The organism is Lysinibacillus sp. IITD104 (assembly GCF_036698265.2).
Taxonomy (GTDB): Bacteria; Bacillota; Bacilli; order Bacillales_A; family Planococcaceae; genus Lysinibacillus; species Lysinibacillus boronitolerans.
Genome location: NZ_JBAHYH020000001.1, coordinates 3,262,177 through 3,319,847 on the forward strand (window position 1 = coordinate 3,262,177; position 57,671 = coordinate 3,319,847).

Genomic DNA, 57,671 nt, shown 5'->3' on the forward strand with positions numbered 1-57,671 from the left:
TCGCAAGGTTTTTATTTTATTTAATCTTCAAAAATAATATGCCATTCCTCACGTTTCGCTAAAAACTCTTTCGCTAATGCTTGGGCCCCTTCTAAACTATGGCTAGCAGCCCAGCCACATTGCACTTCATTACAGGCAGGCACTGCGGTTGCCTTTGTCACATCTGTAAATGTGTTCTCTAAAATAGTTAATAAATCCTCATAATCATTATGATTGATCAATGATACATAGAAGCCTGTTTGACAACCCATTGGACTGAAATCAACAATATGATCAGAGTAATTACGGATAATGTCAGCAGATAAATGCTCTAAAGAATGTAATGCAGGCATTTCCATATGCTCCTTATTTGGCTGTTTAAAGCGAATATCGTATTTATATACTTCATCGCCATTTTTGCCCGTTTTCACACCTGCTAAACGAACATAAGGTGCCTTCACTTTTGTATGATCTAGATCAAAACTTTCTACATTTGTTTTTTCTTTTTGCAAAATACACAACTCCCTTCCGTATAGTAACTCCATTATACATAGTTTCCCGATAGAGTTGTATGATTTTTAAGAATTATTTAAATACTATTAAAAATAAAAAAACAACTAGTTAAGCTAGAACTAGTTGCTCTGAACATTCCAAATTACTTCTGGAATTTATTCATTTGCGCCATCATTTGACGTACTTGCTTTTCAGACGGCGTACGACCCATTTGCGCCATCATCATACGAATCATTTGCTCATTAATAGGTGGGTTTTCTTTCAAATATTTCATCATAGCTTGACGAGCGAAATAGAAACCAAGTGCTGCGCCCGCTGCTAATGCGATAATTACGATAATAATCCAGCCCCATGTAGGCATACAACCAACCTCCTCCACTACAATATACCGAGAAAAAACTCTCCACGCTCCATTATACACCAAATAATAGCGTGTTACTATATATTGTAGTGAATTTTCCTAGTGCATTGTATACTTCATCGGCTTTAACCACCCACACTCATTATCCTGTTTATTAAAAGCAATAAAACGTTCACTCATTTTAGCAAGCATTTGAAATAAATCTAAATCTAGCATTCGCGAACCTTCACAGTAAACACAAATTTTACGATCTACTAAATAAATAGCCATTTTACCTTTTATCGGATGTTCTAAAAACAAAGCATTACGAGCTCTTTCTAGGTGTGCATATTTGGAATCAAGTTGATGCTCTAACATGGCTGCAATCTCCTCAAAACGAACGGATTCACATATATATGCAAGCTCTTTTAAGGATTTCTCATTGGCATCTTCACAACCTTGCATCATCTCTAACAACTTACGCTCTCTGCCAAAAATAAACGTTAAATGCTCTTCTTTTATCTTATATATAGAATAGGTTCTCACCAGAAATCCTCCTTCGCTCAGTTTCTTTTTCATAAGTATAGCTCATTCAACCTTGTTTATTTGTCAAACGAGGGAGGGATCTCTCTTCTATTTTTGTCGAAAAAATTCTAGTTTCGGGTCTATAAATGACTTTATGACAAATGGTATTTCCAACCAAAAATAATTAACATTTTTCCAAAAACAAGAAAAAGTCTTATTAAACACGGACAAAAACCTTCTATTTTGGCTGCTTAGATGAATCTCAGCCTCAAGACCTAGTTCAAAATCAATTTCGAGTCCGTTTTAGACAATCTTGTAAATAGGTAACATAAAGGTACAAACGAAAGGAGCTAAAACAAATGAAAAAATTTCTTTTATTAACTGGAGGCGTCATTGCTACATGTGTTGCACTAGCGTTAATTGGACCACTGGCAGGGTTATTATTCTCTGGACTATTTGTAGCACTGGGCATGCACTTCTACATTGCTAGTAAGTCAACATTCGGTAAAATCTTTTGGTTTACAGTTGGTCTAATCGGTGTCCTATCAGCAATATCTAACATTCCAGCAATGGTTGGTCTTGCAGCAATCGCCATTATCTATGTTATCTATAAAAAATGGAATGGCGAAGATGTAAAAATCCCAACAATCGAAGGGAAAAAAGAAGAAGATCCGTTTACAAACTTTGAAAAAGAATGGTCAAACTTAACAAAATAAAAGGAGCGAATTTAAATGAACTTATTTCAACGTTTTAGATATACAGTAGAGGCAGACTTACACCAATTATTTGATAAGAAGGAACAAAAAAATCCGATTGCGATGTTAAATCAATACATTCGTGAAGCAGAAAAGCAAACGGAACAAACAGGCAAATTATTAGAGCGACAAGGGCAATTAAAAGAAAAGCTAGAGCAAGAATATAAAGAGAACGCAGATTTACTAGCGAAACGTGAATCTCAATTGGCATTAGCAAAATCTAGCGGAGAGCAGGACTTAATTGATTTCGCTACGGATGAAGTAACAGCATATTCAGCTCGTAACCTTACATTACAAGCTAGCATTGAAGCAAGTACTCGTGAATACTTCGAGCTTGAGCGTAAATTTGAAACAATGAAGCATAAAATTAAAGATATGAAAGTGCGTCAATTACAGCTGATGGGGAAAGAAAATGTAACTCGTGCCCATCATCAAATGGATGGAATGATTGCCAAAAATAATAAAACAAACTTTGAAGATTTAGAAGCATATATCGATAAATTAGCTTATCAAATCGATAAAGACCATGAGCTTACAACTTTTGAGGCAAGACTGGCAGAATTAGAAAAAAAAGCAGTAGAAGAAAGCTCACCACTGCTAATTGAAAATAAATAACATGGTATAATGAAAGCAATGCGCCAGCATTAAAGGGCGCATTCTTTCACGTTTAAGAATAGAGGGTCCCATTCCCTCTCTTATACTATTAGTAGAAGGAAGGGTGACCCTCTTGCAAAATTTCACAACAAATAAGCTCACATTTTGGGTACTTTGCTTCTTTTTACTCGTCTTTGTGGAGCTAACTATTTTTAATAATGGTGGTGCCTTCTGTTTATTGATTGGGGCTGTACTTCTTTATTTAAGTTTTTCCAAAAAAGTTCGATTTTTTAAATGGACAGGAATTTTCTTTATTGCCATTGCTTTGTTCACGATGTGGAGCTTACGTTTATTTATCGTCATCATGCTCTTATATATGCTCTATCAATACTTGCAAAGAGAAAACGAGCCAAAAGTAGTTGGGGCAGAGCTTTTTGAAAAGCTTCCTGCAATTAAAAATGACCTAATTGGCACAATGCCAGCTCCTACAGAAGCATATAAATGGCAAGATGTACAAATTCAGCGCCTTGCAGGAGATATTACCATCGATACAACGCAAACAATTTTACCTGCAGGCACTAGTCTTATTACAATTCGACAAGGTATCGGTAAAGTTCAAATTTATATTCCTTATGAAATTCCATTCCGTTTACAGTATACGACGTTATTTGGTGAGCTCTCCTGCTTACACGTAGGGCCGCAACGTATATTAAATGAAAGTATTACTTTCTCCGACGGCAACCCTGAGGATGCTAAACGTGTACTGATTATTCATGTCGCAACCTGGCTTGGAGATTTGGAGGTGCTACGAAAATGATTGCCTTTATCTCAAGATTATTTACATTATTTTTTATTTTAATGAGTGCTGTTTTCGGTCTTCTTGTTGCACTATGGGGCAATCCTGATGAAAAAACATGGGAGCCCCTATGGCAGCAGAATTACGATAATATCCCTCTAGGTGGCATCATCATAGTTAGCCTGTTTATACTTAGCTTCCTGTTTGCCAGCTGGATCAGTATGACTGCAAGGGCGCGAGAAGCGCAGGCAACACGAATAGTGAAACAATTAATCGAGCCTGATTTTGTTTTTCCTAAAAAACAAGCGCTTCCGAAATCGTTAAAAAAGGCAATTGTCCAAACAAGTGAATTAATTGATACGCAACGTAAAAGTTTACAGCGTTTGTCCAATGAACGTGCTGAGGCCAATGATAAAATTATACAGGAGCGTATTATTGCTGAACGTCAACGACTAGCTAGAGAACTACATGATTCTGTGTCACAGCAACTATTTGCTGCCTCTATGTTACTCTCCGCATTAACTGAAAATGACGAACATGCTACTAGCTTAAAACAGGTGGAGAAAATCGTTCAACAGGCACAGCTAGAAATGCGTGCATTACTGCTACACTTACGACCTGTAGCTTTACACAATAAAACATTGGCACAAGGCTTAGAGGAATTGATTATTGAGCTTCAGCAAAAAGTTTATTTCCATATAGAATATGAATTAGAAGAAATGGCCTTAACTAAAGCAGAGGAAGATCATTTATTTCGTATTGCACAGGAGGCACTCTCCAATACGCTGCGTCATGCCAAAGCAAGTGAGGTGGAATTACTTCTTGTGGCACGAGACGACTTAGCTATTTTAAGAATTCAAGATAATGGTTTAGGCTTTGATGTGGAGGAAGATAAATCCACATCATACGGTTTACAAAATATAGCTGAACGAGCAGTTGAAATTGGCTGCACCTATAAAATTGTATCAGTGCCTGGTGAAGGAACAATTGTAGAGGTTAAAATTCCTTTACAAAAGGAGGAGGTCAATGTCGATGATACAAGTGCTCATAGTGGATGATCATGAAATGGTACGGATTGGTGTGTCAGCCTATCTTTCAGCACAGCCGGATATTACGGTTGTAGGTGAGGCTGAGAACGGTAAAGAGGCAGTGGAACGTGCCCTAGCGCTAAGGCCTGATATTATTTTAATGGATAATGTGATGCCTGTTATGACAGGAGCAGAGGCAACAGTGGAAATATTAGCAGCATGGCCTGAGGCAAAAATCATGATGGTGACTAGCTTTTTAGATGATGATAAAGTATATCCTGCCTTAGAGGCTGGCGCGGTAAGCTATATTTTAAAAACATCTAATGCCAAACAAATTGCAGATGCTATTCGAAAAACGATGGGTGGCGAAACGGTATTAGAGCCAGAAGTCACTTCCAAAATGATGCACCGCATGCGCCACGGCAATAGTACGCCACTATACGAACAATTGACTGAACGTGAAATGGAAGTATTATTGCTAATGGCCCAGGGTAAAGCCAATCAGGAAATCGCTGATGAGCTATATATTGCCTTGAAAACAGTAAAAACACATGTTAGTAATATTTTAGCAAAGCTAGAAGTTCAAGATCGTACTCAAGCCGTCGTCTACGCCTTCCAAAATGGGCTAGCGAAATAACCATCTACCCATTACGCTTTGAGGACATGGCGATCTTTCAACAGAAATCTTACCAACTAATCATCCATTTATTTTAGTATGAGCCAAAATAAATGGATGATCCTGCGTAGAAAACGTCCTTGCAACAGACACCCATTGATTTATCTTATCCTATACTCCCCCCAAGATGAAAAGGGATTAAAGCAGTAGGTCTTTGCGCTTCAATACTTCTAAACTTACTATATAGAGAACAAGACGAATCCCAAGTGGTCAGACTAGCAACTAAATCGTACTCTCCTCACCACCAATAAATTTGATCGCAATACTCGTAAAATTTTTTAGGCTTCTTACCATATACTAGTTTAACCATGCCTATATATATTCGATGAGATTTAGCAAAATTGATACTATGAAATGAGAAGTCAAAATAATCTTGATAGTACGTTTTGTTAGATAGAAGTTTTTATCGTTTGGTACGTTAGTATTTATAAAAGGGGAGCTTTCATGGATAGTCGTTTTACGTATCAGCACTTTATTAAAAATAATGCTTTTGCATTATTGGACCCTGTTTTTATTGTATTGCTGCTGTTCTACATTGTACTGCTTATCATCGTTTTGCTGAAAAAAGTGCCTGTTTGGGTATGTACTCTTTTTGGTACTTTAACTAGTATTGTAGCCGCACAGCTTCTTTGGTTTTCTGGCATTATTGCTGATGAGCTAGGGATTGGTGGTAGTGCAAAAAGCTTTAATCTTTTTATTAGTATCGTGATAGTGCAGTGTCTTAGTTTATGGGTAACTAGCAAGAAAAACAATAAAAAAATACCGCAACATAGCAGCGTGATGTAAAGTCACGCTGTGTTGCGGTATTTTTATGTAGCTTATAGTGCTTTTACTTTTGCTACAACGTTTTCGACTGTAAAGCCATATTTCTCGATGACTAATTCACCTGGTGCGGATGCGCCGAATTTATTGATTAACTATACAGCTTCTTTATGGACTGCACCATGCTTTTCAACAGGAGATACTATGTAAGCTCCCCCTTCGCTACACCCTTATATACGATTTCAATAGAAGAGTGATTGCTAATTAGCCGTTACTAAAACCTCATTTTCTTCATGTTTTGCTTCAACAAACTGTCTATGATTTGGGGCAACAACTAAACTATATGAATGCATTATCGCTTGCTGTTGCATAACCCCCTTTAAAATAAAGCCATCCGTGACACCTGTTGCAGTAAATAAACAATCATCTGTTTGAACAAGTTCATCCAATGTCCAAATTTGATGAGGGTCTTTGATACCCATTTTGACACAGCGAGCATATTCCTCCTCTGTCTCTGGCATCAATTGACCTAAAAAGTCACCACCAAATCCTTTTTGTGCCGCTGCAGCAATAACCCCTTCTGGTGCACCACCAATACCAATAAACAAATCAACGTCACATTGCTCTAATGATGTTGCTAAAACGCCTGTAATATCGACTTCTGCAAAAAGCTTGACCTTAGCTCCTTCCTCTAATACATCCTCAATCCATTGCTGATGACGTGGACGATCTTGAATCATCACCGTTAATGCACGTACAGGCTTATGCAATGCCTTTGCTACACGATGCATATTTTCTTTTAAAGAATCCGTTAAACAAATCGCCCCTTTCGCTTGAGGTCCGCAAGCCATTTTTTTCATATACATATCAGGTGCATGAAGTAATGTTCCTTGTGGTGCTACAGCCATCACTGCCATTGCATCATTCATACCTTTTGCTACTAATGTAGTGCCTTCAATTGGATCTACTGCAATATCAACATGCAAAGCTTCTCCTGTTCCAAGCTTTTCTCCAATATAAAGCATCGGTGCTTCATCCATTTCACCTTCACCAATGACAACTGTAATATCCAATGGTAATTGGTTCAGTTCATTTCGCATCGCATTTGTTCCTGCACCATCAGCCGCTATCTTATTGCCACGTCCAATCCACGGATAGGCGTTCAGCGCTGCCATCTGTGTTACTTTCATAAAATCATTTGCAAAATGCTTAATTTGTACAGTCATTTTCATCATTCCTTTCAAAAAAGGCAATAAAAAACACTCACCCTAAAAAAGGCATGTCCGAAAACATCATTTAAAGCAGATGAGTGCTATTTTTAGTTATACACGCATCGTATTTTGTGCGATGTATAAAAATTGCTCCATAATTAATGCTGCTGATGTAGCACCAGGATCTTGCACGCCAATGGAACGTTCACCTAAGCGGCTTGAACGACCTCGTTTTGACAATAAATCTTTCGTTGATTCAGCACCTTCTTTAGCAGCAGCAACAGCTTTTTCAAAGGCTACAGGAAAATCTCCATCCTTATTAAATTCAGTAATTAATGTTTCACGCGCTGGAATAAGTGCATCCATCATCGTTTTATCGCCTAACTCTGCTTGCCCACGCTCCTGTACTCCATCTACAAAGGCAACCCAAAAATCTTTCCATGCTTCATCATTTAACATATCTTTACCTTTTATGGCTTTCGCCCCACGCATAAAGCCTGTTGCATATAATGGACCAACGGATGAACCAACCGCACTTAAAAATGTACGACCAGCAGTTGAACTTACTTTGACACAGTCCTCTTCCTCAGCTAAAGGCCCTTCTAGTTGTTCTTTAACAGCTTGCCAGCCAATAGACATTGTGACACCATGATCACCATCACCTAATTTACGGTCAAGCTCACATAAATAATCTTTTTGTTCTTCAATCATATCCACTATTTTCAATAAAAACTGTTTAAATTGTGTTACCGTGACTTCCATCTCGCTTCCTCCCTATCGCTGTACATACATTGGACAATCTGCTGCAAAATCAATGACTTCCATCAGCTCGTCATCTAATTGTGCAATGGATATAGATGCACCACCCATTTCTAAAGATGTGCTATAATTTCCCACAAATGAACGATGAATGTGAATATTTTTTGCTGTTAAAATTTGTTCAACACGACGGAATAAAATATATAGTTCCATATTCGTCGTTGAGCCTAAACCATTTACTAATACAGCTACTTTGTTACCGCTTTCAATTGGCATATCTTCTAAAATAGCATCTACCAATCTATCTACAACCTCGTCAGCCGTTTGAAGTTTACCTTTTTCAATACCTGGTTCTCCATGATGTCCTAAACCAATTTCCATCTCATCCGCTTCTAATTCAAAGCTTGGCTGACCTGTTTGTGGTAGTGAGCACGGTGAAAGACCAACACCCATTGTACGTGTCACATCGTTCATTTTATTCGCAACACGCACAACCTCTTCTAAACTATAGCCCTTTTCAGAGGCAGCCCCAGCAGCTTTCGTCACGAAAAACTCACCTGCAATACCTCGACGTTTGTGCTGTTCTTCCTTTGGTGCGGATGCAACATCATCTGTTACAATGACACATTCTACAGTAATATCTTCCTCTAAATCGGCAAGCTCTGCTGCCATTCCGAAATTCATTAAATCACCTGCATAATTTCCATAAATATAGACAACACCTTGTCCATTATTAATTTTTTTCGTTACCTCAACAATTGGATCTGGGGAAGGAGAAGCAAAAATATTCCCTACAGCTACACCATCTGCCATCCCATATCCTACATAACCCATAAAAGCAGGCTCATGACCTGAGCCACCACCAATTAAAACACCCACTTTTTGGCTTTCTTCACGAACAGCAACTAAAGCACGTTTATTTTCTGCTAATTGCTGTACATAATTTGGAAAGGCTTTTACATAGCCTTCAATCATTTCATCCACAACATTTGCAGGATCATTCATTAATTTTTTCATTATCTATGTACACCCCCATCAATATAACTTTGTTCTTGGTTCATAATTTGTTGTACTTTACGCGCGGAATTACCACCTGGAAAAGCCGAATTCAAATAGATTTCTACTACTTTTTTTGCTGCTTCTATGCCAATTACTTTTTCACCTAAAGTAATAATTTGTGCGTCGTTACTTTTACAAGCTCGTTCCGCTGAATAAACATCATGTGTTGTTGCTGCACGAATCCCTGGTACTTTACATGCCGCAATCGCCATACCTAGCCCTGTACCACACACTAAAATGCCTCGATCTAATTGATTGTTCATAATAGCTGTGCCTACTGTGAACGCAACACCTGGGTAATCAATTTCTGTACAATTGTCTTTTGAACCATAATCAATCACTTCATGACCTAATTCTTCGGTAATATATTGTTGCAAAACTTGTTTCAAATGATGTGCATTATGGTCTGAACCTAAACCAATTTTCATTATACAATTTCCTCCTACTTGTCATCTATATATATTTGGTATTTTCTGATAAATATAATATTATTCTCACACAATGATTTTCGTTTGTCAATTTTTATTTTCGTTTATTTTCGTTTTCGATTATATAAAAAGGATATTCTTTTCGAATATCCTTTTTATCAATGTCCTGTTACTACCTCTTTCGGTATATCGGTTTGTTTAGAGCCTTTTGGCAGACGAACAAATATCATCAACCCAGCACTTATAATATGCATAGTAACATATGCCCAAATAACACCAACAGCACCAAAACCACCGATTAAAGCACCTGCAACTGCTGGACCGAGAAATGTGCTTAAACCAGCACCCAAGTTAAGAATAGACATTGCTGCTCCACGGTTTTCTGGTGCTAATGATGGCACTAATGCAGAAAGTGGGACATACGCCGCTAAACAGGAGCCGAAGCACATAGCCACAATAATTGTCATCAGATAGTTAGCACCAAGGAAATACGGCACATAATAAAGACCTGCCATAAACACTGCACAACCTAAACCACCGATCCACATAACAGTACGCTGCCAGCCAATTTTATCGGCCACTGCACCCCAAATTAAATTGAAAATAACATTGCTTGCCCATAGAGCCCCATAAATTTGTAGCCATTGTGACATCGTAAATCCAGCATCAATCATATAGGCAGGCAAAAAGACTACTAATCCATATGCACCAGATGTATTAATAGCACGAACAATGCCACCAAGACCTACACGTGGCTTTTCAAATGCAATCGTGATGCCTTTTGTCATTTGCTTCATTGCTTCTTTAATTGTTAAATTTGTTTTTTGTACTTCAGGTTTGCAAAGGATAATACCAAAAACTGCACCGATTGCTGTAAAAATCAATGCACTCCAAAGCGTCATCATCTCGCCTAAAAATGGTAGTGCAAAACTTGAATAATAGGCCCCTAGCATATTTAGACCACCTGCAAATGATACCCAGAACCAACCAACTGCTGTTCCTAATCGCTCAATTGGAGCATAGTACGTAATCCATACTAAAAATGAATACGCAAATAATGGATAGCCTAGCCCACGTAATGCATATGTAGGAAGCATAATAGATAAATTCATCGTTGTAATACCTATTAATAAGAAAATCAACGTTCCTAAAACAAATAAACTCAATCCTATAATCATCATTTTTCTAGGACCATAAATTTCTGCTAACACACCTGAAAGCCAAGAGGCTATAGCTACAGCAATACCATAAAAACTAAGTAATGTAGCGACCTCCTGTACAGTCATTCCATTTTGGGTTAAATAGGTTGAAAGCCAACCTTGTTCTAAACCATCCCCAATCATAAATATCAGGACGCCTAAATAACCCATAAACATTTTTTTATCCATTCCTAGCTTACCAACTGATGTCGCCTGTAAATTTGATTGCATAATATCCCCCCTTGTCTAGCGTTTATCGGCCTATAAATTTGGGTTTAGTACTACTTTTAATGATTCCCGTCCATTTTTCACTAGCTCAAACCCTTTTTCAAACTCTTCAAGAGGTAGCATATGTGTAACAACGCCCTCTGTTGGTAAATCTCCATTCATAATTCCTTTGATAACAGGCTCATAGCAGTACGGCCCTAAATGTGAACCTAATACATCCAACTCTTTACGGTCTGAAATAATAGACCAATCCACTGTTACTGGGTCTTTAAACACACTAAATTCAACGAAACGCCCTAATTTACGAATTAATTTTAAACCCTGCTCGACAGATTTTTGTGCACCTGTTGCTTCAATATATACATCACAACCATAGCCATCGGTTAATTCATCAATAATGCCATAAACATCATCTTTCGCAGGATTTAGTACTATATCTGCACCAAATTGTTTTGCTAATGCTAAACGATCCTCAAATAAATCAAGAACAATTAATTTTCCTGGACCTGATTTTTTTATCGCACCAATCATGCCAAGCCCTAATGTTCCAGCACCTGCTAATACAACAACATCTTCTAATTCAATTTGTGCACGTTGAACAGCATGATATGAACAGGCATATGGCTCAATAAGAATGGCTTTTTCAATTGGTAACTCATTTGGAACATGGTAATTAATGCCCTCCTTTGTAAATTTCATATACTCAGCCATACCACCATTAACATTGTTTTGGAAACCATATAGATCATGCTTTTGACACATCCAATATTGACCACGCTTACAAAAGCGACATTTCTCACAAGGAACTATTTGTTCTGAAATTACACGATCACCGAGTTCAAAATCACCATCTACATTTTCACCAATTGCTACAATATGACCGATAAACTCATGACCAGGAATCATTGGTGCTTTAATGTATGCGGGCTGATCTTCATCGCCCCAAAAGCTTGGCGCACCGTCAAATGCTTTTACATCACCTGCACAAATGCCACATGCTTCTACCTTTATTAAAATTTCACCTTCCCCAATCTTTGGAACAGCTACTTCCTCTAAACGATAATCACCAGGTTCATAGGCAACAACTGCTTTCATTTTTGTTGGGATATTGTCAATAGATTTTGTCACTTTGTCTACTACTTGATTTGAACACATGTATTTCATCCTCCCATTATAAAAAAGCGTTTTCATTTTTCAGATTGTTTTTGTTTTTCTGTTTTTATCGTACCACCCAAACTTTCGAATTTCAATTTTTATTTTTATTTAATTTCGTTATCTATTTTTTACTTTCATTTCATTTATTTTTACGCTACTATGTAAAAGCAATATTTTTTCTGACTTTCTTAATTATCATATTGCTTGTAATTGTAATTTTCTAAATCCTATTGTTTTTACACTATCTAGGTATGATATGATAGTGAAAATAACGAAAAACAATAACAATATGCTCATCACTAAAAGATATGGTTGATATTTTTTCAAATAGTAATTAAAAGATAAGATCCTGGTCACAAAGGCGTTGCTACTATCGCATAGATATAATGTCATAGAACAACCTGATGTGCTTAGCGTGTGTTGCAAGCAAACACTTTCTTTTAGAGCCTTTACTTGTTCAGTGGCGTGGAGGGTACGACTTCAGCGGAAAGCGTCTCCCGCAACGGAAATGGACAAGGTTTTCGTATCATCTGTAAAATAAAGGCTAATCAACACACCTGAGTTCAAAGGAAACTTTACTCTATGTAAAAGAAGCAGCACTTACAAAGTATGCTAGCAGGGTGGCAGTCAACCCCACTTTATGGTGAAAAGCAAAAAATAATATTATAGAAAATTTATAGGTGATGTGATGAAAAAAATGTTTGCACAGGAACGTCAAAAAATAATTTTGGATAAATTAGTTCAACAGAATAGTATTACGATTAAGGAATTGGCTACTTCTTTAAATGTGTCGGAAGCTACTTTACGCACTGATTTAACAAAGCTTGAACAACAAAATCTGTTACGCCGAACGCATGGTGGTGCTATTTTAGTCGATACAGATGAACATGAAACAAGCTTTTCTACGCGTCAGCTCAAAAATAAAACTGAAAAAAATGCGATTGCACGTGCAGCTTTGCAAACGATTTCAGATAATCAATCTATCATGCTTGATGCCAGTTCAACTGCTTTGGAACTAGCCCACTGTTTAAAGGACTTTAATCATCGTCTAACAGTTGTGACAAGTGGCTTAAAAGTGGCAATGGAATTAAGTGATTCTCCTAATATTACTGTTATTTTAATCGGTGGAATCGTGAAGCAAGGTTCAAATTCATTAGAGGGAACACTTGGCGCAGAGATTTTAGATAAGATTCATGTAGATCGCTTATTTACATCTGCCAATGGTTTTAGTAAAGATGCAGGATTTACGGATTTTAGTGTTTATGAAGTTGAACTGAAAAAGCGCATGGTTCAAGCAGCTAAAAAAGTGACAGCCTTGCTCGATCATACAAAAATAAACCGTAGTTCTATTGCAGCCTTTGCCTCCATTGCAGATATTGATACATTCATTACAGATGAACCAGTTTCTGAAGACTATTTCGACCTTTTCCAAACGTATAATGTTGAACTGATTGTGGCAAAAAAATAACAAAAGGTGGGATTCACTTGAAGTTCAAAGGTTTTGATACAAATTTCGGCATTGAAAATAAAGTGGCAGTAATTACAGGCGGTGCAAACGGGATTGGCTATGCTATCGCTCAGCTATTTATTGAAAAAGGGGCATCTGTTGCACTTTTTGATTTAAAAGAAGATGTAGCAGCTATTGCAAAGGAGTTGCACCAGGAGCGAGCAATTGGTGTTCTATGTAATGTAACAGATAATGCAAGTATGGATGATGCCATCAAACAAGCCCATACTCATTATGGAAAAATTGATATTTTGGTAAACTGTGCAGGCATTGCTCTACTCGATGATGCTGAAAATATTTCTGATGACTATTGGCAAAAAACCATGGATATTAATGTAACAGGTACATTTAAAATGGCACAGAAGGTTGGCAATATTTTCATCGAACAAGGCACTGGAGGCAAAATTATTAACTTAGCCTCTCAAGCAGCCATTATTGCACTGGATAATCATGTTGCCTATTGTGCAAGTAAAGCGGCTGTGCTTGGTATTACACGTTCTCTTGCATTGGAGTGGGCACAATTTGATATTAACGTCAATGCAATTTCACCAACCGTTATTTTAACAGAGCTTGGAAAAAAAGCTTGGGCTGGTGAAGTGGGCGAACAAGCTATGAAAGAAATTCCACTTGGACGCTTCGGCTATCCAGAGGAAGTTGCAGCCATTGCTCTTTTCCTTGCATGTGATGCTTCCAATTTAATCACAGGTGAAAATATTGTGATTGATGGTGGAAATACCATTAAATAAAATTGCATAAAAAATACCTCTATCGTTAATTTAAATGAGGCAGTGGGAAGCTCGAATATATCGAGCTTCCCACTGCCTTTTTACTTTATAATGAAGATGTTTTTGCTTGTCTTCTTAATATTATTTGTTTAATGCTTTCACTTTTGCTACTACGTTTTCAACAGTAAAGCCGTATTTTTCCATTACTAATTCACCTGGAGCAGATGCACCGAACTTATCAATTGCTAGAACATCGCCTTCAAAGCCAGTATATTTATGCCAGCCGAAAGATGCCCCCATTTCAATTGCAAGACGTTTTGTAACAGCTTTTGGTAGAACAGATTCTTTGTAAGCGGCGTCTTGTTTTTCGAAGCGATCCATAGATGGCATAGAAACAACTGCTACATCTATACCGTCTGCTTTTAATGCTTTTTGTGCTTCGACAGCAAGCGAAACCTCAGAGCCTGTTGCAATTAAAATAGCATCTGCCACTTCTTTTGTAGCTGGAGACACTGTGTAAGCACCCTTTGCTACGCCCTCACGTACTGTTTCAATAGAAGCGTCAAGAACAGGTAAGTTTTGACGAGATAATACAAGAACAGTTGGTGTTTTTTCTGCTGCTACTGCAAGCTCCCACGCAACTGCTGATTCATTTGCATCCGCAGGGCGAATAACAGATAGGTTTGGCATTGCACGTAATGATGCAAGGTGTTCGATTGGTTCATGTGTTGGACCATCTTCCCCTACTGCAATCGAATCATGTGTGAATACATATGTTACAGGAAGACCCATTAATGCAGATAGACGAATTGCAGGACGAACGTAATCAGAGAATACGAAGAATGTACCACCGAATACATTTAAACCACCGTGAAGAGCCATTCCGTTCATAGCAGCACCCATTGCAAATTCACGAACACCGAACCAGATGTTACGTCCAGCATAGTCGTCTGCTGAGAAATCTCCTGCACCCTTCATCGTTGTTTTATTGGAGCCAGCAAGGTCAGCTGAACCACCAAAGAATGAAGGTGTTTTCTTCGCAATAGCATTAATTGCATCGCCTGAAGAAGAACGAGTTGCTACAGATTTACCAGCTTCATATACAGGTAACTCAGAAGCAAAGTCTTCTGGTAATTCACCATTCATCGCTTTCTCGAATTGAGCTGCTAACGCTGGGAATTCTTCTTTGTATGCAGCAAATTTTGCATTCCAAGCTTCCTCTGGTTGTGCGCCTTGCACTTCAGCAGCCGCATTAAATGTATCGTAAACTTCTGCAGGAATTTGGAATGGTTCATGTGCCCACTCATAGGCAGCCTTCGTTAAGACAACTTCATCTGTACCAAGTGGTGCACCGTGAGAATCTGCTTTACCAGATTTATTTGGAGAACCAAAACCAATCACTGTTTTCACTTCAATTAATGTTGGCTTGCCAGTAGATTTTTTGGCTTCTTCAATGGCTGCATTAATAGCATCTACATCCGTACCATCTGCCACTTTTAAATAATTCCAACCATAAGATTCAAAGCGTTTTTGAACGTTTTCTGAAAATGACTTTTCTAAGTCACCATCTAAAGAAATATCATTAGAATCGTAAAGCACGATTAATTTTTCAAGTTTTAAGTGACCAGCTAATGAAATCGCCTCTGCTGCTACGCCTTCCATTAAGTCACCATCGCCACATAACGCAAATGTGTAGTGGTCAACGATATCATGACCTGGTTTATTGTAAGTAGCAGCTAAATGACGCTCAGCCATTGCCATACCAACAGTCATAGCGATTCCTTGTCCAAGAGGACCAGTTGTTGCCTCTACCCCTACTGTATGACCATATTCAGGATGTCCTGGTGTTAATGAATCCCATTGGCGGAAGTTTTGAATTTCTTCCATTGGTAAACCATAGCCTCCAAGGTGAAGTAAGCTGTATAAAAGCATTGAACCATGACCTGCTGATAGTACAAAACGATCACGGTTAAACCATTTTGGATTTGCTGGATTATGGCGTAATTGTTTTGTCCATAGCGTATAAGCCATTGGCGCTGCTCCCATTGGTAAACCTGGGTGACCAGAATTTGCTTTTTCAATAGCATCGATTGACAAAGTTCGGATAGCATTAATTGCTAAAAGATCCGCGTGTTGAGTCATTATATTGTGACATCCTTTCTCGTCCTATATATTGTTCTTTTACAGTTTAGTCAACATTGCTTTAGAAAACAATGCTTTTGTTATACTATTTGCGTTTTCATACATACTTTATTGAATTGTGTCACATTAATTTAGAAATTTATTTTTTTGCGCTTGTTTTACCTTCTCAGGAGTTACATCATTGCCTTCTGCATCGACCACTTTAACGTTTTCAATCGTATCTCGCATCGTTGCTCTAAACGTATCTAAATACTCCTTGCGAAGCGCTGTTCGCTCCTTTGCTTCTTCCTCTGTTAATTGTCCGCTTTTTGCTTTAGCAGATAATTCATTAATTCGGTTAATTTTTTCCTTTGATAACATCGTTACACACCTTTCAGTACCTAGCTTAATGACCTCAGTATGCAAAGTATAGCACGGTTTCCCTTAAAATGCAGTTATACCAACCCTTAAAAACACTTCTTAGCCATTATTTACATGACTTCCAGATGTTAGAGGTGTATAACTAATAATAAAAGGAAAAATTTGATAGCTAATAGGAGGAACTATCATGAAGATCACAACACCTAGACTACTTATTCGAACATTTGAAGCCCAAGATTGGCAGGCTGTTTATAGCTATATGTCCGACAAAACAGTCATGCACTATATGCCAGATGGTGTGTTAAATGAAGATCAGGTTCAAAATTTCATAACAGAGAATAGCAACGAGCATGCAAAACATTTCGCCATTGTTTTACGTGAACAACAGCGAGTCATTGGTCATCTTGTTTTCCACAAATACTTTGGCGACCATACGTATGAAATTGGATGGGTTATGAATCCTGCCTATCATAAACATGGCTATGCTTCTGAAGCTGCTCAGGCCCTATTAGACTATGGCTTTAATAAAATGAAACTTCATCGAATTATTGCCACATGCCAGCCAGAAAATATCGCTTCTTACCGAGTCATGGAAAAAATCGGAATGCGCCAAGAAGGATTTTTCAAAAAATGCATTCCTCATGGAGAGACTTGGTGGGATGAATACTATTACGCTATTTTAGAGGAAGAATGGAAAAATCTAAAGGTAAGAGGTGTATGAAATGAAGAAAACTGCGGTGTTATTATACCCACAATTTAGTGAATATGAATTGAGTGTTGCTTTGTCCATATTAATGCAAGGAGGGAAACCCATCGTCACACTAGGATCGAATACCGAACCTATCAGAGGAGAATCTGGTTTAAATTGCATAGCTGATTTACCCGTGAATGAAGTAGAGCTTGACGATATTGATAGTCTACTATTACCAGGCTGTATGGATATTTCAACATTACAACTTGAAGAGAGCTTACTAGATTTCATTCGTCATCTATCTGCAAAAGGAGGATTGCTTGCAAGTATTTCTAGCTCCCCTTACCTATTGGCAAAAGCAGGTGTCTTACAAAACAAAAAATATACAGTAGGGCTACCTTTAGATGGCATGAAGCAGCTAGGGTGCTTTGAGCTTCATAACTATTCAGATGAACTAGTGGTACAAGATGGCAATATCATTACAGCAAAAGGAAGAGGCTTTATTCCTTTCGGTATTTGTTTTGGTCATGCGTTAAAGCTAAAATTTGATGAAAATTGGTATTAAGTGATGATTTAAAACCCAAATGTCCAATTAATCGGGCATTTCATGTTGTTGAAAAAGATGATGTCATTAGTAGAATGAGAACTTTTAACAAGGCTGTAGGGTGATTTCCGTTCCGTCAGTGTGCTACAAGAAAGCAAGCAGCCTGCAACGGAAATCCATTTCTCCCCTTCAATTGACTGTTTTGTTTTTCACACCAAAAAATGTCCAATTAGTTGGACATTTTTTAATTCTTATCTTATGATATATATCTAATACTTTAGACAAAATGGAGGGATAATTCTGAAGAACATTATCAAAAATTTGAGAAAAAAATTAGGTATAACACAAGCTGCACTTGCAAAAGAATGTGGGGTTGTGAGGCAGACCATTAATAGTATTGAAAATGATAAATATGATCCGACCCTTGAATTAGCTTTTAAGATTACTAAGGTTCTCAATAGCCGTGTTGATGAGGTGTTTATCTATGACTAAATTTCACCCAGATTATATGATTACAATGAAGGATTTCGTGAAAGAACACTCGGCAATTTTAAGAAAACGGACTCAAGAAGTGGCGATACCTGTGACCAATGAGGACCGAAATACCCTCCTAGCCATGCTACAATATCTGAAAAATAGCCAAAATCCAACTCTAGCAAAAAAATATAAGCTTCGCCCTGGAAGTGGACTCTCTGCTAATCAAATTGGTGTAGATAAACGAATGTTTGCTGTACTCTTTGATGACCAAGAAATGATGCTGATTAACCCTAAAATAATGAGTCATTCCATCAATATGATTTATCTACCGGAGGGAGAAGGCTGTCTATCTGTAAATCGACCTGTTCCTGGTTTTGTGCCGAGATATGAGAGGATTAAAGTCAAAGCTTACGACATTGATGGACATGAAATCATTGTACAGTTACAGGGCTATGGGGCCATCGTTGTACAACATGAAATCGACCATTTAAATGGCATCATGTTTTATGACCGAATAAATAAAGAGCACCCTTTCCAACTGCCTAAAAATGTTATTATCGAGAGCTTTTCTTCCCCTCAGTAGTTTTTTACAAAAAAAATTAGCAGGAATATTATTTTCCTGCTAATCTTTCTTGGTGCTCTTGGAAACGACGATGGACAGTCGCCTTACTTACCTCAAAGCCTAACCCTCTAAGCGTTATAGAAATTTCTTCAAAGGTAAATCCACGTTTGCGTAGCTTTACAATTTCATCTACAGGTAGATCTTTACGCTCCTGCCCCTGCGGATTACCTCGGTTCGATAAATTATTTTCAGGACGATAGCCGTTTTCTACAGCACGTCGCATACCTCGTCGTATTTTAGCATTATGAATTCTACGCTGATATTCCTCTACAATCGCTAAAATTTCTAGCAGCATCGTGTCCATTTCATTTAATTGAACTGGGCCAGCATCACGCATAGAAAAAACATCCGTTGCTGATTTTTGTAATAAATGCAATACAGCCATTCTTGCATTGCCTCGTCCTAAACGAGTTTCATCTTGTACAAAAAGGGCATTAATGTTTTTATCTTTTATGAAATCAAGCATTTCTAGTAAGCCTGCACGTTCTACATCATAACCACTATGCTGATCTTTAAACACGCCCTTCACCGCATAGCCTTGCTCCTTAGCATAGCGCAGCAACTCTTCCTGTTGACGCTCTAATGAGGAGCTTTGTGTTTCTTTTTCAGTACTTACGCGACAATAGACAACAGCCGACAGTTGATTATTTATCATTGTTCATTTCTCGCAATTTCGATAGTATTGATGGGACTGGCTTGATCACTCACTACAGGAATTACTAGAGATTTTCCCGCTACAATTTTAATATCTGCTAGTTCATTTTCCGTTTTTACAAGCTTTATCCAATCATCAGTACTCATTTTACCACGATATTGCTCCGCTAACGACCACAAGCTATCCCCATGTTCGATTTGGATTTCTGCGTAACTAACTTTTCCTGGATCAGTAATGTAAAGGTATGCTGCAAATAGTAGGCAAGCTCCTAATAAAATTGAGATATGTGTGTTTTTCTTAAACCATGTCATAATCATTACCCCTTTTTAAGAATGTTTGTTCGGAATGTATGTTCTCATAATAAAGCGAACAAACGTTTTTGTCAAACACTTTTCGAACCTATGTTTGCATACATGTTCGCATTCTGTTATACTATCAAATAAGAAGATTGATTTTAGAAAAAAGAGGTGAGCACTCATGAAAAAAGTTTCGAAAAGACAAGAGGACATTTTAGCTTTCATTAAAGAAGAGGTACGAGCTAAGGGATATCCGCCATCAGTACGTGAAATTGGTGAAGCAGTTGGACTTGCTTCCAGTTCAACTGTTCATGGACATTTAGCTCGATTAGAACAAAAAGGCTTTATTCGTCGAGATCCAACAAAGCCACGCGCAATTGAAATTTTAGAGCCTGAAGAATCCATCCAAAAGCAACAGGTGATCCATGTCCCACTTGTCGGGAAGGTTACAGCTGGTTCTCCAATTACAGCAATTGAAAACATTGAAGAATACTTCCCATTACCCGATACGTACGGCACAAGTGAAGATCAATTGTTCATGCTAGAAATTATGGGAGAATCAATGATTGAAGCCGGAATTTTAGATGGAGATTTAGTCATTGTAAAACAAAAGGCAACAGCTAATAACGGGGATATTGTTGTAGCTATGACAGCTGAGGATGAAGCAACTGTAAAACGCTTCTTTAAAGAGAAAAATCATTTCCGTTTACAGCCTGAAAATTCTTCTATGGAACCTATTATTGTCGATCAAGTTTCTATTTTAGGACAAGTTGTAGGTCTTTACAGACGGGTACATTAACTATTAAAACAGGTTTTGAGGATTATGTTCCTTCTAAGAGCATGTATCCTCTTTTTTACGCAAAAAAAGAATCCACAGACGATTGGATTCTTTGTACAATGCCCTCTAAGCTTCCTTCTTAAATTTTATGCTAGCTTCAACAAAGGCTGAAAATAGCTTTTGAGCACTCTCATCTCCTGCTATGGCTAGTTCCTCAGGATGCCACTGAACAGCCAAGCAAAATGGCATTTCCTCATGAACTACAGCTTCGATAATACCGTCATTTGATTTTGCCGCTACTTTTAATTTTTCTGCTAATACATTCACCGCTTGATGATGAAATGAATTCACTGCTATCTTCTCTTGTTCAACGATAGTCGCTAATAAATTATCAGCAATAATCTGTACAGTGTGGGTAGCTACAGCTCTACCTGATTGCTGCATATGCTGGAGTAATTTAGTGCTAAAATGATCACTATCAATATCCTGATATAAGGTACCACCTAATGCAACATTTAGTATTTGAATCCCTCGACAAATCCCGAAAATAGGCATCTTTCGTTGGAATGCGGCTTCAATTATTGCTAACTCCACTGTATCTCGCGCGGGATGAATTTTTCCAAGCTTTAATGAAGGCTCAGCCCCGAACAGAAATGGGTGCACGTCATGACCCCCGGATAATAATAAACCATCTGTAAGGGCTAAAATCTGGGCTGCCTCTTCTTCTACTCCAATTGGAATAATCAGTGGAATTCCACCAGCATCAATAATACTTTTGCTGTAAGCAGCATTTAATCGAGAGGATAAATCATCCTCCACAAAGGCTGTAATACCAATAATCGGTTTCACTTGCTTCCCTCCACATTCTTGAAGATTGAACAATTACCAAAAGCCTAAATACCAATTGATTAATAGATCGCCATAGAAATAAACAATGACTGCGGCCAATGCAATAGATGGCCCAAATGGAATGGGTGTTTTTCTCCCTTGTTTGTTCTTCGATAACACGGTAATCCCGACAATCATACCAATCACTGCAGCTAAAAAAAGCGTTAATAGTGTATCAATCGTACCCAGAACGAGACCAATTAAAAAGAATAATTTAATATCGCCTCCACCCATGCCACCATTAGATAGCACAGCAATGATATATAATATGCCAAAACCGACGACAGCACCCACAAGAGAGTCCCACCAAGGTGTTAATGGTGACAGAACTCGTCCAATAGCTAGCAAAGGTAAAAAGAATATTAATACCTTATCAGGAATTAGCATATAGGCCAAGTCTGACACAACGATAATAACTAATAAGGAGATAAAAAAGAACGCTACTATCAATTCTATGCCCCAGCCTAGCTGCCAATAAGCAAAGGCAAATAATACACCTGTCATTAATTCTATGAATGGGTAAACCCAAGAAATTTTATTGCCACAACTCCGACATTTTCCTCCTAAAAATACATAGGACAAAACGGGTACTAAATCAAGCACCGTTAGTCGTCTCTGGCATGTCGGACAATGTGAAGGAGGATGTACAATCGATTCCTTCTGTGGTACACGTAAGCCAACTACATTATAAAAAGAGCCAAAGACAAGTCCAAATAAAAAAATAAAGATCGTATAAGCCATTTCCAATTTCATGTCCTCCTAAACCAATAGGCGCCCATACTAATGATGTATGGGGCGCCTATCAAAAAAGTTTATTGTTGTTCTTCGTAATAGAACGTCGTCACTTGCACTGTTGCCTTTAACGTAAGATCAGCATCTTTCTCTAGCTGTTCCTGCTCTCCAGGCAATTTAAATTCAATCTTATCGGTTTTCATGACACGCTCTAATTGTTCAATCTCCTGTAAAAAGCTTTCAAGAGAATTAAAATCAAGCGCACCCACCTCTAATATAAAAGTAATGAGCTTTAAATTTGCTGGTAAAGAGTCCTTCGAAAGAGAAGCAATCGGTGTAGTTGTCTCCTTGTTCTCCTGATTACCATTGACCTCTGCTTCAGCCTGCTCCAACATATTGAGGTCATTCGATATATCTGAAGGTGTTAAAGTGCCGTCCTCACCTTGAACAGTTAAAGACAGTATACGAGTTCCTGTCACCTCTTCAATCTCAGCTAAATCAAGAATAATCTTTTCAACGGCTCTTGTTGCAGGTAGCTTTTGTCTTAAGGCTAATATATTGATTGTAGGCTGTCCCTGCTCCTTGTCTAATTGAGCTAGTTGTTCTTTGACACTAGCTAATTCTTGCTGCACCTGCAACACATTACTCTCTTTTTCATTCACTTCATTCAATTTTGGTGAAAGCAAATAATAATACAGCGCAAATAAAATAGCAGCTATTAGCGCAAGTAACAAGATCATAGATGAATTTTTACTACTCGTTAATTTATTCATGAGCGTCGTCCTCCAGCTAAATACATAAAATCGATTGTCGCTGTAATGGACACTGAATAGCGCGGTACTTCTTTAAATTTTTGTTGGGGTGTTAACTCCCTTTGTTCACCTAGCTCTATATCAAAGTTTGAGACAGTGTTAATTTGAGCGTCTGTAAAATAGCTACTCATTAAAAGCCGCTCCACATATTTCGATATATCTGTCATCGTTTCAAAATCCACTTCAATATTCACCGTATTCTCTCCGAAAACGTAGCTACGTAAATAGGAATGGGTTGGTAATAAAGTTTTCGTTTCATCAATCAACGGTGTTACAGGATAAGAAACACCTTGAATAAATGTCACAGACTCTTCCAATGAACCCTGATCGACACTTTGTCGTGCATCTAGCTCTTGCTGCAATTGATCAAGCTGTGTAGTTAATGCCTGTTCCTCTGCAGTCAATCGTGACAATTCACTTTTGGATGTAAAAAATAAAAAAAGTAAATAAGCTACAATAAGTCCCACAATGACAATCACCAAGCTGTAAAAAAGCTTGGGGGAGGTTGTTCTTTTTTCAAGTTGTGGTAAGAGGTTTATATCTGGAACCATTAATGAACCTCCTTCAAAGCTAAGCCAAGCAACGTTGAAAATTCTCGTTTAAAGCGAGGAAATGATTTCTCAATCTTTTTCCCATCGACAACTCTTAGCGGTGGTTCTAAATTAGAAGCAAGTAAGTTTCCAATTGATTTCAATAGTGGGTTATCGCCAAGCATGATAATTTCATCCACTGCTTTTTCACCTTTATGTAAAGAAAACTTAAAGAAATTCATCATCCGATCAATCTCTAGAACCTGATCCATTACGACCATTTGATAATTCTCTGCTTCGCCATTATAGATAAATTGATAGTTAAACTCATTCTCTTTCTTTCCCTGCCATTGCGTCATATCTACTTCAATGGATTGATAGCGCAAAAACTCCACTTGGCCATTGGAAAAAATACTGATAGAGAGCTCATTAATCGACCATTCCGCAATCAAATACGTTTTATTAGGCACTAATAATGACATATGCTCTAATAAGCGTATATTGCAAAGCGCACGAATATCGGCAGCTTCCGGTTCTAATGAAACATCTAGCAGCATCCCTACCATTTTCGTTATCTCTTCAGAAGGCGCAGCAAATAAGATAGCCTTGCCATCCTCGGCATCAGCATCATAAACATCAATTAAAGGGTCTTGAAATGGTAAATGAATGGAATGTCCCAATTCCATTTCAGCATATCCTCGTAATTCCTGAGGCTTGACATCTTTAGGGTGCTCAAAGTTTTTTAATAGAACCGTCGTATCAGGGACAAACATACGGACAGCCTGTTTTTTCCCTGTCCATTTCATTACTTGCTCTTTAATCACCTCAAAAAGAGCTACCTCATCGACGATTGTTCCATTTTCAACGATTCCAGCTGCTAAAGGGTATTCATAGCCCTGCCACTGATTAGGCTCTGGTCCTTTCGCCACAATCGCACGCAGCACATAATCCTTCAGTTCAATCGAAACATGCGACTTTCTTTTTCTCTTAAACATGTGAAAAGACCTCCTTATCCTATTCAGTATAAATGATTTTTTCAATTAGTCATCCATTTCCCAGCCAGAAACGCAAATTTTCTTGCGCTTCTGAGTGGGTTGGGAGGACTGATTATTGCGTTGTAGTAACGCCCGCCTTTGTCAAGTTAGTATTTAAATTAGTTTCAGTTATAGCATTTCCATTAAGATTTGTTTTATATTCAGATAATTTTATATTTCCTAATCTTGAGTAGGTGATTGTCCATACTTTACTTGTTTCATTATATTCTACTTGATCACCAGACTTTAGCTCTATGCCATCCACAAAAGGTTTTAACTCAGTATTACTACATGTATTATCCACACAAGCACCATCTATATAAGCGATTTTTGCACCTGCTAGAATATTAGAAGCTTCCGCTAAAATTGCACGGTCCTTCGACTTATTAATAATATTACCAATTGCAGGTACAGCGATTGCTGCGATAATTGCTAGAATAACAATTACAGCTAATAGTTCAACTAATGTTAAACCTTTCTCATTTTTCAATAGTTTTTTATTTTTCCATTTTTTTAACATAATGAAATCCTCCTTAGTAGTTTTATATGAAGTGTGTGTACACGCGCTTCTGAACATTATGGCGAAGCTGCACAATCTCGCCCAATACATTTGCCACTCGTTCCTGTGCTGCCCTTTCGGATATCGTCCGCTATATGCTGTAAGGTGGCATTATCAAAATTAATATATTTGCCATTGCTGTAATAAATCGCATGTGCATTGAAATAGTAGGTGCCCTCGATAAATTGGACATTGGCATTCTGACCTTCTTTATCTGCCTCTAATATTTTGCCTGCACTGTCTAAATAACCATCAGATACTAATTTTCCCACTTCAACGATCTGCCATTGATCGGCGGTTGGATGCTCCATAAAATAGAACTGCCCCAGCATGAATGACATTGATGGCATCTGCCTTTAATGCCTTATAACGTGAATTATCAATGACATTACTTATAGCAGGAATTGCGATGGCAGCAACAATAGCTAGAATAGCAATGACTGCCAATAACTCGACTAATGTCAAGCCCTTTTCGTTCTTTCCCCTAATTTCCATGTCCAGTCTCTCCTTTAATACTTAAACATGAAGAAATCTACTTACCGCTTCCTTTTGTTAGCAAATCTAAGTAGATATTTTCCATTAAGCGGAACAAAAGGGCATCCATAAATATTGTAAACATTACATATTTTCATATAGTTGGAACATTGGTAAGAATATAGCCGCTACAATGACTCCTACAACTAGAGCCAGTACCACAATCATTAAAGGCTCAATTAGTGACTTCATGGTATCGACTGCACGGTTTACTTCCTCTTCATAAAAATCAGCAATCTTTTCAAGCATGTAATCCAAGGACCCTGTTTTCTCGCCAATTGAGGTCATTTGTGTTACAAGCGGTGGAAATAGCCAGCTTTTTTCAAGTGGCTCTGATAATGTGCCACCCTTTTCTAAATTATCGCGAGCTTCCAGTACTACTTTACCCATTACCGGATTACCACCAACCTTTTCGACAATTGTTAGGGCTTGTAAGATTGGTACGGAGCTGCTAAAGAGTGTTGACAAGGTTCTTGTCATTCTCGCGATAATATCCTTTTGTAACAGCTGTCCAAAGATAGGCATGCGAAGTAGAAATACATTGACGGCATAATGAAACTCTTTATTATTTTTATAGAAATAGTGTAGGCCCACTACTAATACCAATAGCCCTAAAATCACAAGGTACCAAAACTGTATGAGCCAATCACTAATACCCACTACAATGACCGTTATTAACGGCATTTCCAAATTCATTTCCTTAAATGCATCCATAAAGGTTGGCACAATGAATACCATTAAAAACATACCAACCACTAGAGTTAAAAGCGACAAAATCGCTGGATAGGTCATAGCAGATTGAATTTTTTTCTTAATGTTATATTGCTTCTCTAGTGTGCTTGCAAGACGATCTAATGTATCGTCAACGTTTCCTGTAGCCTCACCAGCACGCATCATATTGACAAATAGCAATGGGAACACTTTTGGGTGTTTACCTGCTGCATCTGAAAATGCCATCCCATTTCGAATATCCTCTTCAACCTGCATCAATGCTCGCTTCAGTGGTTTACTCCGTGTTTGCTCACCCAAAATATGGGTTGCTTCAACGACAGGAACGCCAGCACGAATTAATGTCGCATATTGCCGACAATAAATAACGAATTCCTGGTGCTTCACTTTTGTACCAAAAGCAATATCTTTATGTAAAATGCTATTTGATTCTTGAAGTTCTCTTGCATTAATTCCTTGTGCTCGAAGCTTTTCCATGGCCACCTTTTTATTCGGTGCCTCGATAATACCCTTTTTAGGTGCTCCTGTTTTGGTACGACCACTATAACGAAATATCGTCAACTATAATCACCAGCGTTCATATATGGTCTTGCATCCTCTAGTGAAATCTTACCTGTCGTAATTAGGTGCTGCATCGAATATTCCAATGTGTGCATACCCAAAGCTTTACTTGTCTGCATCACACTTGGAATTTGATGAATTTTTTCGTTACGAATTAAATTTGAAATTGCAGGTGCCTGTACTAAAATTTCTGTCGCAGCAATACGCCCTTTTACATCCTTACGTACAAATAAACGCTGAGAAACAATACCTTGTAGTACATTCGCAAGCTGCACACGAATTTGACTCTGCTGATGCGGTGGAAATACATCGATAATACGGTCGATGGTCGTTGGTGCACTACTTGTATGAAGTGTAGCCATGACTAAATGCCCTGTTTCAGCAGCTGTAATAGCCGTTGAAATGGTTTCATAATCTCGCATCTCCCCAACCAAAATAATATCTGGGTCCTGTCGTAATGATGCTCGTAAGCCATTGGCAAAGCTCATTGTATCGACACCAATCTCACGTTGGTTGATGACAGACTTCTTATGTGTATGCAAATATTCAATTGGATCCTCTAACGTAATAATATGCTTAGATCTTGTTTCATTGATATGATCTATCATTGCTGCTAAGGTAGTTGATTTCCCTGAGCCTGTTGGGCCTGTCACTAATATTAAGCCTTGTGGTTTTTCTGCAAGCTTATATAACACCTGTGGCATATTGAGCGCTTCAATAGAAGGAATTTTAGCCTCAATTAAACGAGCTGCAATCGTTACTTCATTTCGTTGATGGTAAGCATTGACACGGAATCGACATTTCCCAGGCAATGAAAAGTTAAAGTCCGTTTCTCCCTTGTCCTCAAATTCCTGTTGTTTATGGACAGGAAGAATGACCTTTACCATTTCCTTTAAATCCTCTGTTTCAAGTGGGACTGTGCCATAATGCTCCAGTTGCCCATGGATACGATATACCGGTGGAATACCTTTTGTTAAATGAAGATCAGATGCTTTCTCTTCAAATGCACGTGTTAATAATTCGACGATTGAATATGCTGTCATTTTTTCACCCCTAGTCTGCACTTGCAACACGTAATATTTCTGATGTGGTTGTTTGGCCTGCTACAACCTTTTGTAATCCATCCACTAATAGGGTATGGTAACCCTTTTCTTTCATATAATCACGGAGGACGCGATCACCAACACGATTTAAAATCATATCCTTTATTTGGCGATCAACAGGGAGGATTTCATGAATCGCCATACGTCCTCTGTAGCCTGTATGATTGCAGGCAGGACACCCACGCCCTTTTTTACCATGTGTTACGCCTTCAACCCCATTGTCCTCAAGTATTTCAAGCTCACGAGTAGTAAATATATATGGTTCAGCACAATCACGACAAACTTTACGTACAAGGCGTTGCGCCATGATTCCTACAAGGGAGGAGGATAATAGAAATGGCTCGATTCCCATGTCATGTAGTCTTGAAATAGATTCGATGGCACTATTAGTATGTAGTGTACTTAATACTAAATGGCCTGTTAGTGAAGCACGTATAGCAATTTGAGCTGTTTCAAGATCACGAATTTCCCCTACCATCACAATGTCAGGATCCTGTCGTAAAATCGATCGTAACCCTACCGCGAATGTTAAACCAACTTCTTCTTTTACTTGGATCTGGTTGATACCATCTAACTGATATTCCACAGGGTCCTCAACCGTAATAATATTGACGCCTTCTTCATTTAAATGAGAAAGTGCTGCATATAACGTAGAGGACTTACCTGAGCCTGTTGGACCAGTAATCAGCATCATACCGTTTGGATGGGCTATCATTTTCCTGAAAAGTGCTTCATTACTTGCACTAAAGCCTAATTTATCAATATCATTGGCTGAATTGGTTAAATCTAAAATACGCATTACTACCTTTTCACCATAGACTGTTGGTAGGGTAGCTAAACGGATATCGACAGGTCTAAAATTAACATTGGTTTTAATACGTCCGTCTTGTGGAATACGATTTTCTGTAATATTTAAATTACCCATAATTTTAATACGAGCCAATACGACATTTTGCATGTGCTTTGGCAAGGATCGCTCAGTACGTAGCACACCATCAACTCGATAACGGACACGTAGTTCTGTTTCTTGTGGATCAAAATGGATATCACTTGCGCGCTGTGCGACACCATTGGCTATGATTTGATTCACTAAACGAACAATAGGTGAATCCTCATTCTCGATTTCCTCTTGTGTTTCCGTACTAGTCGCAGCCAAATCCAACATTGCCGCATCCATTGATTCCTGTAAATCATAGTACTTTGTTATCGTCCGATATAAATCATCTTTTGCTGCAATACTTGTCTCGATTTGACAGCCTGTCGTCATACGAACTTCCTCAATGGCGAAATAATCCATGGGATCTTCCATTGCAATAAACAATTTATTTTTTTCTTTACGAATCGGCATAATATTTGTCCGCTTCGCCAGCTCCGCGGGAATAAGCTGTAATAATTCGGGACTAATTGAAAACTGGTTCAGGCTGATATGAGGGATACCAAGCTGGAATTCTAAAACCTCAATAAGCTGCTGCTCTGTTAGGAAATTTTCTTTAATAAGGAAATCTCCAAGCTTCTCATTTTTCATCTTAGTAGTTAATGCGTACTCGAGCTGGTCAGCAGTGATAACACCTGATTCCACCAGTAAATCCCCTAAACGTTTACGCCCTGGCTTCATTGCCATAAACATACCTCCAATCGTTATGGACTTGTTTGTACAAAGTTACCACCCTTGTCATAGTAGCCATAGACAATTTCTGGTCCATCTTCTTGCTTTGTTTCCTCTGGTGTTGAAGGTTTCACGTCAGGCAAGCCATTGCCATCTAAATCCACTTCTAAATCAGGATCAGATGCACCTGCGCCTACATTTTGAGTAGGTGTTGTGATCGTAACGGGCGCCTGCGAAGAACGCGTAACAATTCGATTTTGAGGTGCATAATAATCCCTACTGATGAATTGTTCTTCTGTTGCTCCGTTCTCTACAATAGAACGATAAACCTCGACTCTTGAACCCTCTTTACCCTCTTGCTCTACTCGTTCTTGTCCAGCCTTTAAATCCTCCGAATAGCGATAAATAATGCGTGGTTTCACAATTTTATCCTTGCTAACACGTACTGTTATGTTCTTGTTTTTCGCGGCTGCAAAAACTTCTATCTTTAATTGATTACCCTCTATAGATGCTTTCAGTTTACCGAGCTGTTCAGACCGATTAATAAATTGTAAGTCCTTTGCTAATGCTGCATTGATATCTGCCTCAATCCCCTGCTGTAAATAGCTTGGATTTACTTCCTGCGAATGTCTTTCAAGAATTTCGTAATCCGTTTGAAGAATTACACTATATAGCATTGATGCCACAAAATCTAAACCTGCATCATTGACAACCCCAGCCTGTTCACCTAAAAGTGTAAGCAACGAGATGGATTGATTTGGAACTAGATTTACATCATTTAATAACGGAATGATTTTCGCTACTCCTTGACTATTAGCTGGTAGCTCGGCAATTTGAAAGGCAATCCTTTCCTCAGCTTGCATGAAATCTTCATTAATAACGGCTTCAACCTTATGCTCCTTCAAATAGCTGGCTTGTAAGATTAATTTCTGTAGTGTTTTATCTGTATCCCAAACACCTGCTTCATCTATTTGCTGTGTAATCGCTTCATTAACGGTAATAGGAATGGGAATATGAACAATTTTCTCTTTTCGCCAAAATGCATACCATGGCTTTTTTGTTAGCATTTCAAACTGAGAAATCGCTGTGGCTATATCAAAATTAAATTGTTTCGGGTCAATGGTTTTTGAAATTCCATCACTAACAATTTCTACTTCCGAGCCTTGCCATTCTGAAATTGCATTTTGTAGCGTAGTTGCTAAATCTGCTGTTTTCACATCATTGATCTCCATCCCTCCAATGGTTGAAGATTTGGGATCTTCTTTAGCGAAGACTATGTCTTTTAGCACAAATGACGGAACAAAAAATCCCACAATTAGAACAATTACCAAAAACAAGCTAATTATTTTTATGTATGTTTTCATCCACATCATCCTTTATTTAACTTAGTGGTTTTTCTATTTATATACAAATGATACTACAATTATGGTATTCTGACACTACCAAAATGCAACTTTGTTCTGATTTTGATTAGATAATTCATATGAAAATTCAAAAATAATTCAATGATTAGTCACAAAGAACCATATATAACCTTAAATTTCTTTCGATACATTTTTAGAATTTGTTATAATAGCCTTAATCAACTATTATAATTCATTATCTTCTTGAACTTACTTACATATTAGGAAATTTTTATTTTATAATAAACTGAAGTTAACTATATCTTTAGCATTAAAAACAATTATGATATTTAGGAGGTTTTACACACCTTGTATGCAATCTATGTTTATGAATACCAAATCATGAAAGATTTATTAGTCTTCAAACGGCTGATAAATCATTGCTCTGAGAAGTCCTCATTATAAATGAATGGGCAAAGATACAAAAATCGGATTTTCAAAACAGATCAAACTATTGATATATCAATAGTTGTATAGGGAGGGAATTGATTTGATAAAACACTTTAAAAACAATCAAGGCATGACGTTGATCGAAGTTGTTGCCGCCCTTTTAATAATAGGCATTGTGTTAATTTCATTTTTTGGCTTGCTCGTTCAGTCAAATAAAACAACGCACAAGTCAAATGATATTATGGATGCTACTTATGCGGCACAAAAAAAAATGGAGGAGATTTATAATTCGTCTGGAGGGGCTGATTCTTATGATGATTTAGCAAGGGGCTATACATTGGATGAAGAGAACCCTGGAACGTCCTTGTCTTCTCTACCGACTAACCAAGTGTATAAATATCTACCACATGAAGAAGATCGTTTTACTTACAATTTAACATTAGAAACATTTCCTGAAAATGACACTTATAAAAATGCGGTTTATGTGCACCTAGAAGTTATTGAAAACAGTACAAACAGCAAATCCACTATGGAAAATGTGTATATACTAGGGGGTGCAAAAGATGAAATGGCTCCGAAATAGCAAAGGCCTTACATTATTCGAAGTGCTTACAGTCGTTGTTATTCTTGCCATCGTATCCATGCTGAGTATTAGTATTGTAACAACTGCTACAAAGCAACAACTCGAGCAAAGTACACATAATCGTGATATTAAGGATATATCCTTTGCTTTAAAAGTAATTACGAAGGATTTTCGGAAGAGCGATGTCCTTAAAACAACAGACCCTCCGACAGAACTACACACATTACTGTTAGGTGAAGAAATTGTATCAACTTATAGATTAGAAAATAACCAAATTATTCGAAATTCAAATGGTAATGAAGAAGTCATAGCATCTGGAATCTCCATATTTACGATCCGCGGAGGCACTATTGTAATTATAAGCGAAGATGGTCAAACAGTTACAACAGATATTACTCAAAGGAAAGGAGAGGAAATTAATGAGTAAACAAATTAAAAATCAACGAGGTTCAGCGCTTGCGCTTGCGTTATTTTTAGTTGTGATTATCTCAATCCTTGGTATTTCTTTACTCAGTGTCTCTTCTAACAGTCTAAAACAAGTAGATTACGAGAGAAAAGATCAGGCTGTCTTTTATATTGCTGAGGCTGGGGTTAATTTAGCTAAAGAGGAAGTAAAATTTAAATTAAGAAAAATTGAAGATGACGCAATTCAAGAAATGACGAACTGGATTACTGATCAAAATATTTATCGTAAAGCTAATAAATTACCAAAGCTAACAAAGCAAGTGGCAATGCAGCATTATGTAGATGTTGTTCTAAAAAAGGAATTTGATAAAGCAATTGATGAGGGTTATTTTTCTGACACATCATTTACTATCTCTCCAGGCAAAATAGCCTCTATTAAGCTACAACCGACAAGTGCAGATTTTAAAGTCAAAATCATTTCATCTGGGATAATTGATTCCACTAGGAAGCGTGTAGTTGATCAAGAAATCAAACTTAGACCATCCCTATATATTAATTTAGGTGACGGTGTGGAGGAGGAAGATGGCGACGGAAGTGGTACTCCACCTACTGTACCTGGTGGTTGGGAAAATCATACGGTTCTGACATCTGGAGATATTGTATTTAATAGTAGTGGTGAAATTCATGGAGATACATCTTTAAGGTATGGGAATGTTATTTTTAATAACTATTCAGGTAAAATCCTTACTGAAAACGGTTCAACTGGTGGAAATATAAATATGGATAGTACAAAACAGTCGATTACCCCTAAAAATCAACAACAAAAGAAAGAATGGCATTACCCTAAAACAATATTACCACCCCTTGCCATTGACCCAAAAAGCTTTTTACCGAATGATTTTTGGAAAAGTACAACGGATAAATTAAACCAGTTATCAATACTTCCATTATTACCAAAGTATACATTACCTAATAAAGTAGATCTAGTTTCTAATGGTCTATTATCAACTGAAAATCCTAATGGCGATTTGAAAAATAATGCAACATTCAATTTAACATCAGATACACATCTATCTAAAATTAGAATTACTTCCAATCGAACAATTACTATTAACGTAGACAGTGAAGTAAATTTATTAGTAGATGATTTTGATATGAATTACGGAACAATAAATGTCACAGGTGCTGGAAAATTAAATTTATATGTTAAAAAATTCACTGCACTTAACTCTGATAGTAATAAAGGTTTCAATCAAAATACTAGTGACCCTTCAAAAGTAAACTTCTATTACGTAGGCTCATCACAATTCATCTTAAATGGTTCTACACCATTTTATGCAACGTTATTTAACCAAAGTGCTAATATGTCATTGGGTGGGGACTCTAAAGTATATGGTAATATTATTTCTGGAGGAAGTAAAATTACTGTTTCTGGTAGTACACCTACTACAGGTCAATATGTTATTGCACCTAATGCAGAGTTAATTATAGATGGTAGCGCTTCTATTAGAGGTTCAGTTGTAGCTGACTCTATAAATTTCACTGGGAATGGTAGAATTTACAAAGGTTCTAATTTACCTCCCCTTCCTCCAGGTGTAGTGCCATCGGATGATTTCGAAGAATTACCTAATCCTGATGGAGGACGATTACCTCTTAAAGAAGGCTCTATTATAGAAAATTAATAATACAAAGAAATAAACAATGCGAGACCTAATGATTTTCTAAACAAATAAAACAGCCAATGAGAAATTCAACTCTCATTTGGCTGTTTTATCATCTTTCCATTTCACATCGTTACAATAAAAGGTATACGCTTTGGTATTTTGTATTTAATGACTACCTTTTACTGACATCCATATCCATTTATTTTATTCCTTTTTCCTCAACAACCTACCCGACAACAGCATCCCAATACCACCAATGGTAATAAATAGAACAGCTCTAATTAATAAATCAAGGGCAGATAAGTCAAAGAAAATGAGCTTAATAAATGCGATAACTAAAATAATAAAGCCTGTTGTGCGCAATGTTTTTAAATGATGTGTGGAACTAATCCATAGTGAAACACTGGATGTTAAGAATAATGTAATAGTTGTAAGGGCGATGCTCAGCTTCCAATCGAGGGCGTTGTTATATGTGAACTGATGGATTAGCCCCCATATGGAAATCATCGTGAGCACGATACCACCGCTTACAATGACGTCTACATATTTCCCTAGACGCTCCTCGTACAATCGATAAATAATTCCTTTTACAAGCACATCCGCGACAATCGCTACAATCACTGCTATATAAATTAATCTTGTAATACTGTTTAAGCTTTCCAACATTGACACTCTAGTGCTGATCATCAAGGAGACTAGTAGGAAAAATGCGCCAAGTACTGGCGTTAAAGCGCGTCCTTTGTAAGTTTCCTCTACAAATAGAGAGCCAGTAAATAAGGCAGCTAATGCGATACACATCATATATGGCATGCCATTTGTTGCTGCAAAATATACGGTATCTAGCTTGCCAATATAGGCTAAGAAATAGCCAGCTGTGACCACTACTAAAATATCGATTACATATAAATCCTTCATGACCTTTTCAAAAGGTGTGAGTGTCTCTTTTGGACGTCTTGCATATAAGTAAATAATGATGAAATAGATGACTGGCATAAATAAGCTTAAATGATCGATACTGAAAAATGGACTTGGTTCATGGAAAACAAAGTTTAGTGTAAATGTCATCACAAGGGAAAGTGAAGTAACAACCTTCATTATACTTGCACGTATTCGTAAGCTCATCATCACGCCTGTAAATGCAATCAAAGGATACAATAAATCATCCACTTTATTCGGAATATTCAATAGCAGTATCATATTACAGAAGGTGATAAACACGAGTGTCACAGCACTATCCACTACCTCCTGCCATTTTTGACGATAGCTATAAAACGCTAGAGCGCCCAATAAAACCATTAAGATAAGAAGTAGCATTTCCCCATTCTCAAGAGAACGGATAATCAGGTTCAGCAGTAATAAACTAAATGAGCCTAAAGAAAATTGGAGTCCGATGTGAAGTGGCTTCCATTTGGATTGAGCGTTATAGAGTAAACACCATATAGCATAAAAGATTGCTAGAATCACAAGTAAGCCAAGTGCAAAAACAACTTGCTGATCACTATTCATAAATGCTACAACACTCACTGCTAGCACTGAAAAGAATGTGGCAATATAAAGGGCTAGCTTTTGCTTGTGCTGGTAAATAACTAATTGCAATGCAGCAAACAATACGACCACAAATAATAAAATAATGACAGCACTAAAATCCATATATTCTAGTAAGTAAGGTAGTAATAATGATGTAAAGGCAACAAAAACAGTTAGTGCTTCATTTTTCTTTAAATAGCTAATGGCAATACCATAGCCAATATAAAGCAGCGTAATGCCTAGTGCTAGAATAAGACCAATGATTTCATATAATATGGCACTCGCTGCGGTTGTTAAAATACCGACAATAAATGCCCCACCATATAAAGAAATCGTTATAGCCGATGAGTCTACTTTCCTACGCTCTAGTCCATAGGCAATAACCGCCAATCCCACCGATAGTACATAGGCAAGGATGATTTTCACGCCATCCGATAAATAGCCATAGTCACTGACAAGTTTTAGACCCCAAAGTACGCCCATTACTAAAATAACCATGAATACTTTTGGAAGTGCCCACATAACACGTTCCTCCATCGATGGCTGTGGTTGCACTTCTCTTTCCGCTACTTTAGTCGGGATAGGCTTCGACTCCAGTACTGGTTTTGGTTTAATTGGTTCTGATTGCTTGATCATCGACTGTCTGGCATCAAGAGTATTCATTTTTTCAGTGCTTTGCGAACCTTTTAATACTGACAACTCCTGACGTAAATCTGCCATTTCCTCCTCGAGCTTCGCAATTCTGCGCTCCAATTCAAGGGACATTCAATCATCCTCCCCACTTTATCAATTTTCTAACATTATAACATATTTATCCTTATTGTAAAATTACACTTTTTGTTTATTTTATCTCGGTCTCCGATACATTAAGGCACGTTCACTATCACTGGTGCCCCGTGTGGTTGGATCAACAATGACCCCCATTAACACAAGAATGGATAAGACTGTATTTAATATAGATGACATTTGCTCACTCATCACACCTGTAAAATCATAGCCAAAAATTGCAGCCACTTGTTGTGCGAGTAAGAGCAACAATGAAAATAGCCCTAGTATAAATGGAATATGTTGAAGACGAACCTTCCAATTAATTCTCATAAAAGCTCACCTCCCTCCCTCTTGCCACAGTATATGCATAGTGGTTATGTGACACATATGCAAAAATGGAACTCTTGCCAAGTTACTAGGATTTTTTGATAATATTTTGCGATGCAAGCTATTTTCAAAAAATAGAAGGCATGGGGAGGTTTATCATGAGTAACATATTCATATATTTTGTAAGGTTGCCTCGATTTCGCCAAGAATAATGGAAAAGGAGTAAGTGAAACGTCCCTACCAATACCAGCTACCTTCCCATTTTTTATGGTGTCAAAAAATTTTCTACCGTTGATATTACTTTTTTTAACAACATGAAAAATGCCAAGTCCCTTTAAGACTTGGCATTTTAGTTAGAAGAGTAGATGACCAACCAATGCGGCAATTGGAAGAGAAATAAGCGTACGTAGGATAAATAAGACGACTAAATCCAAAAACTTCAATGGAATTTTTGTACCTAAAATAAGTCCACCTACCTCAGACATATAGATAAGCTGTGACACAGAAACAACGGCAATAACAAATCTAGTAACATCCGATTCAATCCCTGCACCTAAAATAGAAGGTAGAAACATATCGGCAAAGCCTACGACCATTGTTTGTGCTGCTTCAGCCGCTTCAGGTAAGCCAAGGACGGTTAAAATTGGCTCGAACGGTTTTCCTAAAATCGCAAAAATACTTGTAAATTCAGCAAGCATTAAGGCAATTGTCCCAAAAGCCATAACGATAGGGGCCACACCCACCCATAAATCAATTACATTTCTAGAGCCGTCTTTGAAAAATTGTCGAGGATCACGATTTGCATGCGCAACAGCAAGCGCATTTTCTAAGCCATGTGAGACAGAATTATAGCCCTCAGGTAATTTCTCACGTGAATAATCTACTGGTGTCCCATCTATATACGTATCCTCCTTTTTCGCAAGTGGATAGATTCGAGGCATAATAATGGCTAATACAATTCCACAAAGTACTACTGTCAAATAATAAGGAATAAAATAGCGTGCCAAATGGACAGTATCCAATACAACGATACAGAATGTGATGGACACTACTGAGAAACTTGTGGCAATAATCGCGGCTTCTTTTTTTGTGTAGTTCCCCATCTCATATTGTTTACTGGTCATTAACACACCTATTGTGCCATCACCAACCCATGACGTAAGAGCATCGATTGAAGAACGCCCTGGACTTTTAAATAGTGGCCGCATAATTTTCACCATCATTGTCCCGAAAAATTCAAGTAAGCCGAAGTTTGTTAAAAATGGTAAAAGGAAACCCGCAAACAAAAAAATGGTAAATAAAAACGTCACAAGTCCCTCATTTGGATCCATGAGGAGTCCACCAGTATTTTCATTATTGATGGCAGAAGGTCCAAAATTGAAGACCACCATTGAAGCAAAGGCTAAACCGATAAAACGCGTAATTGTCCAAAACCAATTCACATAAAACAATGTATCTAAAATACGTGGTTCTTTAGCATTTTTACGAGGTATAAATTTCGCTATAAGTGCACCAATTGCGGAGATTGAAAACATTATAATTGTAAAATAACTAATGACTGGAGCCACAATACCTGCTAAAACATTAGCTAATATGGCAATGGGTACTTTCCAGCCCTCTTCCGTTAAAATGGGGGTCATAAATAGAAAGATACCAATTAAAGACGGAATAATAAAGTAAAAATATGTAGCAACAGAATACTTTTTCATTTTTTTTATAAGACCTCATCTCTTTTAATCTCAATAATTTATGTATTTTGCATTCCAACAATTAAAATAGTGTTTATTTAAAGCATTTATTTATCAATCGCTGTACTACTATGTAGTTTTCATTCAATATCTCATCCCTCCCTCTGTTATAGAACGTTTTTAAAAACTTTGAAGTTTGAGCATTAAACAGAAAAACACTCAAATTATTCATGTTTTTATAACATAAACCTGTTATAAAACTATTGTAAACTCTACAATACATTTGGTTCAACCTCACAATATTCTGAATATTTATACATCCATAAATATATAAAAAGCCTAACTCCTAAATTAGAAATTAGACTCCTTGAATTAGCGGGTAATTCTATTATGCTTCAGCGATTATTTAGTTGTTTTACTGGACCTTTCGTGATTTCAGTCAGTTTTGAATTGATAGCAAAGATTTTTGCGTTGATAGTAGTGATTCCAAATTCAGCTAGCCTCTTTGAATGCATTTCTATATATTGGTCAGCTGTGCGTTTTGATTCGAATAGATAGATTCCGCCTGCTTCATTTGTTTCAGGGCTCTCTGTCCAAATTTTCCACAAAAGTCCTTCCTCTTCCTGAATACTTTTTGCTAAATCAGAAAACGCTCCTGCCATCTCATCACCAAATGGTCCATCCATTTTAAAATCTACCTGTAATACGTATGTCATTGCCCTTCTCCTCATTATTTAGTAGTAATATAACATTCACCGAGTATTTCCTTCATTTCATATTGATCTGAGGAAAGCTCTTTTTTCACATAAGATGTAACCTCTGACTTTTCCAGATCATACATGACTTCCATTTCTTTCGAAAATAGAAGCTTTTCTTTTTCAAGCAAGCTTAAAAGAGATGGCTGTTGTTTTGGTTGCAGCTCTTCAAAATTGAGAACCTGTTTTAGTCCTTCCACATAGTTTACAAATGGACGCCCACCAACAATTTTCAACCCTTTATTATCCTCATTCATCATAATAATAGTTGGAAATCCTCTTACGCCTAAATTTCTTGCAAGGTCAAAATCTTCATTTAATAACTGTTGCCCGTTTGTTTGTTCTGATTCGCTTACAATAGCCGCTCCATCAAGCCCCAATTTGTTTACAATGTCAATCATAACGGATTTATCAGCGATATTTTGATTAAATACAAATAGCGCTTCTCTTGCTCGACGCAAATATTCAAATGCTCTAGCATCATGATGATTTTTTTGAATTACTTTAAATACACGAGATGGTGGATAGGATGATTGCACTGGATTATTCATCATCACTGTTCCATCTATTGGCATACGATAATATTCTCCAACTTCTCTCCAGTGTCCTACAACATCCGCAGGTCCTGATATTCCATTTGCAGGGTCTACTGGACCATCACCCCATTTTTCTAGTAGCCCTCCCATAATCGTATGAAAGTTAAAATAGTGTCCATACTGCTCGATAAAACGTCGAAGAACGGGTTCGAGTGCCCAACAATGAGAACATATTGGATCAGTTACATAGTATACTTCAATGGATTTCTTTGGTTGATTAAAATCAATCATCCCCAATTCATCCTCGTCAGCTACTCCACATATACCTGTCTCTAAATCACAAAGCATTGGATGATTCTTCAATTGACTATCCCCTTTTCTTACTTTTTAAGAATAAGTATATAACTCTCTTATTTGCCTTACAGCTGTATTTTATTCATAATAAAATCATCAATAAACCAATAATCTATTTGAATTGTTGTTTATACAACACTTTTAAGAAATTGTTTAAAAAGGAGTGTAAGTATTGACCTCATCTAAGACAGATCTTCGTGTTATACGGACTCGTAAATTAATCATGGATGCTTTCATTGCACTTTCTAGTAAAAAAGAATTTAAGGATATAACGGTTAAGGATATTACGACAGAGGCCATGATTAATCGTGCGACTTTTTATTATCACTTTGAAGATATATATGATTTGTTAGAGAAGGTCCTATCAGAAGTATTATTAATTAATTTGAATGATGACTTTCTACAGCATAACGAACTAAATGAAGGAGCTTTCCTAATTCTCTTTAAAGCGATAACTAATTTTCAAAAGTCATTGTCTAATCGTTGTCATAGAGGCTATGAAGAGACAATTGCTCGTATTATTAGAGAGCAGCTTGAAATTATCTTTTATAAAATGTTAGTGAAACAAAATGCAGCGTCAGAGAACGAAGCGCTAAAAATGACTGCTGTAATATTAAGCTGGGGAATCTATGGCGCTTCTATAGAATGGAGAACTAGCAATCAGGAGATGCAGCCCGAGGAGTTTATCAAACCTGTTATTCCTCATTTATTGGCAGGTATTGATGGTCAACATAAAAATGAGTAAACACTTATGAAATCATTTAAGTGTTTACTCACTTTTGGTGGAAGAAATTTTGTTGTTATGGTCATCTTTTTATTTTTGGACAAGAGATACAATAATCATTTGCTTCATCAGAGGTATGATAATAGAAACAACATGTTTTTCTTAAGCGAACAGGTTGCTCCGATTCCTTAATTGTCACTTTAGGTCCACAATAGTCCGTCAAAGGATTTTTCCTTTCACCAAAAATGGAGCCTGGTGCTAGGTTTACAATATAGTGATAATCCTCTTGTATACGAGCCTTTTCTTGCACACTGGCCCCTTCCCCTAATTTCGTTTCATAGAGCCAATTCACATAAATAGCTGTGTTTTCCCATAAGATTGCTTTTGGAATTTTACTTATTTTCCCTAATGACTGCCAAACTTTCGCTAAATTATTCGCAAAGATTTCTCTAAGAATCTCATCACGCCATTTTTCACGGTCTTTAGTAGGTATCGATACTGTGCGATCGATTAGCCGAATAGTAGGAAGCCAAGGTTTTGTATATTCCGCTTCTACCCACAAATTTTCAATTCTGCAATGTAGTCCTTTATCGTATCTGGACATAGCATAGAATGCTGAAGCCATCGTTAAGACGCTATAGCGCTTCGCAAATAATGATGCCGTAACTAGGATAGAGGGCGATTGAAAGAAATGGGCAATTTTTTGTAAATAATCTAGAGCTTGAGCATTGTCCAATAAATCTTTGGCATATAAAGAGTAAGTAGCATCCACTGCTGGTTCTATCGTCAATCGATAGTCTCTTAGTAGCACTGATGATTCTTCTGCTGACAGTGTTAGACTCAACTGATTCCTACCTCCCTCAAATTCCATTGTTTGAACTGTTCGCCCCTTGCCTGGCGTACCAAATAGCGGGTCTTTAATGGTATAGTCCATGCGAAAAACAGCCTGGACCATATCTCAGCTGTCACCGCTTGTCTTGGGCATAACCTGTTTATAAGCACCGTCCCAATATGATAGGCATAGCGACAGGCTAAGTTTAAATCGTGTTTTTCAAATCCCCTAAAATAAGCAAGAAATAATCGATAACGATAATCATTATTAATTAAAAAGTATACTTTACGATTGTTTTATTGACAATATTTAATTTTAAAAAACATACTTTTATAAGAAATTATTTTTAAACTTATGGATGGTGTTGAAACGGAAGTCACCCCTTCGCCCTGCAAAATTGCTTTTTCTGTCGTTGATATCATCTTTTTTCAACAATTTGTCATGCTTCCATTTCACTCAAAGACGTAGGCAAGTTGATGATCGATTTTCTACTATTTTAGTTACCTGTTAGATTTACCTATGCACTAATAGGCAAATAAATAGACCCTATCAACGTATATCTCATATCTTAATAATGAACCACAACTTATCAAAACAGGAGGTAATAACATGTTTCAACGAAGACGCCATCCGGCAAAGGGTCCACACTGCTGTCCACCACAAATGATGCCAATGCAATATGATCCACCACAATTTTTACCACCAGAGCAATATGTACGCACAAATTATATCCATACAGTTGTTCCACACGTACAACCTGCACATGTCACTACAGTGAACAAACATATGATTGATCATCAGTACTATTTCCCATGCACAGAATCTGTCGTAAATGAATGCTGTGAAACACATACTATGTGCGGTATGCCACCTAACCCTTGCCATATGCCACACCATCATAAACATATGCGCTAATACTAAAATAACGATGGGGTTGTCATATGACCCCATCGTTCCTAATATATTCATAAAAAAACCGAGTACCTTTTATCAGGCACTCGGTATCTTTATGATTAATACATTTTTAAATATTGATCGCGTTCCCATTGATGTACTGTTGTACGATACATATCGAACTCGATTTCTTTTGCTTCTTTAAAGTTTGCATAAATATGCTCACCTAATGCTTCCTGTGCTACTTTATCTTTAGCAAGTAATGTTAATGCATCATCAAGTGCAGCAGGTAGGTTTTCAATACCATTTGCTTGACGCTCTTCTTCCGACATCACATAGATGTTGCGGTTAATAGCAGCAGGTGGTGTTAGGCCTTGACGAATACCTTCAAGACCTGCTTCTAAAATAACAGCCATCGCTAAATATGGGTTTGCAGAAGGGTCTACAGAGCGTACTTCAACACGAGTTGAAAGTCCACGTGCAGATGGTATACGAATTAATGGTGAACGGTTTTGTGCAGACCATGCAACATAACATGGTGCTTCGTAACCTGGTACTAGACGTTTATAAGAGTTAACTGTTGGGTTTGTTACAGCTGTGAAACCTTGTACGTGTGCAAGAACACCTGCCATGAATTGCATAGCTGTGTCAGAAAGACCTAATTCTGTAGATTCATCATAGAACGCATTTTCTTTGCCTTTAAATAGTGACACGTTAAAGTGCATACCAGAGCCTGCTTCACCAAATAGTGGTTTAGGCATAAATGTAGCGTGTAAGCCATGTTTACGAGCGATTGTTTTAACCACTAATTTGAATGTTTGGATGTTATCACACGCAGTAACAGCATCAGCATATTTAAAGTCGATTTCGTGTTGTCCTGGAGCTACCTCATGGTGTGATGCTTCAATTTCAAAGCCCATTTCTTCTAGCTCTAATACGATATCACGACGGCAGTTTTCACCAAGATCTGTTGGCGCTAAGTCGAAATAACCACCATGGTCATTTACTTCTAACGTTGGCTCTCCTTTTGCATCCAATTTGAATAAGAAGAATTCTGGCTCAGGCCCTAAATTGAAGCTTGAGAAGCCCATTTCTTCCATTTTTCTAAGAATACGTTTTAGGTTGTTACGTGGGTCACCAGCAAACGGTTCGCCTTTCGCAGTGTATACATCACAGATAAAACGTGCTACTTTCCCTTTTTCAGAAGTCCAAGGGAAAACTACGAAAGTATCAAGATCAGGATATAAATACATATCAGATTCTTCGATTCGAACGAAGCCTTCAATAGATGAGCCATCAAACATCATTTTATTTTCAAGTGCTTTGTCTAATTGACTTACAGGAATCTCAACATTTTTGATTGTGCCAAGAATATCTGTAAATTGTAAACGAATAAAGCTTACGTTTTTTTCTTCGATGAGACGTTTAATGTCCTCTTTTGTGTATTTACCCACAGTTTTCCACACTCCTATAATTTGTCTAGCTTTTATGTTTACCCTACCCTATTTATTAATAGAATCGAGATAAATCCCCACGTCGGATGGATGATTTTTGCATGCGCTGTGCTTGACGCATTTCTTCGCGCATAATTTGGCGTAATTCTGAATCACTTAAATCTTGTTCATCAGTTGTAGCAACAGGATTTTTCTTTTTAGCAAATATTTTTTTAATCTTCGCCATATTCATACCCTGTTCTAAGTAGTCTTTAACCTCAAGCAATGTATCGACATCATTTAGTGAAAACATACGTCGATTGCCTTCTGTTCGGTGCGGCTCAATTAAATGGTGTTCTTCATAATAACGAATTTGTCTTGCCGAAAGCTCTGTTAATTGCATCACAATACTCATCGATAATAACGGCATAGTTCGTCTAATTTCACGACTCATTTAAGTCCTCCTCCAATACCCGCTTATCATATAACGAAATTTTTTTACTGTCAACCAACCATGTAAGGTAACCTAACATGGTTGGTACTATTTTTTTCAATCCGAGTGAAAATTGTAAAAAACTATTCATATTTAGGCTTTATCTATTGTCTTATTATGATTTTTGAATAGCTTGAACCGCACTGCAAATAGCAAATTTAACGTGTTCATATGTTAGTCCGCCCTGAATAAAGGCTGTATAGGGTGGTCGTATTGGGCCATCCGCTGTCAGCTCAATGCTGGACCCTTGAATAAATGTTCCAGCCGCCATGATGACATCATCTTCATAGCCTGGCATATAGGCTGGTTCAGGAGCATAATGGGCATTTATCGGTGAGTTCGCTTGTATTTCACGACAAAAGGCTATCATTTGCTGTGCTGTTTGGAAAGATACTGATTGAATTAAATCTGTACGCTTCGCATGATAGCTCGGAGAAGTGCTCATACCGATTTCCTCTAACATTGCAGCTGTAAAAATTGCACCTTTTAATGCTTGCGATACTACATGTGGTGCCAGGAAAAACCCTTGATAAAAGTCACCTAGTGTATTTAATGTGGCTCCCGCTTCGGCACCAATACCTGGAGAAGTCATGCGATAGGCACATTTCTCCACTAGATCTGCTCGGCCAGCAATATAGCCCCCAATTTTAGCCAAGCCTCCGCCAGGATTTTTAATGAGCGAGCCTGCCATTAAATCAGCACCGACCTCTGTAGGTTCCTGTGCCTCTACGAACTCGCCATAGCAGTTATCTACAAAAATAACAGCTTCTGGAGCCAATTTACGTACCTTTGCACACATAGTAGCAATTTCTTCAATTGTAAAGGATGGACGTGTTGCATAGCCTTTCGAACGTTGAATCGCAATCATTTTGGTTTGTGCTGTAATGGCTGCTTCAACACCTGCCCAATCAATGGCCTGATTATCTAGCAAATCCACATGTTGATAACCGATTTTATAATCCTTCAGTGAACCTGTATCTTTATCACCACCATCGACAATGGATTGTAATGTATCATACGGCTGACCAGAAATATAAAGCAGCTCATCACCAGGACGCAAAACACCGAATAGACTAAGCGTGATTGCATGTGTGCCTGAAATAATTTGTGGTCGAACTATTGCTGCCTCTGCACCAAATACTTCTGCATAAACACGCTCTAGATTATCCCGTCCCTCATCATCATAGCCATAGCCGTTTGATGGATGTAAATGATAATCACTTACTTGATGCTTTCCGAACGCTGCTAGCACCTTCTGCTGATTATAAAACGCCATTTCTTCTACCTTGGCATGATAAGGCCGAACTTGCTCCTCAATTTTTGTCGCTAACGACAGCGTTTGTATTGATAAATTTGATGTAAACGTCATTCTTTCTTCTCCATTTCACAATGTCTCGCATTTCAATCAGTAACATTTATTGACTATCTAAATTGACTTCAATCACTCTAGAATTACCTAACCAACTACTGGTATATGAACGCTTTTGACGAATGTTTTCTTTATTTTAATCACATTTTATCAATTTGTATGTGCACCTGTAAAACTTGCCTATTGTTTCTAAGAGCATTTTACGCTAAGCTAATGTGCGGACTTATTTCGAGAAGCGTATTTAATGACCGATTTTGGCTATTAAATTCATAGATTCTGTTACGTAAAATAGTCTTTTAACTTTAAAAAAGTTTATTTATTGATAGAAGGGGTGAAAGGGATGGCTTGGGAGGTTTTTAGTATCATAGGAACAATTGCCTTTGCTATTTCTGGGGCAATTATTGCCATGGAAGAAGAATACGATTTATTTGGTGTATATATACTTGGTATTGTCACTGCTTTTGGTGGAGGAGCCATTCGAAATTTACTCATCGGGCTACCTGTCACAACCCTATGGGGACAGGATATGATGTTTCAAATTGCGCTGGCTGCGATTACGATATTTTTTATTTTTCCGCATCATCTGATTCAACATTGGCATCGTTGGGGTAACTTCACAGATGCGATTGGCTTATCAGCGTTCGCTATTCAAGGCGCACTTTATGCTGTCAAGCTGGATATGCCTGTTAGTGCTGTGGTTGTAGCTGCTGTGTTAACAGGTTCAGGTGGTGGCATTGTACGTGATTTATTAGCTAGAAGAAAACCATTAGTTCTCCGTGATGAAGTTTATGGTGTTTGGGCAGCTCTTGCTGGACTACTAATCGGCTTCGAGGTTTTTACAGGGGACATTTTCCTTTATATTTTATTCGCGGTAATTACTGCGTTACGTATTCTTTCCTATACGATGAAGTGGCGCTTGCCATTACGTAAGTTAAATCGTGCATAAATACTATTCAGCCAATGACCAAAAATTAAGTCATTGGCTGTTTTATTTTTTGGCTAATAATAATCTTTTATGAGTTTCATTCCTTATATGATTGAAGAAGACATTAACTTAGCTTATCTTTTTAACAACTGCATTGCTTCTTCTAATGTCACCATGTTTTTCATCATTGAACAAGCTGCATCTAAAATAGGAAAGGCTAAGGCTGCTCCAGAACCTTCGCCTAAACGCATATTCATGTGCAACATCGGTTCAATACCTAGTAATGCAGCGGCAATTTTTGCCCCTGGCTCCTCTGAAGCATGGGAAGGAATAATATAATCGATTACTTTTGGTTCGAGCTTATAAGCAATGAGGGCAGCTATAGTCGAAATAAATCCATCAATAACCACTGGTTTACGATGAACTGCAGCCCCAAGAATAATACCTGTCATCGCCCCTATCTCTAATCCTCCTACCTTAGCCAGAACATCAATAGCATCTTTTGGATTAGGCTTATTTAAGGTAATTGCTTTTTCAATAATCGCCGCTTTATAGGCAATGCCTCCTTGGCCAACTCCTGCCCCAAACCCTGTTACTTCTATAGGGTCACATCCAGTCAGAACAGCTAATATCGCAGCACTTGGTGTTGTATTGCCAATACCCATTTCCCCTGTACCTAGTACATCAGCACCTTGTATGATTTCCTCAGTGGCCACACGGATTCCTACTTCTATCGATTGAATGGCTTCTTGTTTGGACATAGCTGGACCTTGTGCCATGTTATCTGTACCGTATTTGATTTTATGAATAATGACACCAGCATCAAGTGGAATATCTGCTTTTACCCCAACATCTACTGTGACCACCTTTGCATTGGTAATGCCCGCAATCGCACAAACGCCTGTCCCCCCCTTAGGAAAATTTAATGTTTGAAAGACTGTAACATCTTGCGGATTCGTGGTTACACCTTCCTCACATACACCATGATCTGCAGCACAAACAATCATCACCTTTTTGTCAACCGTCGGATATAATTGTCCTGTTACACCAGAGAGCTGTACGGCAAGTGATTCTAGTTTACCCAAGCTACCTGGGGGCTTACAAAGCGCATCAATCCGCTTTCTAGCTTGCTCCATACCTTTCATATCAACCCCTTGAATGTTTTCAATCGTGTCTTGTAATAATGGCATAATTATTTCTCCTCTCGTTCTCATTAAGACAAAATAAAAAGTCTGTAGTTTATTGTCATAACAAATAAACTACAGACTTTTCCATCATCTATATCTTCTAAAGCAAATAGGCAGGTCTCCTGGCTCAAGTTCAACATCTCATAGTACCTTCCCAGCAATTCGCTAGTGGCATACACTATGAAACTTCCTTATACAGTGGCGGGTCCGCTAAAGCTTTTCACTTTATTCCCTATTCTCCCTAGTGGGCACCTATTGCTTTTATGTAATTATGTTAAATCTACTTTACAACTTTTTTAGTGTCAATAGATAAAAATTTTTTGAGTGTTAACTTAGTACCACCACCTATTCTAACAATATAGGCTTATCAAGAACCTGTCACAACAAATGAATCCCTCTCGTTCACCTGATTCCTATCAACTTCAAATATTTTATCTGCTTCATTTATTAAAACAGGGTGATGAGTAACCAATATAACAGTCTTTTGTTTTTCTTTATTTAAATATAAAAGTAATGATTCTATATTTATTTGGTTGTCTTTATCAAGCGCAGAAGTAATCTCGTCAAACAAATAGATATCCGCATCTCTTAGAAGCGATCTTGCTATTGAAAGTCTTTGCTGTTGCCCAGTAGATAATTCAAGCCCATTATGCCCTATAAGCGTTTCAAATTTATAGTCTAACGTTTCTATATATGAATAAATGTTAACCATTTTACAAATTTGAATTAATTCTTCGTCTGTTGCATCCGGCTTTGCTAATAACAAATTTTCCCTTATTGTCCCTGTCATTATAAAATGCTCTTGCGTTACCAAACATACCCTTTTTCTATAAACATCAATAGGAATATATCTAATATTCTGATTGGATAGAAATATTTCACCCTGATAATTAATGTATAAACCTGATAATATATTCAATAATGTCGATTTACCTGATCCGCTTTCTCCCTTAATCAATACAATTTTCTTCAAAGGTATTTGGAAATTTATATTTTCTAAAACAGGAGAAAATGCATTAGTATAGGTAAAGCTTACATTCCGTAATACTATTTTATCTTTATTAAAATGATGCGATGAATTTACATAGTCTGGTACTTCTAATTTCCTTAGCTGATATTTATTGTCTTCCATTAAGTTTTTCACTCTATTTACAGACACAATTGCTTCTTGTAAAAATGAATTTAGTTGGGAAAATCTTAAAAATGACTGACTAAAGTTATTGGCATAGGTTGTGAATGCTATTAATACTCCTAACGTGAGGCTTCCTTTATAAATAAAGTAGGCACCTATAATAAGGATAATCAAATAACTTGTAAAGTTTATTAATTCTATTATTGATCCTGATTTTATGCTTAAACGCATTTTATCAAGAGTATTTTTGTATAATAAGGTAATTTTCTTTTGATAGTTATCTATGGCGTTTATCTCATTATTAAATATCTTAAATAATTTAAATGATGACAGTAATTCTCCCAGATAGGTTAAATAAGAATCTAAATCTTTTTTGATGGCAGTATCCATCATCCTTATTTTTTTTCCATAATATTTAAAAATGATAAGTGCTAAAGGACAAGCTATGAATAAAATACTAGCTAAAATAAAATTTAGATTGATCAATATTATTAACACAATTATTATACTGATAAAGTCTACAACAATATTTAAAAACTCTGATACTACTTCAGAAAATGCCTTTGTATCATTTTCTATTTTATTCATCAGTTCACCTTTTGCTTTTAATTGATACTCATCCATGTCCATAGCCATAATTCTTTTTATTATCTTTAATTTAATATCCATTTGTAGATAGCAGGCAAATTTCGTTAAATAATATTTTTGGATTACTTTAAAAAATAAATTAAACAGAAACAAAAAAGCCATAAACACTATAATGAGGAATGCTGAATTGAGATCTTTTACTGTTATAGAATCAATAAATTTACCAAATAAAAGGGGGTGTACTATACTTAAAATCATTGAAATACCCATCAAAATATTTACTTGAAATAATTTTGCTTTGTATGGCTTTGTATACTTAAATACCTCACCTAATATTTTCATGAAATAATACTCTATCTCCCTGATTTAGTTAAGGTTTTCTTATAACCTTTTGATATACAGATAAGCATTTTTCGGCTCTTCCTGTAATATATGTAGAAACTTTTCCATATACGGATCTTTTTCATTACTAATGAGCAAGTTTTCTACTGACTTCTTTTTCGCCTCACTAAAGAGCATGCTTTTGTTGGTGTATATAACCTTTTGCTCGATCGTTCTTTTTAAAACCTCATAGCAATTAGTTTGTTCCTTGGTTTCCCACTGTTCGCCCATTAATGTATTTATCATGTCTTCCGTAATATTATAGCCATAGTTAAATTCAAAAAATTTATTAGAATACGGGCGTATTTCAATGATGTCGCCAGAGCTACTAATAATATTTTCTAAACTATTGTTATCTGGAAGGCTAAAAACTCTCGTTATTTTCAGCGTGTGATACGGAATGTTGTGGACACCGAAGCTCTCCATTATTTGAGTAATGTCTTTATAAACATTCGCATAATTCTCCACTTTTTCTATACTCACACCTTTATATTGGACAGTTAGCCCGTTATATTGATAATTTTGATAAGGTTTATTTAACAGCTCCTCTTCTTTATATCCATTATAAAAATGTAAGCTTAATAGAACGAAAAGCATCATACTGGTCATAATTCCAGCAACCCTCTTTTCCGTTTTATTTTTGGCCCTCCTGCTGAATAAAATCGCGCACGATATAGAACACAAACAAATGGATAAAACACCTATAACATTTAAATAATGAATGAAATCTGGATACATAAAGTTAAGAGTAGGAGCTATATATTGAATCGATTCTAGTCTATAACCATGCATTAACATTAGTAAAAAATAAATGATGACAATTAAAATTATAGACACGGCTTGATTTTTAAAAATTGTTGCCATTAAAAATGGAATGGATATAGTAAATAGCTGAAAAACAAAAACGATAAGTAGAATTTTATATATTGGTGTCTCTACATATACAAACTTTACAAAACCAACTAATAACATAATGGCAGGGGTGGTCAGAATAAAGCTGAAAACCCATTGCCATAATAAAAGCTTTCCATTTGATATTGGGGAAATCATTAAAATTTTCTCTACATGATATCTTTGATGCAAAGTTATAATTTGAATCGTTAATACACTTGAGAAAATCCCATATAAAGGAATCAATGCTTGCGCATCACTGACTGTAAAGAAGTACTGAGAGATACATAATAGAATGACGATAGCATAATAAGTCAACAAATAATCACTTCGTAAGACCACTTTCGACCAAAATAAAAAGATATCTCTCATTTGTCATTCACCCTTCTTTTAAATAGCAACACATTTCCAAACATAAATAGTATGCCAATACTTAGAAAAATACCTCTCTTTACATTAAATAGCAGATCAGTCATTTGATGTTGTATATAATCAGGATTAAACCATATAGAAAAATAAGGAGAATTTAAATAAATACTGAATACCAAATATACTATTAGTAAAATGTGTAGATATACAGTACGTTTCAAATAAAAGGAAATGAAAAAGCTAAAGGTAATGCTGTAGAAAATAGAAAGGAAGACTTGAAACAATGTAATTAATAAAATGCTAATAGGAATTTTATTTGCATAAAAAATAAAAAAAATTACATAGAAGAAAAATAGATAAACTGAAACAAAAAGAAGAACTGCTACGATTTTTCCAACTATATACATCGCTCTATTTGTCAATTTTAGTAGGATGACTGCTCTTTCAAATGATTGAAGATACCCTTTCCAAACATATGAAACCATACTCGGAATTAAAATAAGTAAAAATACCATTTGTAACTGAAGTGTTCCATACCATTTCTCAATAATCGTTTCCTGAGTGTCTAAGTTATTCATTATAATTGGAAGAACCAACATTATAAGTATAAGAAAGACGGAAATAGCTCTACTCTTTATGAGTCTTTTTAATTCAAAGTTTATTAAAAAAGGTAATTCTCTCATACGGTTAACTCTTTTCTATTTATATAAATATATGCATCCTCTAAAGTAGGCTCTGTCGATATACTTCCTTGTAACGGATTATCTGCAATGTAACGAATCTCAATACTGCTGCCTTTATCTTGTAAAGATACAAATAAATCCACATGAGGTATTTCATCATCTAAAATATTATAAAGCCATACCTTCCCTCGAACTTTATTAATAAGGTCTATTGTACTACCGAAGTAATTCACTTTTCCTTTTTGTAGCACCATCAAATTTTTACATGTAGAAGCAATATCCTGTACAATATGTGTTGAAAGCAGAATGATTTTATCGCGACTAATCCGAGTAATTAAATTTCGAAAGGAAATGCGCTCATGAGGATCTAAACCTACTGTTGGTTCATCAATAAGTATTATTTTGGGATTACCAATTAAAGCTTGAGCAATGCCAAATCTTTGTTTCATACCACCCGAAAGTTCTTGAATATATTTTTTTTGTTCGCTTAATAGCCCCACCTCTTGAAGTCTTAAGTGTATTTCCTGTTTTCGGCTTTCGCTATTATTCATTCCTTTTAATTTACATAAATAATCAAATGACTCTTCTAAAGTAACCTTTGGAAAAAAATCAAACTTCTGGGGAAGATAACCCAAAATTTCACAAACCTTAAGTGGTTCTTTTTTTACGTTTAGCCCTGCAACTTCAATTTCTCCGTCATCAAATGGAAGTAATGTAGAGATTATTTCCATCAATGTTGTTTTTCCTGCTCCGTTTTCCCCTAATAAACCAAATACACCATTATGAATTTCTAAGGAGACATTATCTAGTACCTTTATATTTTTATAAATTTTTGTTAAATTTTTAATTTTGATTTCCATTTTTAACAAACTCTCTTGTATTTTTCTTTTCTAATAATAATTCTCTTTGTTCATCTGATAAACGTAAATATAAATGCAAGGTAGCTTCTAATTGCTTTTGTGTTAAAATGCAATAATGTAAAGGGGGTGTCGTTACTTTACCTGTTGATTCTAAATTTTCATGGTGACACCCACCCCCACATAAATTTTTTGCCCAGCATTTGTTACAATTTAATCTATTTGAAACATGTGCTTCTTCTAAAAATTTTGACCTAGCAATTGAATAGGTTCCTTCAAAAATATTTCCTTGTTTATACTCTTTATTATTGACAAAACGATGACAAGGATATAAATCACCATTAATATCAACTGCTAAAAAATTAACCTCTGCACCACAAAAATATGTTGATTCGTGTCCAATATGAATACGTTCTAAATTCTTCATTATATTATTGAGTTTGACTGCTTTAGAATATTCTTTTCTATTAACTAAATACTCGAAATAATAAATTAATTCATTATAACTTTTAGACAATTCAATGAATTGATCTTCTGTAAACATCTGCATAGCTGGGGCAGCATATATACTTCTAAAATTCAAATCGAATAAATGCTCATATATATTTACCAAATCAACATTATTCGGAGTAATGGTTGCCCTTACTCCCAATTGTCTTTGCTCCCTTAATTCTTTTGTTCTATTTAAAATAACATCATAACTTCCCTTTTTATTTCCATAAAAGCGATTTATGTCATGCTCGCTTTTAGTCCCATCAACACTTACTTGAACAGCGATGTTATTGTCTAAAATAAATTTTGTGATTTCTTTATTTATTAGCGTTCCATTACATGTCATACTAAAGCCTATTTTTTTATTATGTAATTTTACTTTGTGATTTGCATATTCTACTACTTGCTTAATTACTGGAAAATTTAATAAAGGTTCACCCCCAAAAAATACAATGGATAGATCATCACGATCACCTGACTGTTCTAGCAAATAGTCAATTGCTGATTTTGCTGTCATTATAGACATTCTGCCTTTTTCGTTATATTCTCCGTCACCAGCGTAACAATATTTACATCGTAAATTACATTCTTGCACCATCATTAATGTGAGTGCACTTATGTTTTTAACATTTTCTTCGTTAACAGCATTACTTTCAGTAGTATCATTGATAATCCTATTTTCTATTAGTGATTGAATAATATTATTAAATTCATTTTCAGCTATTTTTTCTTTTAATTGATTAAAAACTTCCACTATGCTTTTGTTGTCACTTGATAAAATAGAATAAACAATATCATCTATTTCAAATAAACCATTAGTATTCGGTACATAAATATATTTTTTATGATTAACTTCTAACTCTTTAAAACTTGATACTTTAATTTTTTTCTCCATAGATTCAATCATAAATACCCTCCATTTCTTTGATACAATGTAGAGTAAATAATTTTACTCTACATTGCAAAATAAAAAATTAAGCACTTGTTTTAACCGTCTGTATCTTTTCTAAAACAAGTTTCCCAGCCTCCAGCACATCCCCAATCCATAGCATCACACTTATTGCAATAATCTTTTGCATCACAAAAAACACACCATTTAGATCTAGAACTAGCACTATTAAAACCATGATTAATTCTCTTGAGCATTTTTTCACCTCCTCAAACCGCTTATAACTACAACAAAACAATTAATTATTAGGTACTAATATGTAAATATTAATTTGTTTTGTAGTTCAAATTTAACAAAATTTCTCAAATGAGGTATCCGTATTTTCCGCAATCATAGTGAAATTTTAATTATTATTTTGAAAAATTGTCACTTTTTACATTTGATTAAACGGTATTTTTTATCCAGAATATAGAATAAAATGGAATTTGTTGATACGATATCTTCTGAAAATAAATAGGGGGGAGTATTACATATGATAAAGTTAACACCTAAAGAATATGAGATTTTAGAACGTATTGCTGAGGACAAAACCAATAATGAGATTAGTTTAGAATTAGGTATGAGTAGGAGAACAGTGGAATATCATATATCTTCTATTATTCGCAAATTAAATGCTGAAACTCGTTTAGGTGCTGTTGTAACAGCTATTAAACTAGGCTTACTAAGTATCAAATAAATTTTCAACTCATGAAAGATTTAATTTTGGAGAAATCCCTTTATATGACACTACATTAAACTGCTCTGTTAGTTAAGAACGAACAAAACAAAAAAATAGACCAAACATATTTATGTGTATAATATGTCTGGTCTATTCATTTTAATCGAGTTGGAAGTTGTCATTCCAAGATAAGGAACTCTTTCTTTTTTACTCACACTTTATTTAAATTCTAATTCTCCATCATAAGCCAGCATGCCGCCTTCAAGGTTGGTTACATCAAATCCTTGTGCTTCTAAGTAAGCACACGCATTGGCAGAACGAGCTCCAGCCTTACATACAATAATATATGGCTTTTCTATATCTAATTCCTCTAAACGTTCAGGGATTGTTCCAAGTGCAATATGCTGAGCGCCTGGGATCATACCATGTGCTACTTCTTCCTCTTCACGAACATCGATAATATATAGGTCCTCATTTGCATCTAAAAGATCTAATAATTGTGTTGTTTCCATTGTTTTCATTAACTTCGTCCTCCAAAATATCAAATTCCACTATCATTATAGCTTGTAGCAAAAAAAACAGCCAGTGTGGAGAACACTAACTGTTTTACAATCTTTTTATACATCTGTCTCTAAAAACTCTATTTGTTTTGCTGGAACGAATGTAGAAATGGCATGCTTGTAGATTAGGTGCTGCTTATTTTCAGCATCTAATAGTAATACTGTAAAATTATCATATGATTTCACGGTCCCTTTTAACTGAAATCCGTTTAATAGAAATACAGTTACAAAAACACTGTTTTTACGTAGTTGGTTCAAGAACGTATCTTGCAAATTGATTGATTTCATCAAATAGCCTCCCTACTAACTTTCTACCTCTTCATTCCTATAGTAGCACGTTCTACCAATTTATCAATTAGTAATTTTTAGAAATTTTTCTTTATTCTTATAATCGGTCATCTGGCGTAATAAAATGAACATCCATTTTATTGCGGAAATAAGTAAGTTGTCTTTTTGCATAGCGACGGGAATTTTGTTTTAAGCTATCAATGGCTTCCTCTAAGGTACATTTGCCATCTAAATAATCATATAATTCCTTGTACCCAATGGCTTGTATAGATTGCACACCTCGGATATTTTGCTGCCATAATCCCTTCACCTCTTGCAGAAGACCATTTTCCATCATTAAATCAACCCGACGATTAATACGGTCATATAGCACGTCACGGGACATGTTTTGACCTAGACCTAAAATAACATGATTGTAAAGAGGCATTTCCCCTCGATTTTGCGCTTCTGCTGCTTTTGATACACCACTTAATTCCAGCATTTCTAAAGCACGAATAACACGTCGTGTATTGTTTGGGTGGATTGTCTCCGCTGTTTGAGGGTCGAGTTGTTTTAATTTATCATGCATTGCCTCAGGGCCAAGCTTTGCTAATTCCTCATAATAGGCTTTACGTGCTTCTTCATCTACTTTTTCATCAGTAAATTGGAAATCAAAGAGGACAGCTTGTACATATAAGCCAGAGCCTCCTACTATTATAGGTAATTTTTGACGAGCTTGAATTTCCGCGATCTTCGCACGTACTAATTTTTGATAATCTGCTACTGAAAAAGATTCTGTCGGCTCTAAAAAGCTTAGTAAATGATGTGGAACGCCCTCCATCTCTTCTTCAGTAATTTTAGCTGTACCGATATCGAGCCCTTTATAAATTTGCATGGAGTCACCATTAATGACTTCACCGTTATATTTTTTTGCCAGTTCAATGCTTAAAGCCGTTTTACCAGAGGCAGTCGGTCCTACTATTGCTACGACCTCTGCCTGTTGCAATTTAGTTTCTATCATATTTTTCTAACCACCGTAATAAAACTTGAAAGACTGCTTCTTGATTGTCTTCATTTAAAATTTCATGTCGTTTTTCCTCGAATAAATAAACCGTTACATCCTCTACACCTACCGCTACCAATTGCTCAGCAACTTTGTAAACGCCTAGCCCCTGTTCACCAACCGGATCTTTACTGCCACTAATCAAGAGAATAGGGAGGTCTTTTCTTACTTTTGCTAATTCTCTTTTACGATTTAGTGTGGCAAAGCCAGTTGTCAAATCCACGAAAAATTGATTCGTTGGAATAAAGCCACAATAGGGATCATCGATATACTTTTCCACCTCTTGTTGTACTGAACATAACCAATCATAGGCAGTCTTCGGATTAGGAAATTGCTTATTAAAGCTACCAAAGCTCAATTGATTTAACAGCTTACTTTCAGTTTCTTTTCCTAGTCCCTTTGCTAAAGCCTTGGCTACTAGATTTCCTACAGCATGCAAGGCTGTCACATTTCCAGTGCCACAGAGAATAACATTATCTACTTGCTCTCCGTATAATTGAATATAGCGTCTAGTAATGAAAGAACCCATACTATGGCCAAAGAGAATTAATGGTACATTAGCGTATGGTACGTGAAGTTGTGTAATCACTTCATGAGCATCTTTTACAACACGCTCAAAGCCGTTTTCTTCA

64 protein-coding genes, 1 pseudogene and 1 riboswitch (1 of these 66 running past the window's edge) are annotated in these 57,671 nt (G+C 36.6%); of the genes and pseudogenes, 20 read left to right on the plus strand and 45 right to left on the minus strand.

The features are described from left to right. Positions 1-20: 20 nt before the first annotated feature. The 3 genes from V1L66_RS16690 to sirA form a co-directional block, all read right to left on the minus strand. Positions 21-524 carry an S-ribosylhomocysteine lyase gene (locus tag V1L66_RS16690; RefSeq protein ID WP_312124634.1) on the minus strand — a complete coding sequence of 168 codons (504 nt, stop codon included), beginning with the start codon at positions 522-524 and terminating at the stop codon, positions 21-23. A gap of 110 nt (positions 525-634) precedes the next feature. Further along, positions 635-853 (minus strand): YneF family protein, encoded by a 219-nt coding sequence (locus tag V1L66_RS16695; protein ID WP_004232154.1) that lies wholly within the window; start codon positions 851-853, stop codon positions 635-637. A gap of 99 nt (positions 854-952) precedes the next feature. After that, positions 953-1,378, minus strand: coding sequence for a sporulation inhibitor of replication protein SirA (gene sirA / locus V1L66_RS16700; RefSeq protein ID WP_004232148.1), 426 nt, complete (start codon positions 1,376-1,378; stop codon positions 953-955). Between the two features lie 338 nt (positions 1,379-1,716). Here sirA and V1L66_RS16705 point away from each other — a divergent pair, with 338 nt between their 5' ends. The 6 genes from V1L66_RS16705 to V1L66_RS16730 all read left to right on the plus strand — a co-directional run bounded on the left by V1L66_RS16705 (position 1,717) and on the right by V1L66_RS16730 (position 5,992). Next, on the plus strand, positions 1,717-2,073 hold the full coding sequence (locus V1L66_RS16705) for an ABC transporter permease (RefSeq protein WP_333006144.1): 357 nt from the start codon (positions 1,717-1,719) through the stop codon (positions 2,071-2,073). 15 nt (positions 2,074-2,088) lie between these two features. Continuing rightward, positions 2,089-2,727 carry a PspA/IM30 family protein gene (locus tag V1L66_RS16710; RefSeq protein ID WP_009370701.1) on the plus strand — a complete coding sequence of 213 codons (639 nt, stop codon included), beginning with the start codon at positions 2,089-2,091 and terminating at the stop codon, positions 2,725-2,727. Positions 2,728-2,830: 103 nt separating this feature from the next. Then, on the plus strand, positions 2,831-3,523 hold the full coding sequence (gene liaF / locus V1L66_RS16715) for a cell wall-active antibiotics response protein LiaF (RefSeq protein ID WP_333006145.1): 693 nt from the start codon (positions 2,831-2,833) through the stop codon (positions 3,521-3,523). Next, entirely contained in the window at positions 3,520-4,560 is a 1,041-nt protein-coding gene (locus V1L66_RS16720) for a sensor histidine kinase (protein WP_036080185.1), read from the plus strand. Before liaF ends, V1L66_RS16720 begins: the two co-directional genes overlap by 4 nt. Beyond that, a complete protein-coding gene (locus tag V1L66_RS16725) occupies positions 4,535-5,167 on the plus strand; it encodes a response regulator (RefSeq protein ID WP_009370700.1) in 633 nt (210 codons plus the stop codon). Before V1L66_RS16720 ends, V1L66_RS16725 begins: the two co-directional genes overlap by 26 nt. A gap of 483 nt (positions 5,168-5,650) precedes the next feature. Continuing rightward, positions 5,651-5,992, plus strand: coding sequence for a hypothetical protein (locus V1L66_RS16730; RefSeq protein ID WP_333006146.1), 342 nt, complete (start codon positions 5,651-5,653; stop codon positions 5,990-5,992). Positions 5,993-6,228: 236 nt separating this feature from the next. Here the strand turns inward: V1L66_RS16730 and glpX are convergent, their stop codons facing one another. The 6 genes from glpX to V1L66_RS16760 form a co-directional block, all read right to left on the minus strand. Then, positions 6,229-7,194, minus strand: coding sequence for a class II fructose-bisphosphatase (gene glpX, locus V1L66_RS16735; protein WP_312124630.1), 966 nt, complete (start codon positions 7,192-7,194; stop codon positions 6,229-6,231). A gap of 96 nt (positions 7,195-7,290) precedes the next feature. Continuing rightward, positions 7,291-7,941, minus strand: coding sequence for a dihydroxyacetone kinase subunit DhaL (gene dhaL, locus V1L66_RS16740; RefSeq protein WP_312124629.1), 651 nt, complete (start codon positions 7,939-7,941; stop codon positions 7,291-7,293). 12 nt (positions 7,942-7,953) lie between these two features. After that, on the minus strand, positions 7,954-8,955 hold the full coding sequence (locus V1L66_RS16745) for a dihydroxyacetone kinase subunit DhaK (protein ID WP_312124628.1): 1,002 nt from the start codon (positions 8,953-8,955) through the stop codon (positions 7,954-7,956). Beyond that, a complete protein-coding gene (locus V1L66_RS16750; protein WP_259419259.1) occupies positions 8,955-9,425 on the minus strand; it encodes an RpiB/LacA/LacB family sugar-phosphate isomerase in 471 nt (156 codons plus the stop codon). The genes V1L66_RS16745 and V1L66_RS16750 overlap by 1 nt, the downstream gene beginning before the upstream one ends. A gap of 158 nt (positions 9,426-9,583) precedes the next feature. Beyond that, positions 9,584-10,855 (minus strand): MFS transporter, encoded by a 1,272-nt coding sequence (locus tag V1L66_RS16755; protein WP_259419260.1) that lies wholly within the window; start codon positions 10,853-10,855, stop codon positions 9,584-9,586. 30 nt (positions 10,856-10,885) lie between these two features. Next, positions 10,886-12,007: an alcohol dehydrogenase catalytic domain-containing protein gene (locus V1L66_RS16760; RefSeq protein ID WP_259419261.1), complete on the minus strand. Its 1,122-nt coding sequence runs from the start codon at positions 12,005-12,007 to the stop codon at positions 10,886-10,888. A gap of 688 nt (positions 12,008-12,695) precedes the next feature. Here V1L66_RS16760 and V1L66_RS16765 point away from each other — a divergent pair. Then, the gene (locus tag V1L66_RS16765) at positions 12,696-13,475 is read left to right on the plus strand and encodes a DeoR/GlpR family DNA-binding transcription regulator (RefSeq protein ID WP_259419262.1); all 780 of its coding nucleotides are present in this window, start codon (positions 12,696-12,698) and stop codon (positions 13,473-13,475) included. A gap of 17 nt (positions 13,476-13,492) precedes the next feature. Next, complete coding sequence (locus V1L66_RS16770; protein WP_259419263.1) at positions 13,493-14,260, plus strand: GolD/DthD family dehydrogenase; 768 nt, start codon at positions 13,493-13,495, stop codon at positions 14,258-14,260. Positions 14,261-14,380: 120 nt separating this feature from the next. Here V1L66_RS16770 and tkt read toward each other — a convergent pair whose 3' ends face one another. Together tkt and V1L66_RS16780 are read right to left on the minus strand one after the other, a co-directional pair. Continuing rightward, positions 14,381-16,381: a transketolase gene (tkt, locus tag V1L66_RS16775; RefSeq protein WP_312124627.1), complete on the minus strand. Its 2,001-nt coding sequence runs from the start codon at positions 16,379-16,381 to the stop codon at positions 14,381-14,383. Between the two features lie 126 nt (positions 16,382-16,507). Beyond that, complete coding sequence (locus V1L66_RS16780; RefSeq protein ID WP_004232132.1) at positions 16,508-16,741, minus strand: DUF896 domain-containing protein; 234 nt, start codon at positions 16,739-16,741, stop codon at positions 16,508-16,510. A 187-nt stretch (positions 16,742-16,928) separates the two neighbouring features. Between V1L66_RS16780 and V1L66_RS16785 the strand changes: the two genes are divergently transcribed. From V1L66_RS16785 to def, 4 genes are all read left to right on the plus strand, one after another. Further along, positions 16,929-17,462 (plus strand): GNAT family protein, encoded by a 534-nt coding sequence (locus tag V1L66_RS16785; RefSeq protein ID WP_312124626.1) that lies wholly within the window; start codon positions 16,929-16,931, stop codon positions 17,460-17,462. A gap of 1 nt (position 17,463) precedes the next feature. After that, positions 17,464-17,997 carry a DJ-1/PfpI family protein gene (locus V1L66_RS16790; RefSeq protein ID WP_016992950.1) on the plus strand — a complete coding sequence of 178 codons (534 nt, stop codon included), beginning with the start codon at positions 17,464-17,466 and terminating at the stop codon, positions 17,995-17,997. A 279-nt stretch (positions 17,998-18,276) separates the two neighbouring features. Next, positions 18,277-18,468 carry a helix-turn-helix transcriptional regulator gene (locus V1L66_RS16795; RefSeq protein ID WP_333006188.1) on the plus strand — a complete coding sequence of 64 codons (192 nt, stop codon included), beginning with the start codon at positions 18,277-18,279 and terminating at the stop codon, positions 18,466-18,468. Further along, the gene (gene def / locus V1L66_RS16800; protein ID WP_333006148.1) at positions 18,461-19,036 is read left to right on the plus strand and encodes a peptide deformylase; all 576 of its coding nucleotides are present in this window, start codon (positions 18,461-18,463) and stop codon (positions 19,034-19,036) included. Before V1L66_RS16795 ends, def begins: the two co-directional genes overlap by 8 nt. A gap of 28 nt (positions 19,037-19,064) precedes the next feature. Here the strand turns inward: def and V1L66_RS16805 are convergent, their stop codons facing one another. Together V1L66_RS16805 and V1L66_RS16810 are read right to left on the minus strand one after the other, a co-directional pair. Next, positions 19,065-19,730, minus strand: coding sequence for a recombinase family protein (locus V1L66_RS16805; RefSeq protein WP_016992002.1), 666 nt, complete (start codon positions 19,728-19,730; stop codon positions 19,065-19,067). Next, positions 19,727-20,041, minus strand: a complete 315-nt coding sequence (locus V1L66_RS16810; protein ID WP_016992001.1) for a LysM peptidoglycan-binding domain-containing protein — start codon at positions 20,039-20,041, stop codon at positions 19,727-19,729. Before V1L66_RS16810 ends, V1L66_RS16805 begins: the two co-directional genes overlap by 4 nt. A gap of 166 nt (positions 20,042-20,207) precedes the next feature. Here V1L66_RS16810 and lexA point away from each other — a divergent pair, with 166 nt between their 5' ends. Further along, positions 20,208-20,825 carry a transcriptional repressor LexA gene (gene lexA / locus V1L66_RS16815; RefSeq protein ID WP_004232118.1) on the plus strand — a complete coding sequence of 206 codons (618 nt, stop codon included), beginning with the start codon at positions 20,208-20,210 and terminating at the stop codon, positions 20,823-20,825. A gap of 105 nt (positions 20,826-20,930) precedes the next feature. On the opposite strand, the gene V1L66_RS16820 is transcribed toward lexA, so the two are convergent. The 12 genes from V1L66_RS16820 to V1L66_RS16875 all read right to left on the minus strand — a co-directional run bounded on the left by V1L66_RS16820 (position 20,931) and on the right by V1L66_RS16875 (position 31,256). Then, the gene (locus tag V1L66_RS16820; RefSeq protein ID WP_333006150.1) at positions 20,931-21,653 is read right to left on the minus strand and encodes a gamma-glutamyl-gamma-aminobutyrate hydrolase family protein; all 723 of its coding nucleotides are present in this window, start codon (positions 21,651-21,653) and stop codon (positions 20,931-20,933) included. A gap of 33 nt (positions 21,654-21,686) precedes the next feature. Then, positions 21,687-22,439 carry a prepilin peptidase gene (locus V1L66_RS16825; RefSeq protein ID WP_333006151.1) on the minus strand — a complete coding sequence of 251 codons (753 nt, stop codon included), beginning with the start codon at positions 22,437-22,439 and terminating at the stop codon, positions 21,687-21,689. A gap of 65 nt (positions 22,440-22,504) precedes the next feature. Beyond that, entirely contained in the window at positions 22,505-23,197 is a 693-nt protein-coding gene (locus V1L66_RS16830) for a hypothetical protein (RefSeq protein WP_333006152.1), read from the minus strand. Then, on the minus strand, positions 23,194-23,787 hold the full coding sequence (locus V1L66_RS16835; protein ID WP_258859482.1) for a PilN domain-containing protein: 594 nt from the start codon (positions 23,785-23,787) through the stop codon (positions 23,194-23,196). Before V1L66_RS16835 ends, V1L66_RS16830 begins: the two co-directional genes overlap by 4 nt. Further along, on the minus strand, positions 23,787-24,761 hold the full coding sequence (gene pilM, locus V1L66_RS16840) for a type IV pilus biogenesis protein PilM (protein WP_016991996.1): 975 nt from the start codon (positions 24,759-24,761) through the stop codon (positions 23,787-23,789). Before pilM ends, V1L66_RS16835 begins: the two co-directional genes overlap by 1 nt. 112 nt (positions 24,762-24,873) lie before the next feature. Further along, the gene (locus V1L66_RS16845) at positions 24,874-25,320 is read right to left on the minus strand and encodes a prepilin-type N-terminal cleavage/methylation domain-containing protein (protein WP_333006153.1); all 447 of its coding nucleotides are present in this window, start codon (positions 25,318-25,320) and stop codon (positions 24,874-24,876) included. A 56-nt stretch (positions 25,321-25,376) separates the two neighbouring features. Beyond that, complete coding sequence (locus V1L66_RS16850; RefSeq protein ID WP_238542680.1) at positions 25,377-25,670, minus strand: hypothetical protein; 294 nt, start codon at positions 25,668-25,670, stop codon at positions 25,377-25,379. Beyond that, positions 25,633-25,854 carry a prepilin-type N-terminal cleavage/methylation domain-containing protein gene (locus V1L66_RS16855; protein WP_333006154.1) on the minus strand — a complete coding sequence of 74 codons (222 nt, stop codon included), beginning with the start codon at positions 25,852-25,854 and terminating at the stop codon, positions 25,633-25,635. Before V1L66_RS16855 ends, V1L66_RS16850 begins: the two co-directional genes overlap by 38 nt. 123 nt (positions 25,855-25,977) lie before the next feature. Continuing rightward, positions 25,978-27,183 (minus strand): type II secretion system F family protein, encoded by a 1,206-nt coding sequence (locus V1L66_RS16860; RefSeq protein ID WP_036080216.1) that lies wholly within the window; start codon positions 27,181-27,183, stop codon positions 25,978-25,980. Beyond that, the gene (locus tag V1L66_RS16865) at positions 27,180-28,226 is read right to left on the minus strand and encodes a type IV pilus twitching motility protein PilT (protein WP_016991992.1); all 1,047 of its coding nucleotides are present in this window, start codon (positions 28,224-28,226) and stop codon (positions 27,180-27,182) included. Before V1L66_RS16865 ends, V1L66_RS16860 begins: the two co-directional genes overlap by 4 nt. 10 nt (positions 28,227-28,236) lie before the next feature. Further along, complete coding sequence (locus V1L66_RS16870; protein WP_374116310.1) at positions 28,237-29,907, minus strand: GspE/PulE family protein; 1,671 nt, start codon at positions 29,905-29,907, stop codon at positions 28,237-28,239. Between the two features lie 17 nt (positions 29,908-29,924). Further along, positions 29,925-31,256, minus strand: a complete 1,332-nt coding sequence (locus tag V1L66_RS16875; RefSeq protein ID WP_333006155.1) for a G5 domain-containing protein — start codon at positions 31,254-31,256, stop codon at positions 29,925-29,927. Between the two features lie 529 nt (positions 31,257-31,785). On the opposite strand from V1L66_RS16875, the gene V1L66_RS16880 reads away from it, so the two are divergent. Genes V1L66_RS16880 through V1L66_RS16890 form a run of 3 tightly spaced genes read left to right on the plus strand, consistent with a single transcriptional unit; the run spans position 31,786 to position 34,355 of the window. Continuing rightward, complete coding sequence (locus V1L66_RS16880) at positions 31,786-32,268, plus strand: type II secretion system protein (RefSeq protein WP_333006156.1); 483 nt, start codon at positions 31,786-31,788, stop codon at positions 32,266-32,268. Next, entirely contained in the window at positions 32,249-32,695 is a 447-nt protein-coding gene (locus tag V1L66_RS16885) for a prepilin-type N-terminal cleavage/methylation domain-containing protein (RefSeq protein WP_333006157.1), read from the plus strand. Before V1L66_RS16880 ends, V1L66_RS16885 begins: the two co-directional genes overlap by 20 nt. Then, the gene (locus V1L66_RS16890) at positions 32,688-34,355 is read left to right on the plus strand and encodes a pilus assembly PilX N-terminal domain-containing protein (RefSeq protein ID WP_333006158.1); all 1,668 of its coding nucleotides are present in this window, start codon (positions 32,688-32,690) and stop codon (positions 34,353-34,355) included. The genes V1L66_RS16885 and V1L66_RS16890 overlap by 8 nt, the downstream gene beginning before the upstream one ends. Before the next feature lie 186 nt (positions 34,356-34,541). On the opposite strand, the gene V1L66_RS16895 is transcribed toward V1L66_RS16890, so the two are convergent. From V1L66_RS16895 to V1L66_RS16915, 5 genes are all read right to left on the minus strand, one after another. Further along, positions 34,542-36,629, minus strand: coding sequence for a DUF2339 domain-containing protein (locus V1L66_RS16895; protein WP_333006159.1), 2,088 nt, complete (start codon positions 36,627-36,629; stop codon positions 34,542-34,544). Positions 36,630-36,710: 81 nt separating this feature from the next. Further along, positions 36,711-36,962 (minus strand): phage holin, encoded by a 252-nt coding sequence (locus V1L66_RS16900; protein ID WP_333006160.1) that lies wholly within the window; start codon positions 36,960-36,962, stop codon positions 36,711-36,713. Between the two features lie 350 nt (positions 36,963-37,312). After that, positions 37,313-38,668, minus strand: a complete 1,356-nt coding sequence (locus V1L66_RS16905) for a YjiH family protein (RefSeq protein WP_312124608.1) — start codon at positions 38,666-38,668, stop codon at positions 37,313-37,315. A 374-nt stretch (positions 38,669-39,042) separates the two neighbouring features. After that, positions 39,043-39,363, minus strand: a complete 321-nt coding sequence (locus tag V1L66_RS16910; RefSeq protein WP_312124606.1) for a monooxygenase — start codon at positions 39,361-39,363, stop codon at positions 39,043-39,045. 14 nt (positions 39,364-39,377) lie between these two features. Next, positions 39,378-40,301, minus strand: coding sequence for a DsbA family protein (locus V1L66_RS16915; RefSeq protein ID WP_312124605.1), 924 nt, complete (start codon positions 40,299-40,301; stop codon positions 39,378-39,380). A 163-nt stretch (positions 40,302-40,464) separates the two neighbouring features. On the opposite strand from V1L66_RS16915, the gene V1L66_RS16920 reads away from it, so the two are divergent. Further along, positions 40,465-41,037 carry a TetR/AcrR family transcriptional regulator gene (locus tag V1L66_RS16920; RefSeq protein ID WP_333006161.1) on the plus strand — a complete coding sequence of 191 codons (573 nt, stop codon included), beginning with the start codon at positions 40,465-40,467 and terminating at the stop codon, positions 41,035-41,037. 61 nt (positions 41,038-41,098) lie between these two features. On the opposite strand, the gene V1L66_RS16925 is transcribed toward V1L66_RS16920, so the two are convergent. Further along, positions 41,099-41,950 (minus strand): IucA/IucC family C-terminal-domain containing protein, encoded by an 852-nt coding sequence (locus V1L66_RS16925; protein WP_333006162.1) that lies wholly within the window; start codon positions 41,948-41,950, stop codon positions 41,099-41,101. Between the two features lie 507 nt (positions 41,951-42,457). Here V1L66_RS16925 and V1L66_RS16930 point away from each other — a divergent pair. Further along, on the plus strand, positions 42,458-42,763 hold the full coding sequence (locus V1L66_RS16930) for a CotD family spore coat protein (RefSeq protein ID WP_016991980.1): 306 nt from the start codon (positions 42,458-42,460) through the stop codon (positions 42,761-42,763). Between the two features lie 98 nt (positions 42,764-42,861). On the opposite strand, the gene glnA is transcribed toward V1L66_RS16930, so the two are convergent. The 3 genes from glnA to V1L66_RS16945 all read right to left on the minus strand — a co-directional run bounded on the left by glnA (position 42,862) and on the right by V1L66_RS16945 (position 46,037). Further along, positions 42,862-44,196: a type I glutamate--ammonia ligase gene (gene glnA, locus V1L66_RS16935; RefSeq protein WP_036080236.1), complete on the minus strand. Its 1,335-nt coding sequence runs from the start codon at positions 44,194-44,196 to the stop codon at positions 42,862-42,864. Positions 44,197-44,251: 55 nt separating this feature from the next. Further along, positions 44,252-44,629, minus strand: coding sequence for a MerR family transcriptional regulator (locus V1L66_RS16940; protein ID WP_004225812.1), 378 nt, complete (start codon positions 44,627-44,629; stop codon positions 44,252-44,254). 154 nt (positions 44,630-44,783) lie between these two features. Continuing rightward, a complete protein-coding gene (locus V1L66_RS16945; protein WP_333006163.1) occupies positions 44,784-46,037 on the minus strand; it encodes a methionine gamma-lyase family protein in 1,254 nt (417 codons plus the stop codon). A gap of 340 nt (positions 46,038-46,377) precedes the next feature. Between V1L66_RS16945 and V1L66_RS16950 the strand changes: the two genes are divergently transcribed. Then, entirely contained in the window at positions 46,378-46,983 is a 606-nt protein-coding gene (locus V1L66_RS16950) for a trimeric intracellular cation channel family protein (RefSeq protein WP_016991976.1), read from the plus strand. A 113-nt stretch (positions 46,984-47,096) separates the two neighbouring features. Here the strand turns inward: V1L66_RS16950 and cobT are convergent, their stop codons facing one another. From cobT to papA, 7 genes are all read right to left on the minus strand, one after another. Continuing rightward, the gene (gene cobT / locus V1L66_RS16955; protein ID WP_333006164.1) at positions 47,097-48,152 is read right to left on the minus strand and encodes a nicotinate-nucleotide--dimethylbenzimidazole phosphoribosyltransferase; all 1,056 of its coding nucleotides are present in this window, start codon (positions 48,150-48,152) and stop codon (positions 47,097-47,099) included. 91 nt (positions 48,153-48,243) lie between these two features. Then, a riboswitch (cobalamin riboswitch) is annotated at positions 48,244-48,420 on the minus strand. A gap of 96 nt (positions 48,421-48,516) precedes the next feature. After that, positions 48,517-50,211 carry an ABC transporter ATP-binding protein gene (locus V1L66_RS16960; protein WP_333006165.1) on the minus strand — a complete coding sequence of 565 codons (1,695 nt, stop codon included), beginning with the start codon at positions 50,209-50,211 and terminating at the stop codon, positions 48,517-48,519. Between the two features lie 39 nt (positions 50,212-50,250). Continuing rightward, positions 50,251-51,513, minus strand: coding sequence for a hypothetical protein (locus tag V1L66_RS16965; RefSeq protein WP_333006166.1), 1,263 nt, complete (start codon positions 51,511-51,513; stop codon positions 50,251-50,253). Next, positions 51,510-52,193: a hypothetical protein gene (locus tag V1L66_RS16970; RefSeq protein ID WP_333006167.1), complete on the minus strand. Its 684-nt coding sequence runs from the start codon at positions 52,191-52,193 to the stop codon at positions 51,510-51,512. The genes V1L66_RS16965 and V1L66_RS16970 overlap by 4 nt, the downstream gene beginning before the upstream one ends. Then, the gene (locus V1L66_RS16975) at positions 52,190-53,053 is read right to left on the minus strand and encodes an ATP-binding cassette domain-containing protein (RefSeq protein ID WP_333006168.1); all 864 of its coding nucleotides are present in this window, start codon (positions 53,051-53,053) and stop codon (positions 52,190-52,192) included. Before V1L66_RS16975 ends, V1L66_RS16970 begins: the two co-directional genes overlap by 4 nt. Continuing rightward, positions 53,037-54,449: a radical SAM/SPASM domain-containing protein gene (locus V1L66_RS16980; protein WP_333006169.1), complete on the minus strand. Its 1,413-nt coding sequence runs from the start codon at positions 54,447-54,449 to the stop codon at positions 53,037-53,039. The genes V1L66_RS16975 and V1L66_RS16980 overlap by 17 nt, the downstream gene beginning before the upstream one ends. Before the next feature lie 80 nt (positions 54,450-54,529). Next, positions 54,530-54,688: a freyrasin family ranthipeptide gene (papA, locus tag V1L66_RS16985; protein ID WP_156113266.1), complete on the minus strand. Its 159-nt coding sequence runs from the start codon at positions 54,686-54,688 to the stop codon at positions 54,530-54,532. 284 nt (positions 54,689-54,972) lie between these two features. Here papA and V1L66_RS16990 point away from each other — a divergent pair. Continuing rightward, positions 54,973-55,167, plus strand: a pseudogene (locus tag V1L66_RS16990) (response regulator transcription factor); the annotation flags it as partial. A gap of 200 nt (positions 55,168-55,367) precedes the next feature. On the opposite strand, the gene V1L66_RS16995 reads toward V1L66_RS16990, so the two are convergent. The 4 genes from V1L66_RS16995 to V1L66_RS17010 form a co-directional block, all read right to left on the minus strand. Continuing rightward, entirely contained in the window at positions 55,368-55,670 is a 303-nt protein-coding gene (locus tag V1L66_RS16995) for a rhodanese-like domain-containing protein (RefSeq protein WP_333006170.1), read from the minus strand. A 96-nt stretch (positions 55,671-55,766) separates the two neighbouring features. Continuing rightward, complete coding sequence (gene hfq, locus V1L66_RS17000; RefSeq protein ID WP_036080261.1) at positions 55,767-55,997, minus strand: RNA chaperone Hfq; 231 nt, start codon at positions 55,995-55,997, stop codon at positions 55,767-55,769. 97 nt (positions 55,998-56,094) lie between these two features. Continuing rightward, the gene (gene miaA / locus V1L66_RS17005; RefSeq protein ID WP_333006171.1) at positions 56,095-56,997 is read right to left on the minus strand and encodes a tRNA (adenosine(37)-N6)-dimethylallyltransferase MiaA; all 903 of its coding nucleotides are present in this window, start codon (positions 56,995-56,997) and stop codon (positions 56,095-56,097) included. Beyond that, positions 56,984-57,671, minus strand: the 3' portion of a protein-coding gene (locus tag V1L66_RS17010) for an alpha/beta fold hydrolase (protein ID WP_333006172.1). It continues 230 nt past the right edge of the window; only the last 688 of its 918 coding nucleotides appear in the window; its start codon lies beyond the right edge, outside the window; its stop codon occupies positions 56,984-56,986. The genes miaA and V1L66_RS17010 overlap by 14 nt, the downstream gene beginning before the upstream one ends.

Bases quoted from the DNA above. Each gene is read 5' to 3' on its own strand.
- dhaL (WP_312124629.1), bottom strand. From the start codon at position 7,941: ATGGAAGTCACGGTAACACAATTTAAACAGTTTTTATTGAAAATAGTG.
- V1L66_RS16995 (WP_333006170.1), bottom strand. From the start codon at position 55,670: ATGAAAACAATGGAAACAACACAATTATTAGATCTTTTAGATGCAAAT.
- glpX (WP_312124630.1), bottom strand. From the start codon at position 7,194: ATGACTGTACAAATTAAGCATTTTGCAAATGATTTTATGAAAGTAACA.
- V1L66_RS16865 (WP_016991992.1), bottom strand. From the start codon at position 28,226: ATGACAGCATATTCAATCGTCGAATTATTAACACGTGCATTTGAAGAG.
- V1L66_RS16875 (WP_333006155.1), bottom strand. From the start codon at position 31,256: ATGAAAACATACATAAAAATAATTAGCTTGTTTTTGGTAATTGTTCTA.
- V1L66_RS16885 (WP_333006157.1), top strand. From the start codon at position 32,249: ATGAAATGGCTCCGAAATAGCAAAGGCCTTACATTATTCGAAGTGCTT.
- V1L66_RS16785 (WP_312124626.1), top strand. From the start codon at position 16,929: ATGAAGATCACAACACCTAGACTACTTATTCGAACATTTGAAGCCCAA.
- V1L66_RS16805 (WP_016992002.1), bottom strand. From the start codon at position 19,730: ATGATAAATAATCAACTGTCGGCTGTTGTCTATTGTCGCGTAAGTACT.
- V1L66_RS16810 (WP_016992001.1), bottom strand. From the start codon at position 20,041: ATGACATGGTTTAAGAAAAACACACATATCTCAATTTTATTAGGAGCT.
- tkt (WP_312124627.1), bottom strand. From the start codon at position 16,381: ATGACTCAACACGCGGATCTTTTAGCAATTAATGCTATCCGAACTTTG.
- V1L66_RS16705 (WP_333006144.1), top strand. From the start codon at position 1,717: ATGAAAAAATTTCTTTTATTAACTGGAGGCGTCATTGCTACATGTGTT.
- V1L66_RS16950 (WP_016991976.1), top strand. From the start codon at position 46,378: ATGGCTTGGGAGGTTTTTAGTATCATAGGAACAATTGCCTTTGCTATT.
- pilM (WP_016991996.1), bottom strand. From the start codon at position 24,761: ATGTTTAAGAGAAAAAGAAAGTCGCATGTTTCGATTGAACTGAAGGAT.
- V1L66_RS16895 (WP_333006159.1), bottom strand. From the start codon at position 36,629: ATGTCCCTTGAATTGGAGCGCAGAATTGCGAAGCTCGAGGAGGAAATG.
- V1L66_RS16845 (WP_333006153.1), bottom strand. From the start codon at position 25,320: ATGTTAAAAAAATGGAAAAATAAAAAACTATTGAAAAATGAGAAAGGT.
- V1L66_RS16970 (WP_333006167.1), bottom strand. From the start codon at position 52,193: ATGAGAGAATTACCTTTTTTAATAAACTTTGAATTAAAAAGACTCATA.
- V1L66_RS16905 (WP_312124608.1), bottom strand. From the start codon at position 38,668: ATGAAAAAGTATTCTGTTGCTACATATTTTTACTTTATTATTCCGTCT.
- V1L66_RS16925 (WP_333006162.1), bottom strand. From the start codon at position 41,950: ATGGACTATACCATTAAAGACCCGCTATTTGGTACGCCAGGCAAGGGG.
- V1L66_RS16710 (WP_009370701.1), top strand. From the start codon at position 2,089: ATGAACTTATTTCAACGTTTTAGATATACAGTAGAGGCAGACTTACAC.
- V1L66_RS16960 (WP_333006165.1), bottom strand. From the start codon at position 50,211: ATGAAAATATTAGGTGAGGTATTTAAGTATACAAAGCCATACAAAGCA.
- hfq (WP_036080261.1), bottom strand. From the start codon at position 55,997: ATGAAATCAATCAATTTGCAAGATACGTTCTTGAACCAACTACGTAAA.
- V1L66_RS16695 (WP_004232154.1), bottom strand. From the start codon at position 853: ATGCCTACATGGGGCTGGATTATTATCGTAATTATCGCATTAGCAGCG.
- V1L66_RS16855 (WP_333006154.1), bottom strand. From the start codon at position 25,854: ATGGAAATTAGGGGAAAGAACGAAAAGGGCTTGACATTAGTCGAGTTA.
- V1L66_RS16940 (WP_004225812.1), bottom strand. From the start codon at position 44,629: ATGAGTCGTGAAATTAGACGAACTATGCCGTTATTATCGATGAGTATT.
- V1L66_RS16975 (WP_333006168.1), bottom strand. From the start codon at position 53,053: ATGGAAATCAAAATTAAAAATTTAACAAAAATTTATAAAAATATAAAG.
- V1L66_RS16720 (WP_036080185.1), top strand. From the start codon at position 3,520: ATGATTGCCTTTATCTCAAGATTATTTACATTATTTTTTATTTTAATG.
- V1L66_RS16755 (WP_259419260.1), bottom strand. From the start codon at position 10,855: ATGCAATCAAATTTACAGGCGACATCAGTTGGTAAGCTAGGAATGGAT.
- V1L66_RS16730 (WP_333006146.1), top strand. From the start codon at position 5,651: ATGGATAGTCGTTTTACGTATCAGCACTTTATTAAAAATAATGCTTTT.
- V1L66_RS16790 (WP_016992950.1), top strand. From the start codon at position 17,464: ATGAAGAAAACTGCGGTGTTATTATACCCACAATTTAGTGAATATGAA.
- V1L66_RS16945 (WP_333006163.1), bottom strand. From the start codon at position 46,037: ATGACGTTTACATCAAATTTATCAATACAAACGCTGTCGTTAGCGACA.
- V1L66_RS16900 (WP_333006160.1), bottom strand. From the start codon at position 36,962: ATGAGAATTAATTGGAAGGTTCGTCTTCAACATATTCCATTTATACTA.
- V1L66_RS16745 (WP_312124628.1), bottom strand. From the start codon at position 8,955: ATGAAAAAATTAATGAATGATCCTGCAAATGTTGTGGATGAAATGATT.
- V1L66_RS16835 (WP_258859482.1), bottom strand. From the start codon at position 23,787: ATGGTTCCAGATATAAACCTCTTACCACAACTTGAAAAAAGAACAACC.
- V1L66_RS16765 (WP_259419262.1), top strand. From the start codon at position 12,696: ATGAAAAAAATGTTTGCACAGGAACGTCAAAAAATAATTTTGGATAAA.
- V1L66_RS16725 (WP_009370700.1), top strand. From the start codon at position 4,535: ATGATACAAGTGCTCATAGTGGATGATCATGAAATGGTACGGATTGGT.
- V1L66_RS16850 (WP_238542680.1), bottom strand. From the start codon at position 25,670: ATGGAGCATCCAACCGCCGATCAATGGCAGATCGTTGAAGTGGGAAAA.
- V1L66_RS16965 (WP_333006166.1), bottom strand. From the start codon at position 51,513: ATGAGAGATATCTTTTTATTTTGGTCGAAAGTGGTCTTACGAAGTGAT.
- papA (WP_156113266.1), bottom strand. From the start codon at position 54,688: ATGCTCAAGAGAATTAATCATGGTTTTAATAGTGCTAGTTCTAGATCT.
- V1L66_RS16910 (WP_312124606.1), bottom strand. From the start codon at position 39,363: ATGACATACGTATTACAGGTAGATTTTAAAATGGATGGACCATTTGGT.
- V1L66_RS16870 (WP_374116310.1), bottom strand. From the start codon at position 29,907: ATGGCAATGAAGCCAGGGCGTAAACGTTTAGGGGATTTACTGGTGGAA.
- V1L66_RS16780 (WP_004232132.1), bottom strand. From the start codon at position 16,741: ATGTTATCAAAGGAAAAAATTAACCGAATTAATGAATTATCTGCTAAA.
- V1L66_RS16930 (WP_016991980.1), top strand. From the start codon at position 42,458: ATGTTTCAACGAAGACGCCATCCGGCAAAGGGTCCACACTGCTGTCCA.
- V1L66_RS16760 (WP_259419261.1), bottom strand. From the start codon at position 12,007: ATGTGTTCAAATCAAGTAGTAGACAAAGTGACAAAATCTATTGACAAT.
- def (WP_333006148.1), top strand. From the start codon at position 18,461: ATGACTAAATTTCACCCAGATTATATGATTACAATGAAGGATTTCGTG.
- V1L66_RS16690 (WP_312124634.1), bottom strand. From the start codon at position 524: ATGGAGTTACTATACGGAAGGGAGTTGTGTATTTTGCAAAAAGAAAAA.
- V1L66_RS16980 (WP_333006169.1), bottom strand. From the start codon at position 54,449: ATGATTGAATCTATGGAGAAAAAAATTAAAGTATCAAGTTTTAAAGAG.
- V1L66_RS16890 (WP_333006158.1), top strand. From the start codon at position 32,688: ATGAGTAAACAAATTAAAAATCAACGAGGTTCAGCGCTTGCGCTTGCG.
- V1L66_RS16830 (WP_333006152.1), bottom strand. From the start codon at position 23,197: ATGAATAAATTAACGAGTAGTAAAAATTCATCTATGATCTTGTTACTT.
- miaA (WP_333006171.1), bottom strand. From the start codon at position 56,997: ATGATAGAAACTAAATTGCAACAGGCAGAGGTCGTAGCAATAGTAGGA.
- lexA (WP_004232118.1), top strand. From the start codon at position 20,208: ATGAAAAAAGTTTCGAAAAGACAAGAGGACATTTTAGCTTTCATTAAA.
- V1L66_RS16750 (WP_259419259.1), bottom strand. From the start codon at position 9,425: ATGAAAATTGGTTTAGGTTCAGACCATAATGCACATCATTTGAAACAA.
- cobT (WP_333006164.1), bottom strand. From the start codon at position 48,152: ATGCCATTATTACAAGACACGATTGAAAACATTCAAGGGGTTGATATG.